The organism is Cupriavidus sp. TMH.W2, assembly GCF_050847365.1.
In the GTDB taxonomy this organism is placed as follows: domain Bacteria; phylum Pseudomonadota; class Gammaproteobacteria; order Burkholderiales; family Burkholderiaceae; genus Cupriavidus.
Map to the genome: position 1 here is coordinate 1,472,108 of NZ_CP193793.1, position 55,463 is coordinate 1,527,570.

Consider the following 55,463-nt stretch of genomic DNA (forward strand, 5'->3'; position numbering starts at 1 on the left):
CCGCTGACGCCAAGCGCGGCGGCCAGCCAGATCGCCGCCACTGCCAGCAGGCGCAGCGCAAGGGAACGGCGCAGGCGGGCGGGCATCTAGGAGTGAGCGTCCGGCGGCGGGCGCAGCCGATAGCCCTGGCCGCGCACGGTTTCGATCACGTCCACGCCGAGCTTGCGGCGCAGGCGGCCGACGAAGACCTCGATGGTGTTGCTGTCTCGGTCGAAGTCCTGGGCGTAGATATGCTCGGTCAGCGCGGTCTTGCTGACGATCGCGCCGGGATGGTGCATCAGGTAGTCCAGCACGCGAAATTCGTGCGCGGTCAGTACTGCCGGCGCGCCGTCCACGGTGACCGCGCCGGCGCGCGGATTCATCCGCACCGGGCCGCATTGCAGTTCCGGGGCCGGCATGCCGTGCGCGCGCCGGATCAGCGCGCGGATGCGCGCCAGCAGCTCTTCCATGCGGAAGGGCTTGGCCAGGTAGTCGTCGGCGCCCGCATCAATGCCCTCGACCTTTTCGGTCCAGGTGTCGCGCGCGGTCAGGATCAGCACCGGCGCGTTCACCTGCGCGGCGCGCCAGCGGCGCAGCACCGAAAGCCCGTCCAGCCGCGGCAGGCCCAGATCCAGGATGACCGCGTCGTAGGGCTCTTCCGCGCCCAGGTGCCAGGCATCCAGGCCGTCCGCGGCCATGTCGACGGCATAGCCGGCGTCGGCCAGGCTCGCGCGGACCTGCGCGGCGAGCGCGGCTTCGTCTTCGACCAGCAAGATGCGCATTGGTGTCTCCGGTCGGTCAGGGTTTGCGGCGGGCGTCATCCAGCCCGCGGCCCTTGGCCTTGAGCAGGGCGGCCGTGCGCGCATCGTATTTCAGCTTGGCCACAGATCCGCCGGGCAGCAGCAGCTTGACCTCGTACTGCCAGATGCCATCGTCGCGATCGAGCTCCACGCCGATCACGTCGCCCGCGTACTGGCTCGACACGGTCTCGAGGATGCGCGACAAGGGCAGGATTTCGCCCGACTGCACAGCCGCGCGGGCGCGGTCGGCGTCCTTGTCGGCGTGCGCGGCCGGCACCGCCGCCAGCGCCAGCAGCGCCGCGGCCACCAGCGCGCGTGGACGCGGAAGGGTCTGGAAATAGGACTTCATGGCCCGGAGTTTGCATCAAAAAAAATGAATGCGGGCTGAACGGAATGCTCAGGATGCGTTCAGTTGCCGGTGCGGACAATGGCGGCCGTCCCAGCACAGAAGTTCCGCCATGCCGTCCGAAGAATCCCCCGTCACCCATCCGTCCTCGTTCCCTGCGGCAGCAAGGCAGCCGCGCCTGCGCCGGCTGGCGCTGGCGGCCGGGGTACCGGTTGCACTGCTGTGCGTGGCGAGCGTGTTCGGCATGCAGGCCGGCTGGCCTGCGTTCTGGCACGCATGGCGGCACGCCGATGCAGGGCTGGCGATGATCGCGCTGGGCACGCTCGTCGCCGGTGCATTGCTGGCGCTTTACACGGGCGATTGAGCGCGAACGCTAGTGTCAGAGCACGTCCAGTGCGTTGCGCGCCGACGCCTGACGAGGCAGTCGAAAACGCCAAAACGGGGGTACGTAGGGCGTTTTCGCGCTTGCGCTGAGGCAAAGCCGCGACAAAACCCGGGGTTTTCACGGGGTTTTGCGTTTCGCATGCACGAAAACCCCTTGACTTACGGTTCTTTCCGCTATGATTCAGTGGGCGTCGACAAGGCGATTGCGCAGCGCTCGGAAGCAATGCCAAATGCCTGCCGGCACCCATCTGTTCAACTTACGAATATCGATATGGCGACCAAAGCGAAACCGACCGCGAAGACTGCTGCTACCAAGCCCGCTGCCAAGAAGGCTGCGGCAACCCAGGCACCCGTGAAGGCTGCCGCCAAGAAGGCCACGCCGGCCAAGAAGGCTGCTCCCGCCGCTGCGCCCGTTGCGCGCCCGCTGAAGGACACCTTCAACAAGTCGAGCCTGGTCGCGCATCTGGTAGCCCAGACCCAACTGGAAGCCAAGGCCGTGAAGACGGTGCTGGCCCACCTGGAAACCACCATCATCGGCGCGCTGAACAAGAAGGGCGCTGGCGAGTTCACGCTGCCCGGCCTGCTGAAGGTCACGGCGCAGCAAGTGCCGGCCAAGAAGAAGCGCTTCGGCAAGGACCCGTTCACCGGTGAAGAGCGTTGGTTCCCGGCCAAGCCGGCCAGCGTCAAGGTCAAGGTCCGCCCGCTGAAGAAGCTGAAGGACGCCGCAGCCTGATCTGCGCCACGCTGTCCTGACGAAAAAAGGAGCCGCTGCCGGCTCCTTTTTTTGTTGCCGCCGGACCCAACCCGGCAGCCTTTAATCCAGGTCAAATCCGAGGCAATGTCCCGCACCTAGAATCCACTACGTCATGGGTGCGGGGGCGCTCCCCATGACAGGGCTTCCGGAGCCTTCCGGAAGCTTCCGCCCGCGGCCGCGATGGTCGCGGGTTTTTTATTTGGCGGCAGCTCAGGCCACTACCTGCTTGGCATAGGTTGCGCGCACCATCTCGCAGACCTCCACCGACACCTGCACGTTCTGGCCACCGCCGCTGCGCACAGCCTCGGCGATCACGTCGCAGACGGCCTGCCCCAGCGCCTGGCGCACGGCGGTATCGCGTCCGTCCAGGATCGACAGGCGCGCGTGGACAAAAGCCCGCTCGATGGCATCCACCCCCTGGCGGTAGGTCGACAGCGTGATGCAGCGCGACTTGATATCGGCTTCCTGGAACTGTCCCGAAGCAAGCAGGGCGGCATTGGCTTCATCCAGCAGTTCTTCCTGCGAGCAATTCAGGCGGGTGTTTTCAGTCAGTTCGATGACGAGGTGAGGCATGGCGGCGTCCTGGCAAAGAGCCCCGGCGCTAGGCCGGCGAGAGTGAGCATGATACGGGATCGCTGGGTTGGGGTAAGCTGGATCCGGAGCCGTTCAATGCCCCAACCTAACCAAAACGCCATGGAATCCTTCAGCCTTGACCTCATCCTGCGCCTGCTTGCCGGGCTTCTGACTGGTGCCATGATCGGCCTGGACCGCAACTTGCGCGGCAAGGCGGCTGGTATGCGCACGCTCGGGCTGGTGTCGCTTGGCGCGGCCACCGCGGTGTGCCTGGTGACGTTGGGCGGCCATCCGCCGGATGCGCTGTCGCGGGTGCTGCAGGGGGTGCTGACTGGAATCGGCTTCCTGGGCGTGGGGGTGATCGCACGGCATAGCGTACGCGATCGTCCGCAGGGGCTGACCACGGCGGCGGCAATCTGGCTGGCCGCCGTGCTCGGTGCCGCCGCCGGTGCCGGCTACTACATGGTCACGGGTACCGCCCTGGCGCTGGGCATGTTGCTGCTGTGGGTCGGCGGGCGTTTTGAGGTGACATTGCACCGGATTCTGGACCGGAACAACGGCGGCAAGCACCACGGAGAGCCGCATCGGCCCGACGAGAACCCCTCCGATAACGGCCAGGGGCGATAGCGCGTGACTCAGCCGGGGGCTGCAATGCAAACGGGGCGCCTAGTGGCGCCCCGTTCGGGTCCGGTCGCAAAGGCAGGTCAGGCGTGCACGGCTGTGAGCTCGCGTGCCGGCGCCAGCGCATTGCCGAAGCGGGCGGGGTTCTCCCGTGCCAGTTGCTGCAGTTGCGCCAGCTTGGCCTTCAGTCCGGCATCGAGCTTGGGCGCGGGCATCACCGTGGACGGGCAGGCCACGCCCAGGATGTCCAGCGCCTGCTGGAAGTTATCGAGGGTCAGGCCGGCGGCCGGGTCGACCGTGACAAGGTGCTCGCGCAGCGCCTTGGGCATTGACTCAGGCGCGGTGCAGGACAGGATCACATAGTGGACCGGCCTGGCGCCTTGCGCGAAATAGGCTTCGATCTCTGCGCCGTGGCCGCCTTCGACCGGCGGCGTCATGGCTTCGACCTGCAGGTCCAGCTGCTGCAGGATTGCCGCCGGCGTGCCGCGGCGCCAGGCATCGGAGACCACCACGCGGGCGCCGGCCACGCCGAACAGCCTGCGTACGAACCCAAGCGCGACGGGGTCGAAGAACCTGACATCGCGCGCCGTGCCCGAATCCGGAATGCCGCCGAGGCGGGCGCGGGAGCGGTCGGAGTACAGGACGCCGGGTACGTCCAGCATGATCAGTCGTTCAGCCATGGTTTCCTGTGCGGGTGCCAGTTCAGTTGGTGTGAAGCAAGATTACTCGCCACAGCCTGGCCGACACGTAACCAGCGCCGGTTCAGTTGCAACATATCTGTAACTTGGTCGCGGAAGACGTAAATGCCGGTTACGCCGCCATGACAAGTGTTTCGACCCGACACATCTTGGCTGCCATCTCGACACACTCGCGCTAGAAGCGGAAGCGCGCAACGTCATCGGCCAGGGCGGCCGCCTGCTGGTCCAGCCGCGCCGCCTGGCCGGCCAGCTCGTCCACCAGCGCCGCGTTCTGCTGCGCCGTCTGCCGCAGCTGCGACACCGATTGCCCCGCGGCCTGCACGCTGCCGGCCTGTTCGTCAGCCAGCGTGCGCAAGGTCTCGGCCAGGGCATGGCTATGGCCGACGGTAGCGGCGATCCGGTCCATCGCCGCCACCACGCCAGCGCTCAGGCGGGCACCTTGCTGGATCTCATTCGTCGCGTTGCCGACGATGCCGCCGATCTCCCGCGCCGCGTCGGCGCTGCGCTGCGCCAGCGCGCGCACTTCCTGCGCCACCACGGCAAAGCCGCGGCCCGCCGGGCCGGCGCGGGCAGCTTCCACGGCGGCATTCAGGGCCAGGATATTGGTCTGGAAGGCGATGCTTTCGATCACGCCGACGATCTCGGCGATATGGCGCGAGTGCCCATGCAGGGCGTCCATCGCACCGCGCATCTGGCGCACCACGGCTGTGCCGTCATCGGTGGCGGTGCGCGCCTGGCTGGCCATCTCGCTCGACTCGGTGGCCTGCGCATGCGCGTCGGACACGCGCGCGGCCAGTGCCTGCATGCTGTCGGTGGCGGCATCCAGCGCGCTGGCCTGCTGCTGCGTGCGTGCCGCCAGGGCATGGTTGCCTTCGGCAATCTGCTGGCTGGCCGCGGTGATCTCCTGCGCGCTGGACTGGATGCGCGCAAGCACGCCGGCAAGCTGGTCGCGCATGCTGGCCACATGGTGCAGCATGCTGCTGCGGTCTGTCGGGCGCAGCGCGATGGTAGCGGTCAGGTCGCCGGCGGCAATGCGGCGGGCAATGTCGGCGGCGTGGCGCGGCTCGCCGCCCAATTCGGCACGCAGGCTGCGCGCCGCGATCCACGCCAGTGCGGCGGCGGCCAGCAGGCTGGCGCCGAGCAGCGCGGCCATCCATGCCTGCGCGCGCAACTGGCTGGCCGCCACGCTGGCCACCGTGGCGGCGGCCTGTCGCTCCTGCAGGCGGCGCACGGCTTCCACCTGGCGGCTGAGCCCGTTCAGCTGTTCGGTAACGAAGTGGCCGTCGACAGAAACCGTGCTGTCGAACTGCAGCGGGTCCAGCGGCTGCTTGCGCAGCAATGCCAGGTAGGCCTGCATCAGTGCGTTGGCGCGCTGCCGTTCGCGCAGCAGGGGCGCCGCCTGTGCCGGGGCAGCCTGTTGTACGCCGGCCAGCGCCGCATCCAGCTGCGCCAGGGCACCCGTGATCTCGTCAGCGGCGCCGTCGCGCTCGGCACTGCTGGTGGCCATGGTCAGCGCCAGCTGGGCACGGCCGAGCGCAGCCAGCGCCGATTGCGCCCGCTCCGCCGAGATGGCGCCGTGCATATCGTGCTGATACAGGGTGTCGGTGCGCGCCTTGATCGAGACCAGGTTGGCGATGCCGGTCAGGCCGACCGCGGCGCCGAACAGGTAGACCAGGGCAAAGGCGGCGCACAGGCGCACCACCAGCGGCAGGCTGCCCAGCCGTGCCAGCAGGCGCGCGGGGGCAACTGCCCGGCCGTGGCCGGGCAGGCGTGTCTTGATGACTTGCAACACGGAGAGACTCCAAACGGGCGCGCAGGCTTTGCCGGCCAGCGCGGCCCGGGGTTGACCCGATTTGCCGCATGCGCTGCCCTCTGTTCGGGGTGCTCGCCGCGGCGCACGGATGGTCGTGCATCAACGTGACGCCGGCGTGACATGGGTAAAGGTGGATTGTCATCTTGCCGTCATATCCATGTCATGCAATGTGGGCCGCGCCACACCCTTACCCCATTCTCCGGATTTCCCTTCATGACCGGCTTGCCTGCCGCCACGCCTTCGCACGAGCCTGCTCCCGGCGCCTCCGCGGCCGGGCTCGCGCTCGCGCGGCTCCCGCGGTTGCACGCGGTGTTCCAGCCGATCGTGCAGGCGGACGATGGCGAGATCCTGGGCTACGAAGCCTTGATCCGCGGCCCGGTGGGCTCGCCGTGGGCGGCGCCGGATGCGTTGTTCCGGCTCGCGCAGGGCGTCGCCGCCACGATCGCGCTGGAGATCCATGCGGCGCGCACCGCGCTGGCCGCCTGGCGCAGCCTGGACCTGCCGGGCAAGCTCTTCCTCAATTTCAGCCCGCTGACGTTGCGGCGCCTGCTGGCCGACCGCGGGCGCCTGATGGCCGCGCTGGTGGAAGCCGGCATTGCGCCGTCGCGGCTGGTGATCGAAGTCACCGAGCAGACGCCGATCGGCGACGCGGCCAGCTTTGGCGTGGCGATGTCGGTGCTGCGCGAACTCGGCATGCAGTACGCGCTGGATGACTTCGGCACCGGGCATGCCAACCTCGACCTGCTGGCGCACCTGTCTCCGCACTTCGTCAAGATCGACAAGTCCCTGGTGCGCGGCATCGCGTCCTGTTCGCGCCGGCTGGAGATCCTGCGCGGGCTGCTGCGCATGGTGAGCGCCTTTGGCGGCCGCGTGATCGCCGAGGGCATCGAAGACGAAGATGAGCTGGCCGTGATCCGCGACCTGGGCGTGACTGGCGCCCAGGGCTATTACGTGGGCCGGCCTGTGGCGCAGCCCGCTGCGCAGGCGGCTCTGCACGTGCGCGAGGCGCTGGCATCGCGGCATATTGCCGTGTTTCCGCAGATGGTGCGCTCCGGCTGGTCGGGCATCACTGCCGGGCGCCTGCTGCGGCCCGCGCCGACGGTGTCGCCCGCCACCAGCAACGATGCGGTGCTGCGCACGTTCCAGGACCAGCCCGAGCTGCAAGCCGTGGCTGTGGTCAATGACGAAGGGCGCCCGCTGGCGATCATCAGCCGCCAGGCGTTTATCGACCGCTATGCGGCGCCGTTCCATCGCGAGCTGTATGGCAAGAAGGCCTGCATTGCCATGGCCAACCGCGAGCCGGCGTGCTTTGACCAGCGCGCCAGCCTGGAGGAAATGGCGCAGATCCTGTCGGGCGAGAACACGCGTTCGCTGGCGGACGGCTTTGTCATCACCGACCACGGGCGCTATATCGGAGTGGGCACCGGTGCGGACCTGATCCGGGCAATTACCGAAGTGCGCATGGAAGCGGCGCGCTATGCCAATCCGCTGACGTTCCTGCCGGGCAATATCCCGCTGAACCAGCATATCGAGCGCCTGATCGAGGCCGCGAGCGAGTTCCAAGCCTGCTATGTCGACCTGAACCACTTCAAGCCCTTCAACGACAAGTACGGCTACTGGAAGGGCGATGAGATGCTCAAGGGCGCGGCCGCGATCCTGGCCGAGGCCTGCGACCCGGCCCGCGATTTCCTCGGCCACGTCGGGGGCGACGATTTCCTGGTGCTGTACCAGAGCGAAGACTGGTCAGAGCGCGTGCAGGGAGCGATCCATCGCTTCAATGAGGCCGCGCGCGCCATGTATACGCCGGCCGACCGTGCCGCCGGCGGCATGCATGGCGAAGACCGGCACGGGCGATCGGTGTTTTTTCCGCCAGTGTCGATGGCGGTGGGCGTCGTGTGTGTCAGCGGCGAGGGGGTGGGCGGCCTGCAGCGGCTGGGCAGCCAGCATATCGGCGCCGCGGCGGCCGCGGCCAAGCGCGAGGCCAAGCGTTCGGCAACGGGCATGGCGGTGCTCGACTTCCTGACGCTCACCGCGACGCTGCCGGCATAGCGCGCGTCAGTTGCCGGGCGGATTGCGCCCCGTGACCCGGCACCTTGCCCCGGGCAGCCGCGGCGCCACGCCTTCTTCCAGCACGTCGAGGCGGTAGCCGTGCGCGTAGACCACAGTGATGACGATGCCGTTTGCGATGCCGATCCGCAGCGTCTTGCGCAAGCGCGAGATCAGGCCCGCCAGCGCCCTCGACAGCGGCGGCAGCTCATGCCGCCAGATGGCCTGCTGGATGCGGTCGCTGGCCAGCACGCGGCCGACATTGGAGAACAGCATCATCGCCAGGTCGAACTCCTTCGGCGTCATCGCGATGCGCTCGCCGCGCAGGGTGGCAAAGCGGCCCACGCTGTTGAGCTGGTAGGGGCCGGCCCGCACCACCAGGCCCTGGCGCAGGCGCTCGCCGGTGACGCGCCGGCGCAGCGCGGTGATGCGCGCCATCAGCACCCGCGCATTGAGCGGGTGGCACACGTAGTCATCGGCGCCGGCATCGAGCGCATCGACCAGGTTGTCTTCAGCGTTGTCTGCCGCCAGCACGATGATGGGCACGTCGCGCGAGCGCGCGCAGCGCACCGCACGCACCACATCGATGGCCGGCAGGTCTGACAGAACGTCATCGATCAGCAGCATGTCGTAAGGCGCCTGGCTGACGCCATGGATCAGCTCCCGGCCCGTTTCAAACACGTTGCAACGAAAGCCGGCCCCGGCCAGCAGTTCGTTCACAGTACGGAGTTGGGGCGAGTTGCCCATAAGCAGCGCAATATTCATCGAAGGCGGAAAACAGACCAGAGACGAGGGCCGTGACAAGGGTGGCCGGACCGTGGGCCGGGCAGCAGCAGAAGCGTATAAAAAGTGTGATCGACAAAACAATCAGACATTGCTGAAATACCTGACGCTTTTTGATTTCACATCTGTTCTTGGCGAGGGGCGCATCAGGGGGGCGCCGGGCCAGGCCGCGGCCGCTACGGAAAGTTGTCCACAGTTCCTGTGGACAAGACCGCGGGCGGTAGCCGGACAGCGGCCTGATACCGTGATGCCGCCGGCCTGCTGAAAATGAAGGCAGCGCCGGAGGCCGTGCGCCCTGGGTGTCAACATCCTGAGCGCGGTGTGCCAAAATAGCGCGCATCGCGACTGGGTCAGGGGACACAAGCCAACCGATGCTGCAGAGCCCGAGTGTCATCGCCATCATCGTGCTGGCCTTTCACGCCGTAGGCGTAGTGGCCGCCCTGCATGCCGTCATGACGGTGCGCACCGCACCGGGTGCGATCGCCTGGGCGGGTTCGCTGGTGATGATGCCGTACTTCACGCTGGTGCCTTACCTGATCTTCGGGCGCAGCACCTTTGGCGGCTATGTCGATGCGCGGCGCTTCAATGACGACCGGCTGCGCGAGATCCGCCATGGCATGACCCCGCGCGAGCGCGAAGCGCGCAGCGCCTGCGTGGTCCACGCGCCGGCGCAGGCCTGCATGCGGGCGCTGCCGCGGCTGACCGGCATGCCCTGCCTGGCCAACAACGATGTGCGGCTGCTCATCAACGGCGAGCAGACCTTCGAGGCGATCTTTGCGGCGATGGCCCGCGCCACCCAGGTGCTGATCGTGCAGTTCTTTATCGTGCATGACGATGCGCTCGGCCAGCGCCTGCAGGCCTTGATGTGCGAGCGCGCGCAAGCCGGCGTCAAGGTGTATTTCCTGTTCGACCGCATCGGCTGCCATGCCTTGCCGCGCCGCTATGTGCGCACGCTGCTCGATGCCGGTGTCGACGCGCGGGCGTTCTCCACGCACCGCGGCTTCGTCAACCGCTTCCAGCTCAATTTCCGCAACCATCGCAAGCTGGTCGTCGTCGATGGCAGCGAGGCCTTTGTCGGCGGCCACAATGTGGGCGTCGAATACCTGGGGCAGCGCCCGCCGCTGGCACCGTGGCGCGACACCCATATCGCACTGCGCGGCAGTGCCGTGCTGGACCTGCAGATGGCCTTTGCCGAAGACTGGTACTGGGCCGCGCGCGAAGTTCCGCATTTGCTGATGCCGCCGCCCGAGGCAGGCGGGCGCATGACCTGCCAGGTGGTGCCGTCCGGACCGGCGGACGCGCAGGAAACCTGTTCGCTGTTTTTTGTCGAGGCGATCCAGTCGGCGCGCCACCGGCTGTGGATCACGTCGCCGTATTTCGTGCCGGACGAGGCGGTGTTCGCGGTGCTGCGGCTGGCGGTGCTGCGCGGCGTGGATGTGCGCATCCTGATCCCGGCGCGGCCCGACCACCTGGTGGTCTATGCTGCCTCGACCCTCTACGCATACCAGGCCGTGGCCGCCGGCATCAAGCTGTACCGCTACCAGCCCGGCTTTCTGCACCAGAAGGTCATCCTGATCGACGACGAAGCTGCGGCCGTCGGTACCGCCAACCTGGACAACCGCTCCTTCCGGCTCAACTTTGAGCTGATGGTGATCACCGCCGACAAGGGCTTTGCCGCGGGGGTGGCGGCAATGCTCGAAGCCGACTTCGCGCAGGCGCGCCATGTCGGGCCGGACGAGTTCCTGAGCGCGCCTGCGCCGCTGCGCGTGGCGATGCACGTCGCCAAGCTGTTTGCGCCGATTCTCTGAGAGCGAGGCCTTCCGGTTCCTGCAAAGTCTTCAATGCAACAAGCATGTGACAGTTTGATTGTGTACACTGTTCACTATAAGACTCTGCGCATCATGAACCGTTATCCCTGTTTCAGGAGGCTCGCATGACCCGGGATGCCTCCGCACCGCCTGCGCGCGCGACCTACCGCCATGGCGACCTGCGCCGCGCGCTGCTCGACGCCGGCATCGACCTGGCGCGCGAAGGCGGTCCCGACGCCATCGTGCTGCGCGAAGCCACGCGCCGTGCCGGCGTGGTGCCCAACGCCGCGTACCGCCATTTCTCCAGCCGGCAGGACCTGCTGCAGGCAGTGCGTGCCTGGGCCCTGTCGTCGCTGGCCATTGCCATGGAGGCTGAAATCGGCGGCCTGCGTCCGGGCCGGGGCGCGGCCGCGCATGCTCGCGCCTGCCTGCGCGCGGTTGGGACGGGCTACCTGCGCTTTGCCTTGACCGAGACGGGCCTGTTCCGCACCGCGTTTTCGGTGCCGGACGACGTGGAGGACGACACCGACCCGGCCAAGGCCGGCAACAGCGGGCTCAACCCGTTCCAGTTGCTGGGCGCCGCGTTGGACATGCTGGTGGAAGCCGGCGTGCTGCCGCCCGCGCGCAGGCCGGGCGCCGAGTACCTGGCGTGGTCGGCCGTGCATGGCCTTGCCATCCTGCTGATCGATGGCCCGCTGCGCAGCCGCGCCAAGGAGCAGGCAGAGGTCCTCGGCCAGCGCCTGCTCGACATGGTCGAGAAGGGCTTGTAGGAACCCGAGGCAAGCGCGATAAAAAAATGCCACGATGGAAGGACCATCGTGGCAGCGTAAGGAGCCAGGAAGGGGGGCAACCTGGCTCTGTCGGGGCACCCGTGGGCCGGGTGCAGTGACAATGTATTCCGTTGTTTCTTATGTGAATATCGGACCTTTCTTAGATATGTCCTTGAATTGTCCCGATACAGGCACGCAAGTTCCCATCGGCGCACGCGGCGCGGCCACCTGCCGCGCCGCTTCGCGGAATTGCAAGGCCTGCCGCGCGGTCTAAATGCTGTGGCCTGACCGGGTCCGGCGGGCCGAACACTGATGCACGGTGAGGAGCGGATCATGCGAAATGAGAGGGGAGTGATCCTTGCCGCGGCGGCCCTGGCGGGCTGTGTGGCGTATCCGTATGCCGGTGACCCGTATGCGGCATATCCAGACTACGCCGTATCGGCGCCTTATTACGGCGGGTACCCAGCCTATCCGGTCTATGACGCCTATCCGTACTACAGTCCATGGCCAGCCTATGGCAGCTTCGCGTTCATCTATGGCGGAGGCGGTGGCCGTCACTGGCATGGCAATGGCGGATGGCATGGCGGCGGCAGAGGTGGGTGGGGTGGCAGAGGCCATTGACCCGGGCGCGGCCACGATGGCAATGCCGCGCCTGCGGGGTTACCATCCGCCCATGGTTGCCAACGGAGGCCGATCGCCATGAGCAAGCCCGCACAGAAACACCAGCCGCAAAAGACGCCGCCCGCCCGGCAAGAGGAAAAGGACGAACTGATCGAGCGCGAACTGGATGAGGCGCTGAAAGAGACCTTCCCCGCCAGTGATCCGGTGGCGGTCGATACCCACGTGCCGCACCGGCCCGCGGGCGCACCGACGCAGGGGAAGTAACGCCCCCCGGCGTGGCGACGCGCTATGGCAACTGGCGCAGTTGTCCGATCACCGACATCAGCCGCCCGTGCGCCACGATGACGCCGGACTCATCCTGCAGCGCTTCCTGGTAACGCTTGCGGAAGCCTGCATCGGCGCCGTCGCTGAATAGTTTTTCCGCGGCACGGCCGACTGCACGGCAGGTGTCGTCGTGATGTTCCTTGGCTTCCAGCTCTTCGTCGATCTCGATGATCAGGCGCGACAGCGGGTCGAGCCAGCGAAAGTAGTTGTCTTCGGTCACCAGCTGGACAAACAGGCCTGCCGGAATCGGGCCATTCAGGCGCTCATACTGCGCCCTGTCATAGCCGATGACTTCCTTGTGAACCTGCAGCAAGGCCGCCCGCAGGGCCTTCAGCCCCGAGCGGCGAGTTTCCTGCATGGCGAGGAATTGTTCGTTGGGCATCCCCATCTCCGCGTTTCCACTTATTCGGGTCCGGGCAGCGGTGCGTCATCGCATCCCATGCACCACCGGCGCATCGTGCTGGTGGTGCTTGCCTGCCGGATTGTCCGGGCGCGGCGTCCAGCCTGGCTGGCACTGTCCCGCGCGCCTGCCAGTATAGGCACCGCCGCGCAAGCCGCGCCAGCGCCGCCAGCTAGCGAAATACCCGTATTTGCGCCGGCCGCAGCGCATGATGTGGCGCACATGGCGAGTCCCTCAGTTGCTCTCGGCGGATTGGGGCGTCGGCGCGAGCAAGTCGGCGCCGCGCGAGCGCCGCGCGTCTGCCGCGCGGAAATAGCGCACCACCGTCGATACGCTGGCATGGCCGGTCATGGCCATGGTCTCGGCCAGTGGCACTTGTTGCGCAGCGGCTTCGGTGACGAAGCCAGAACGCAGCGAATGCGCCGAATAGTCGCCGTCCAGCCCGGCCAGCGCACAGCGCACCTTGACGATGCGGCTCACCGCCGCATCCGACAAACTTTCTCCCACATGCCCGCCACGGCGGATGCGGCGAAACAGCGGTCCGTGGTCGATGCCCGCGGCCGCCAGCCATGCCTCCAGTGCTTGCCCCGCGGCCCCGGTCACCGGCTTGACAGTATCGGCGCGCTCGCTGCCTGACGGGTTGGTCTTGGACCAGCCCAGCGCATAAGCGAATTCACCAGGGCCCAGCCGGGTGAGGTTGTCGATGGTGGCGCGTGCCACTTCAGAGCGGCGGCGTCCGCCGCTGGACCACGCGAACAACAGCAAGGCGCGGTCGCGCAGGCCGGCCAGCGAATCATCGCAGGTATCGAGCAGCCGCAGCAGTGGAGCGCGGGTCAGCGCTGCCTTGCGCGCCTGGCGTTGTCCGCGGCGCGCATAGGCGCGGCGGGTGCCGGCCATCAGTTCGCGTACGGCGGCATCCGCGCAGGGGTTAGCCAGGCCTTGCAGGCGATGGGCTTTGGCGATGACCGCCAGGCGATGGGTCAGCGTGGACAGCGCGGGCGGGCCGGGTCGTGCCTTGTATCCGTGAGCGACCAGCGCCTGGTCGATGGCCGCTGGCATCTCGCAGAGAGGGCCTTGCGGCGTCTGGCGCGTGGCATGGTCGACGATGAACTGGATAACGACGGCAGGCACGAGCGGGAGCAGCACGGGTTGACGGTAACGCAGGGCGTACCAGGCAGACCAGTAGCGCAATGCGGACCGGTAGCTAGCCACCGTGTTTTGGGACTCGCCTTCGCGGCGCAGGGCATTGGCCGCCTGTTCGGCAAGAGGATCCAGTTCGGACGGACGGAGCGGCGCCGGTAGTTCGACATCAGATGCGATCGGTGGGAAGTAGGCCTCGTGGGCGTCTCGAATCTTTATCATATTAAATATGATGTGTGCTGTAATATATCATATGAAAATGAAGAATAACAGCCGATAAGTCTCCATTATCGAACCTTATTCGCCTTCCTCACAGATTCTTGCCGGATCCCATCATGGAAACGCTCCGCAGCCGTGGCATCACCCGAGACGACGTCTGGCAGGCCGCCGACAGCCTGCTCAAGGCCGGCCAGCGGCCGACCATCGAACGCATTCGCCTGCATCTTGGGCGGGGCTCACCCAACACGGTCAGCCCCCATCTGGATGCCTGGTTTGCGGCGTTGGGCGGGCGGATCCAGAACCCGCACGGCTTTGCGCCCGCGCCGGGGTGCCCGGAGCCGGTGACCGAGGCAGCGCGCTACCTGTGGGAAGCCGCGCTGCAGGTGGCAAAGGCGTCGGCCGAGGCTGCGCTGACCCAACGCGAAGCCGCGCTGGCCGAGGCCCGCGCGGCGCTGGAGTCGGAGCGCGAAGCGCTGGCACAGGAACGCGAGGTCATGCAGGCCCGCCTGGAGGGCGCGGAGGCTGCCATGGCGGAACTGGCGCGGGCACGCGATGACGCCACTGGGCGCGCCGCGCGAGCTGAAACAGCAGGCGCCGCCTTGCAACAGCAAGCGGAAAGCCTGCGTGCAGAGTTGGCTGCGGCACGGCAGGCCCACACGGCCATGCAACAGGATTTCACCGCGCAGCGGGCCGCATGGGATCAGGAGCGGGAGACCGTGACCCAGCGCGCCGCCGCCAATGAGCGCCGGATGGCACTGGAGCTGGATGCGGCGCGCGTGGCGGCGAAGGACGTCCAGAAGTTGCTGGAGGCCGAACGCAAGGCCGCCGTCGAGCGGCTGACGCGTGCCGCGGAGGCGGCGTCGCGCCAGGGCGGCGAGATGACCCGGCTCGGCCAGGCCATTGCCGTGCTGGAAGAGCGGGTACGGCAGCGGGAAGACCTGCTCGCCGAGTATCGCGACCAGGCGGGGGTGGCTACTACGGCCGGATCCCCCAATCCGGCAATCCGCCGCGCACGGCCGGCCCGTGCCGCGCTGGCTGCCGGAAAGAGCAGCCGGCGGCGCATGCGGGGCTTGTAGCGGGGTGACCGGCATGCGTTGATGCTTCGCCTGCATCCACCTGACCATGTGACGCCTGGCCGGTGTTGCGCTGGCCGACTGTTCAATCCGTTGCACTTGCCTTATTGTGGCAAGCTTCCCGCCCACGTGGCTGTCCGCCCAGCGCGGCGGCCGCCGTTGCCGGCCTGGTCCGGCATTGCCATTGGCTTACTTCATGTACTGTTTCACCTGGTGCCGGGCCACGCCCCGGCGTTGGCTGCCGCATGCCTTGCTGCTTGCGCTGGCCCTATCGTTTGTCCTGCCTGCCGGCGCAGCGCAGCCGGACCCCGGAGCCCCGACGGCCGGACCGAAGCGTCCGCGCATCGGCCTGGTCCTGTCTGGCGGCGGTGCGCGCGGCTACGCGCATATCGGTGTGCTGAAGGCGCTCGAGGAAATGCATATCCCGGTTGACTGCATCGCCTCCACCAGCATGGGGGCCGTGGTTGGCGGACTGTACGCCAGCGGCATGTCGGCCGCCGAGCTGGAGGCCCGGCTGCTGCATACGAACCTCAGCGATATCGTGTTCGACCGCAACGAGCGCGCGCAATTGCCGCAGGCGCTGCGCGAAGACGATATCCAGTATCCCATCGGCATCTCCGCCGGCTATGGCGACGGCAAGCTCAAGCTGCCAAGCGGGCTGGTGCAGGGCAACCGCCTGCTGGCACTGCTGCAGAACTGGACGGGGCAGTTCCCGGCGAACATAGCGTTCGACCAGCTGCCCATCCCGTTCCGCGCGGTGGCGACTGACCTTGGCAACGGCGAGCCGGTGGTGCTCGCGCGCGGATCGCTGCCGCTGGCGATTCGCGCCAGCGTGGCGGTGCCCGGCCTGTTCGCGCCGGTCAAGGTTGGCGGGCGCACGCTCGTTGACGGCGGCCTGGTCAGTAATTTGCCGGTGGAGCTTGCGCGCGACATGGGCGCTGACATCATCATTGCCGTCAATATTGCCTCGCCGCTGGACGACCCGGCCAGCCTGGCATCGCCGGCGGCGGTGACGCAGCAGATGATCACGATCCTGACCAACCAGAATGTGGCAGCGCAAAAGGCATTGCTCGGACCCCGTGACATCCTGCTCGAGCCACAGCTGGGGCAGCTCTCGTTCACGGACTTCTCGCGCGCCGGCGACGGCGTGCAGGGCGGCTGGGCCGCGGCGCATGACGCCGCCTCCCGGCTGGCCGCGCTGTCGCTGCCAGCCGCGGCATGGCAGGACTATCTTGCCGCGCGCAAGCCGGGCCCGGTGCTGGCCGCGCACACGCCCATCGACGCGATCGAGATCCACACCCATGGGCGCGTGCCGCCTTCATACGTGCGCCAGTACCTGGGGCTGCACGAGGGCGATGCGTACGATGCCGGCGCGCTCAACCGGAACCTGGCGCAGCTGTCCACCACCGGCGATTTCGAGAGCGTGACCCAGGAACTCGTCAATGAAGATGGCCGCAATGTGCTCAAGGTGGAGGCCCAGGAGAAATCGTGGGGGCCGCATTTCCTGCTGGCCGGATTCGGCGTTTCCACGACGTTCAACGGCCAGGGCGGCTTCAATCTGCAGCTTGGCCACCGCTACCCGTGGATCACGCAAAGCGGGCTGGAGTGGCGCAATGACATCGTGCTGGGCAGCAACCAGGCAAAGTGGCATACCGAGCTGCGTCAACCCGTGTTTGACCGGCAAGGGTTCTATATCGCGCCTTACGCGGAATACAAGCGCAAGCGCGTCGACCTGTTTGCGGACAGCGCGTCCGCTGACAATACTGTGCCGCTGACGGCGATGCGGGTCGATACGGCCATGGCCGGGATGGACCTGGGTGTGCCGATCGGCAGGCTCGGCGAGTTCCGCGCGGGCATGAACTACCAGCAGGTCCGCTACTCCGCGGCGTACAGCCTGACGCCCGCGCGTGGACGCCTGTTCCCGTCCGGCTATGTGCGCCAGCCTACGGTACGGGCGCAGCTGACCATCGACCAGCTCGACGATTCCCTGTTTCCGCGCAAGGGCTACTACCTGTTCGCGATCAACCAGCTGGCCCTGGGGGGCACCGACAACCGCTACAACGACGTCAGGGGCAAGGCGCTGTGGGCGACCAGCTACGGCCGCCATACCTTCAACCTGGCGGCCGAGGGGGCGGCCACCTACGGCGACCACCGCAGCGACAATACCTTGACCGGTGGCCTGGGCTTCACCCTTGGCGGCTTCCAGCACTTGTCGGCCTACTCGCCCGATCAGTTTTCCGGCAACTACCTGCTGTACGGCCGCATGACCTACCTGAATGACCTGCGCGAGTTCATCTTGCCCGGCTTGCGCACCACCGTGGTGGGCGTCAGCCTGGAGGCCGGCGACGTCTGGCTGCGCCGCAAGAACTTTGGCAGCGGGCCGTACAAGTCCAGCGCCAGCCTGTTTATCGGGGGCAACAGCGTGATCGGGCCACTCTACTTCGGCTTTGCCGCTGCGCCGCAGGGCGTGTGGAATCTCTATCTGCAGTTGGGCCGGGTGTTCTGACTCCGGGCCTCACGATGCCTTCAGGTAGTGGCTGTGTCGGCGCTGACCCCGGCCGCGGGCCGGTATTCGACAGCGGTGATCCTGCCGTTGCTGCATTGGAGGAACTGGGTGCCTCGCCACGCGACGGGCACCCCGTCCGCCACGAAGGAGACGGCGAGTCCGAACTCCGCGGTCTGGCCTTCGATACGGGGGGCGCTGGTTGCGGTGATGTGCACTGGCTGGCCGGCGGCGAGCTCGCCCAGCCGCGCGAACATTGCGATCACCGCATCCCGGTCGTCGTAGGTGCCTGCCAGCGGATGGGCGGCCAGGTGGCGCCATTGCACCGTGGGCGACAGCAGCGGGAAGACCGCCTCGAAGTGCTGCGTGGTCAGTGCCGCAATATACTCGCCGACCAGCGTGCCGATCGCCTCCGCTTCCATCGGCACTTCGACCATGCGGCGGGATTGTCGGCGCGCGCGCGCCGGATCGAAACCGAAGAAGTCCAGCACGCTGCTGACGACCTGCTCACGGTCGTTGTCGACACAGATCATGTGATAGCTGTCTTCCAGCACGACCTTGCGCACGTCCGGTACCGCGGCCTCGAGGAAGTCGGCTGAGCGCAGGCTGGTCAGCTCGTCTTCGCGCGCATGCACGACCAGGGTGGGGCAGGCGATCCGGTGGGCCCCGCCCAGTACCCAGCGGCGCAGCCGGTCGACCTGCCTCACGCAGGCCAGCGGGACCCAGCGATAGTGGAAGTTGTCGCCGCGCTCGAACTTGGCCTTGACCACCGCCCGCACCAGGTCGTTCTTGATGCCAAAGGGTTCGTCCTCGTCCACCCTGATGCGGGCGGCCATGCCGGGAATGTGATAAACGGGATAGCGCAGAAAGCGGTACCAGGGGGTCGACCAGCCGTCGATGAATACCGGCGCGGACAATGCCACCAACTGGCCTTTGCGATGCTGCCTGCGCTCGCAGAGCGCCAGGGCCAGCAGCGCGCCCATGCACATTCCCATGACATGGAAGGTTTCATATTTATCGACCAGCTCGTCATAGGCGCGGGTGACCGAGTCCAGCCAGTCCTCGGCAAGGACCGGGAGCAGATCTTCCGGCTGGCCGCCGTGGCCGGGCAGCGTGACGGCATGGGTTTCCACGCCCACGCGGCGCAATGCCTTGTGCATGGGTCCCAGGTCATACTGGGTGCCGCCCAGACCGTGGATCAGCAAGGCGCCGGTGCCGGCGCCCTTCGGGGCTTTCATGCCGCGTTCCGCCCCTCAGCTTGCGCGGCTTCCTGCAGGCGCCAGGCGCCGGCGATGACCGCGACCGATTCGTCGGCATCCAGCAGCGGGCCGCTCATGTCGACAACCGTGGTCGTCCTCCCGGGTGGCAACTGCAGGCGGAAGCGGAGGTCGCCGCGCGCTTCGCCATCGCTTTCGCGCAGCCAGCGGCTTCTGACCCGGGCGCGATCGTCCGGATGCACGCTGGCGAGCACCTGGTCCAGATCGGCGAACGCGGCTTGTGCCACGCCAAGGGCGCGCTGCAGGTTGCCGCTCCAGCGGAGCTTGCCGCTATGCGGGTCCAGGCGGTAAATCAACTGCGCGCTGGCGGCCAGCGCCAGCTCCATGTCGTTCTGCCGGCTGGCGGCCTGTTCGTGCAACTGTTCGCGGCTGGTCTTCAGCGTGTTGATCAGCAGGGTGAGCAGGGCGGCGACGGCCAGGTAGATCTGGGCCTCAAGCAGCGAGCGCCCGTGATGCGCGGCGCTCTCGACAAATGGCCCGTCGCCCTGGCTGGTGTTGAGCAGGACAAAGCCGGCGAGGATGGCCACCGTCACCGACCCGGCGCGGCCGCCCCACAGCAGGGTGACCACAGCGGTGAAGAAAAGCGGGATATAGGTCAGCGCGAATACGATCCCGTGCGGCAGCACGGGCAAGCCCGAGCCGTCGAAGATGACGATGGTGGTCAGCACCAGCGCGGCGAAGGCGGCCAGGCCGAACAGGAAGTCGCCACGGCTCATGCCTCCCGAGCGCATCGCGTGAAAGTGCGACCAGCCTGCCAGAACCGGCGTCACGATCAGGATGCCGACCAGGTCCGCGGCGGCCCAGATGCGGGCGGTCGCCCAGAAGGGAACGTCCAGCACCAGGTTGAACCAACCGGCCCCGAAGGCGGCGCTGGCGGTGCTGCAGATCAGGCCGGCCGTCAGCAGCCCGCGCACAAAGGCCAGCCCCTCGGTGGAAAATCCGGTCAGGCGCACGACTGCCACGGCTACCGCCGCGAATCCGATCTCGTCAAGGGAGAACAGCAGCATGCGCCAGGCCTCGCGGCCTTCTACCCAGCCCAGCAGCATTTGCGCGGCAAAAAAGGCAAGCCCCAGCGGCAGCCAGCGCGACGCGCGCGCAAGCATGAAGGCGGCCACCGTCACGCCGGCGGGCAGCCAGATATAGCCGGTGGCGGCGAACGGCCCGTTGATCTGATGGGAGACATAGCCCGAACAGAAATACAACGCCGCCCATAGCAGCAACGCGGCGGCGCGATGGCTTGGTTTCACGATGGTGCTCCTTGGCTGCCAGCCTGCGCCGGATCCCGGCGCCAGGTGTGACGTTTTCTTCCTGGATCAGCTGTCCGTGTGATTCTTGCGTCATTGCACGGCAGCCCGGGCGTGGCGCAGCGTGCCACGGCCAGGGCAGGGCGCGGCAGACGGCGGTCCAGGTTGCAAAAGGATCGTACTTTGCCAGAATGGCCGGCTGGCGTCGATGCGCAGGGTGGCAGGCAGCGCACGCCAATGGACGGACACCGGCTCGGGCACGCCGGTGCCGGGGGGGCGACAGGCAGCCCGATTCGCTAGCGGCGGGTGTTCGCGGGCAGCACGGAGTTGCGATTTGCCTGGCTGGCAGCCTTATCAGCCTGCCGCCCTTGTTTCTGGCCGGTTTTCGCCGGCGCGGCGAAGACTCCGGACACGGCCAGGCACAGCGCCGCCGTCAGCGAGATCCGGATTACATGCTTTTTGATCATGGCAGGCTCCTCAAAACGGCCGGCACAACCTGCGCCGGCCCGCTCAACGTTTAAAGATCAGACACCTTCGGCCGGGGTCAGGGAGACCGAATCCGGGCCTCCCGGGCGGGCCCGATGACGGTTGACCCAGGCGAACACCACCGGCAGCACCAGCAGCGTCAGCAAGGTGGTTGTCACCATGCCGCCCACGATCACCAGCGCCAGCGGCCGTTGGGCCTCGGAGCCGATACCGTGCGACAGGGCCGCGGGCAACAAGCCCAGGCCGGCCAGCATTGCCGTCATCACGACCGGGCGCAAGCGCAGGGCGGCACCCTCGACCACGGCTTCGTGCAGGTGGTCTTCGCGCGCCAGGCGGTTGATGTAGGAGATCAGGATCACGCCGTCCTGGATCGCGATGCCGAACAACGAAAGGAAGCCGATACCCGCGGAGATGCTCAGCGTCTCGCCCGCGATATGCAGCGACAGCAGGCCGCCAATGGCTGCGAACGGCACGTTCAGCACCACCATCAGCGCGTCCTTGAAGTTGCCGAAGGTGCTGTACAGCAGCAGGAAGATGACGAGGATGGTCAGCGGTACGATCACCGCGAGCTTCTTCTGTGCGATCTTCATCTGGTTGAACTGGCCGTCCCAGAACATGGTGTACCCGGCGGGCAGAGAGACCGCTTTGTCAACCTTGCCCTGAGCTTCTGCCACGGCGCTGCCCAGGTCGCGCCCGCGCACGCCGAATTTGATCGCAATGTAGCGCTTGCCGGATTCCCGGTAGACAAAGAACGGCCCGTCGGTGGCTTCGACCTTTGCCACCATCGACAGCGGAATGCGCTGGCCGTCCGGGGTGTCGACCAGAAGGCGGCTGATCACGTCGGGATTGTTGCGGGCGGCATCGTTCAGGCGCACCGACAAGCCGAAGGTCTTCTCGCCCTCCAGGATCTGCGTGACCGCGTCGCCGCCAATGGCAAACTGCACCGCCGACTGGATGTCGTTGACGTTCATGCCGAAGCGCGCGCTCTTTTCCCGGTCCACGGTGATATTGAGCGTGGGCTGGCCCAGTTCCTTGAAGATGCCGACATCAGCCAGTCCCGGCACCTTCTTCAGGATCGATTCGACTTCCTTGGCCTTGTCCTGCAGCGTCTGCAGGTCGGCGCCGTAGATCTTGACCGAGTTCTCACCCTTGACCCCGGACAGCGCCTCGTTGACGTTGTCCTGGATGTACTGGGAGAAGTTGTACTCGATGCCGGGGATGCGATCCAGGTGCCCGGACAGCCGCTCCACCACCTGCTGCTTGGTGGCGCCCTTCGGCCACTCCGCCGGTGGCTTGAAGTACAAGGCGTATTCCTGGTTGAAGACGCCGGTCGAATCGGTGCCGTCGTCCGGGCGGCCGATCTGCACCGAGACGGTCTTCACTTCAGGCTGCTCGCGGAAGTACCCGCGCAGGTCGCGCGCGATCGAAGCCGAATAGTCGAGGTCGACCGTGTTGGGCAGCGTGATCCGCAGCCACAGGTTGTTCTCTTCCAGCGTGGGCAGGAACTCGGTACCAAGATAGCGCGAGCTGTACAGCGTGGCGGCCAGGCCGAGGAAGGCCGTCAGGAACACCAGGCCCGGCTTCTGCAGCAGCTTGCGCAGCAGGGGCTTGTAGCCGCGCAGGATCACCTCGATGAACTTCGGCGAGTGCGGCCGCAGCGCGCCGCTGAAGACGAATGACGTGACCCCCGGCACGAAGGTGAGCGCCAGCACGATCGAAGCCAGCAGTGCAAAGCCCATGGTGAACGCCATCGGCTTGAAGATGATGCCTTCGACGCCGCCCATGAAGAACAGCGGCGAGTACGCCACGATGATGATGCCGGTGGAGAAGATCATGGCCCGCTGCACTTCGCTGGTGGCCTTGACGATGGCGTCCTCCACGTTCGTGTTCCCTTCCTCGAGGTGGCGCATGATGTTTTCCATCACGATCACCGCGGCGTCCACGATCAGCCCGAAGTCGATTGCCCCGAGCGAGATCAGGTTGGCCGGCACCTTGAAGTGGTCCATGTTGATGAAGGACACACACAGCGCCAGCGGAATCACCGCCGCCACCACGGCCGCCGCGCGGAAGCTGCCGAGGAAGATGAACAGCACGACCAGCACCAGCGAAATGCCCACGAACAGCGCATGCTCGACCGTGCCCATGGTGATGTCGAGCAGGTTCTGGCGGTCGTAGAAGGTCTTGACGCGGATATTGGCGGGCAGCACGTGCTGGTTGACTTCCGCGATCTTGTCGCGCACGCGCGCCAGCACCTCGGTGGCGTTTTCGTCGCGCTTCATCAGCACAATGCCCTCGACAATGTCATCGTGCTGGTCGAACTGCACCATGCCAAGGCGCGGGTTGTTGCCGATGCGCACCTCGGCAATGTCGCGCACACGCACCGGCACGCCATTGACTGCGGACACGGTGACATTGCGGATGTCGTCAAGCGTCTGCAACAGGCCGACACCACGCACCACGAACTGCTGCTCGCCGGCTTTCATCAGGCCGCCGCCGGTGTTGGCGTTGGCGCTGGAAACCGCATCCACCACTTGCTTGAGCGACAGGCCGTAGGCCTGCAGCTTCTCCGGCGTGGGCACGATCTGGTACTGCTTGACCATGCCGCCAAAGGCGGTGATATCCGCCACACCGGCTACGTGCTTGATCTCCTTGTAGACGCTGTAGTCCTGGTAGGTCTTGAGCGTGGTCACGTCCACGCCGTTGGCCTCGATGCGATAGCGCAGGATTTCGCCGGTGGCGTCGCCGTCCGGCGACAGGCTGGGCTGCACGCCCTGCGGCAGGTTCGCCTGGGACAGGTAGGTGACGAAATTCTGGCGCGCCTTGAAGTTGTCCACGCCCTCCTTGAACTTGACCGTCACCACCGACAGGCCGAACAAGGATACTGAGCGGAACGACTGCACATCCGGCACGCTGGCCAGCGCGTTCTCCACCGGGATGGTGATCTGCTGTTCGACCTCGACCGTGCTGCGGCCAGGCCATTGAGTAATAGCCTGCACGGTGACCGGGGCCACGCCGGGATAGGCTTGCAGCGGCAGCCGCAGGAAGCTCAACACACCCGCGGCCAGCAGGCCGCAGGCAAGGAACACGATGACCAGTCGGCGTTTCAGGACGCTGCGGATCGGCGAGAAGACCATGATCAGGACTCCTGCTTGAGCAGCATTTCATTGAGCAGCATGCCGCCCTGCGTCACTACTTTGAGCGGCGCACCGAACGGGACGCCGCCGGTGACGGCGAAGGTGCCGTCGCTGCGCGGCGTGCCTTGCACCAGCACGCGCTCGATGTGCTTCTCGTCGGGCATGGTCATCAGCACCAGCTTGCCCTGGTCCTTGACAATGGCTGACTGCGGCACCACCAGCGCCTGCGCATTGCCGGTCACGATGCGGGCGGTGGCATACATCTCGGGCTTGAGCATGCCGTCGGGGTTCGGCACGTCGCAGCGCACCTGCAGGGTGTGGGTGTCGGCGTCGACATTGGGCGCGATGAAGCTGACGCGGCCGGTGTAGCGGCGCCCCGGGTATGCCGGGGTCTCGACCTCGATGGTCTGGCCGAGGCGCACGCCCTTGATGTCGGTCTCATACAGATTCCCGGTGAACCAGATCACGCGCGTGTCGATGATGCTCATCAGCGAATCGCCGACGTTGAGGTATGAGCCCTGGTCCATGTCGCGCTTGACGATGGTGCCGGCGATCGGCGCCCGGATCGTGAGCGTCTCGGAAATCGTGCCGCGCTCGCGAATGCGGGCAATGTCCGCGGCGGTCGCGCCCAGCACGCGCAGCTTGTTCTCGGACGACTGCATGGTCAGCCTGGCGTCATCCAGCAGCTCTTTCAGGTCGCTGCTGCTGAGCGTGTGATAGGCATTGTGCGAAAGCAGGAACTCGTTCTGCGCCGCGATATATTCCGGCGAGTAGAGCTCCGCCAGCGGCTGGCCGGCACTCACCTTTGCGCCCTCATAGACCAGAATGCGTTCAACGCGGCCGGCCACGCGCGCGGAGGCCAGCTTGGCTTGCTGCACGTTATAGGCGAGCTTGCCGGGCGTGGGCGTATCGAGCGTGACGGTCTGCGCGCTGAAGGTGGCGGTCTTGACCACGTTCGGGTCGAAACCTGCCGGCGGCAGTGCCAGCACCGTGGGTATGGGCCGCGGCCTGGCGGGTTCAGTCTTGCCATAGGGCCGGGTAGCCGGGGCTTCGGCCACCGCGGTCTGAGCCTGTTGCTGTGCCCAGTATTTTCCACCCCAGATTCCGCCCGCCAAGGCCGCCACAAAGCCGGCGCCGACCATCAGTTTCTTGTTCATAGGCTCAAAGTCTTGCAACCGTTATAGTTTGTCGCGCCCAACTGCCGCGGCCAGCGTGTAGTAGGCCTGACGTGCCTGGGCTTCCGCCTGCGTGACCGCCAGTTCGGCAGTCTTCAGGGCCGAGCTGGCGGTCAGGAGATCGGCAAAGTTCGCGTTGTTGTTGGCGTAGTTGGTGAACGCCATCTTGTAGGCCGCCATCGCTTCCGGAACCTGGCGCCCGCGCAGGAACTCGGCCTGCTTGACGGCCTGGTGGAGGTTGTTGTGGGCGGTGTCCACCGCCAGCAGGGTCTGCTGGCGCACCGACTGGTCATTGGCGTCGGACGCCACCTTGTTGGCCACCGCTTCGTCCACGCCATACCGTTCCTTGGTGAAGAAGAACAGCGGGATGATTATGTCGAACTCGATGCCGTAGCTGGCCGGCTTGAAGCCAAGCGGCGGGTTGCTGCCATTGAAGGTCCCGATGATCTGGAAGTCGGGCAAGTAGGCCTTGCGGGCCAGGCGCACGCCTTTCTCGGCCGCTTCCACCTGGAAGCGCGACGCGCGCACATTGGGGTGCTCGCGCAAGGCCATGTCTTCCAGTTCCGGCAAGAGCACGGGCGGCATGCGCACGGCGCTGGCGTCGGGGCGCAGTTCGAGCGGGAACTCCGGGTTCTTGCCGATAAGGGCATTGATGGCCTTGAGCGCATTGTCGTACTGGCGCTCAAGCCCGAACACATCGTTCTGCGCGCTGCTTTGCGCCACCTGGGCGTTGAGGTAGTCGACGTAGCCGGCCGCATTGTTGGCATAGCGGATGCGCGCTACCTGCTTTACCTGCTCCAGCCGCTTGAGATTGAGGCGCAGCACGTCGAGCTGGGCCTTCTGCGACAGCGCCTGGAAGTATGTGGTGCTCAGCTGTGCGTAGAGTTGCAGGAACAACGCGTCGCGCTGCGCATCGAGCGACTCGGCCTGGGTGTTCGCAATATCGGCAGCGAGGGCCTTCTTGCCCGGGAAAGGGAAGGATTGCGTCAGCGTATAGCTGAAGCTTTCGGCACGCGCCAGCGCCAGCGGGCTGTTCTTGGGCAGGTTGCCCCAGATGAAGCCCACCTGCGGATTGTTAGGCGCGGCAATCTGCGGCACAGTCGCCTTGGCGGCCTGATAGAGCGCGCGCGCCTGGATCAGCTGCGGATTGTTGGCGCGCAGTTCCTCGGACAGCTCCCAAAGCGAAAAACCGGGGCCGGTGACGCCCTTGAGTCTGTCTTCGTCGCTGACCGCAGTGGGCGACGCCGCAGGCGCGCTGGCACCGGCGGCGGGCCGCGCGGGCAGCCGGTCCCAGCCGCTGCCGGAGATGGCGTCCGCCGGCAATGCCTTCTTTGCCGCAGGCACCAGTGGTAGCGGGTTGGTGTCGCCGCTGAGCTCCACGCCCTGGGCGGCCTGCATCCCCAATAGCAGCAGTGGCAACAGCGGCAACAGCACGGCAGCGCCGGCCCTTCTTTGAACTGGAATTAGAAACATGAGACGCTCACGTGTGATGGGCGCATTTATGACAGCTTGTTCTTTCAAATCGCTTTCCGGTTCATTGCGGGCAGCTTTCAGATGCGCTGGCGCAACTGCCGGCTGGCGTCGTGGGAAGGAAACAGATGCCGAGGCGCCATGGGGCGCCTGCTTTCAGCATCGCAGTTTCACAAGCCAGGGAAATCCCCTAGCCGGCGTGCGACTGCGACGGATGTCCGGTCTGCTCGCAAAGCGGGCAGACTCGCAGGAGGGCCGGCACTTCGTCCGTGGCCCCCGCCTGCGCGGTACCACTGCAGACGGGAGAGCATCGGCATCCGAGCGTGGTCAATGGCGCGCTGCCCGGGCGGTGCGCAGGTATTACCGCATAACGGACAGCAAGGTGAACGCGCTGCTCCCAGCTTCCTTGCGGGTCCAGCTCCAATAACCACAACCGCGTCTGGATGGACCAGCGAACCACCGTCTCCGGATTGATGCCGAGTCTCCGGGCCGCTTCGGCAACCGGGATGGGCTGCGAAGCCAGGCTGAAGAAGGCCAGAACCTTGCTCTCCTGCGGCCTCAGCCGTGCCATTGGGGTTCCGGTCAGCCGATTGAAGCGCCGTTGGCAGCGATGGCAGTGGAACTGAGGCAGGCCCCTGTGGTCGGTGCCGTCACATGCCGTTGTGCCGCCACGGCAGCGCGGACAGCGGGGCGGGCGGCGGCTGGCGCTATGAAGCTTGCGCCATGCCGACGCCAGGAAGCTGGTCAAACCGGCATCTTCGTCATGCGGGGCATTGGACGGCCAGATATGAATCAGCGTCGTCGCTGCAGGCCAGACGTCCGCAAAGCGCGCGGGGCTTGTGCTCCCCGGCGCTGCCGACCTGCCAAATTCCGCTTGCATTGCTGACAGCTTCCGTGATGAATGGATGGCACCAGGCGACGCCTGCGCTGAAAGTCGACGGCCATCTTGCCGGCCCGGTCTAACGCACGGCCGGACGTGCACGGGACCCGTCAACGATGAATTTGCCGTGATTCTATGAGCGGAGGTGCATTTTGCGTACTGTGATTAATCACAGTAGACTTCGCTTCGAACGCGCCCACCATGCATCACATTGGATCCTGTCCGGGCGAACCGGCGCTCGCTGCAGCCGGGGACGTCGCCGGCGACGAGGCCTGTCAGGGCTTGATGATGCCGGCCGAGGTGGCCTTGACGACTGCCTCGATTCGGGTCGCCACGCCGAGTTTCTGCCGTGCGTTGTCGATATGGAAGTCGACCGTGCGCTTGGACAGCCCAAGAATGGTCGCGATTTCGCCCGAGGTCTTGCCGCGCGCCGACCACACCAGGGTGTCGATTTCGCGCTGGCTCAGGTGGACGTCCGGGGGGCCAGGCCGCGTTCGCGCGACCCGGGCCAGGCGCGTTTCGATGATGCTCTCCAGGATGTCGAAATCGACGGGCTTGGTCACGTAATCGTCGGCGCCGAGCCGGCGTCCCCTCAGTTCGGCGTCCCGCTGCGCCAGGGCTGTAAGGAAAACGAAAGGCATGTCGGCAAAGCGCGGTGCCAGGGCGCTGATCTTCTCGAGCAGTTCAAACCCTGTCATCACGGGCATGCTCACGTCGCACAGGACAAGATCGGGCGTCTGGCGCAGGATGGCGGCAAAGCCTTGCTCGCCGTCGTGTGCGATGCTGACCTCGAATCCTCGTTCAATCAGTTCTTCGGCGATCAGCTCGGCTGTTTCGGGGTCATCCTCGATGCAGAGAATTCTCCCGCTTAGTTGGTTCATAATTGCCTCGCTTGCGGTAAATATGGTCGTGCCGTGCCAGCCCGTGTCTTGCACCGGTGACGCGCGGCAAGCCCCAGGAATATTCTCATGAACCATTCGACGCGCTCTGTGCTTGGCGCCACCGCCGCGCAATCGGCAAAACCCGCGCCGCGAAGGCTGGCTCGGCTGGCCGCCTCGGTGCCGCTGCTGCGGCCAATCCGGGTTCGCCTGTCACTGGTGTTCGTGCTGTTCCTGCTGCTGGTGTTCGGTGTTGGCGCCTTCGGCATCAACCGGCTCAGCCATTTCCACAGCGTGTCGGCCCAGATCAGCGGACGCTGGCTCCAGAGCAACCGCATTCTGGGCGACCTCAACAATTATATTTCGGACTTCCGGGCCACCGAAGCCGACGCGCTGATTGCGGTCTCGCGCACCGACCAGCGCGCCGCCGAGCGGCAGGTTACCGCACTGGATGAGATCATCGCAACCGTCGCTGGCCGTTACGGCAAGATCGAGCACGATCCCGCAGAGCTCGAACTCTATCAGCGCTTCTCCAGGCAGTGGGCCGAGTATCGCGCGCTTGCCGCCCAGGTAATGACACTGGCCCGGGCCAACGACAAGGCCGCGGCGATTGCCCTGTATCACGGCGACTCGCACCACGCCTTCGACCGGGCCAACGCCACGCTTGGCGTCCTGACCGAGCACAACGTTGCCGGCGCCACCGAGGCAACCGAGCGCGAGGCCCAGGCCTACCTGGACGCGTGGCACCTCATTGCCGCAGCCATTGTGGTTTCGGGCTGCCTGGTGATCGCGGCGGTTGGCTACCTGCTCAAGGCCGTGTCGAATCCCATCGCAGCCCTGGTCGAGCGCATGCACCGCATCGCCGACAATGATCCGCGTGTCGACATTCCAGGCGCCATGCGGCAGGACGAGATCGGCGATATTGCGCGCGCCGTGGTGCGCTTCCGGGACAACACGATCGAGCTCGAACGCAGCAAGGCTGCCCTGGCGGCGCAAACGGAAGTCCTTCAGGAGCTGCTGGAGAACGAAAGGCGCACGGCCGAGCTGCAGCGCAACTTCGTCTCCATGGCATCGCACGAATTCCGTACGCCGCTCAATGTCATCGACGGACACGCGCAGCGGCTGGTGCGGATGAAAGAGGCGCCCACCGCCGCGGTTCTTGGCGAACGCTGCGCAAGGATTCGCGCCGCGGTACTGCGCATGACCAACCTGATCGACCACTTGCTCGACTCCTCGCAACTGCTTGACGGCAGCAGGCTGAAGTTGCTGCACAGCACCGATTTCTCGCTGCGGCTGTTGCTGCATGAAGTCTGCGAGATGCATCGCGACAGCTGGCCTGCACCCGTGATCGAGGAGATCGTCGACGCCGACGCGCCGGAGATATTCCATGGGGACGCCAGGCTGCTGTTCCAGGTCTTCAGCAATCTGCTGGGCAATGCGATCAAGTATTCGCCCGCGCGTTCGCCGGTCACCGTGCATATGTCCGGCAATGCGGATGCGGTCTGCATCTCGGTCACTGACCGTGGCATCGGTATCCCGGAGAAGGATCTTGACCACTTGTTCGAGCGCTATGTCCGGGGCGAAAACGTGGCGGGCACGGTGGGCGCCGGTGTGGGCTTGTACCTGGTCAAGCTGGCGGTGTCATTGCATCAAGGAGAAGTCTCCGTCACCTCCAGGCCGGGGCAGGGATCGTGCTTCGTGGTTCGTCTGCCGCAGCTTGCCACGGCCCCCTGAGTCAGGCCGCGGCGCCGGCGCGCAGCATGTGTTTCCGGATCTTGCCGCTGGTGGCAACGTTTTGCTCTTTCCTTATGCCCGCGAGGCGGTAGCCGGCTTGCATGCCGCCTCGATACTGTATATTCATACAGTCTTCGCCGCGCCCCCTGTCTAGTGTCCGCCGTCCTTCCGCCCCCTCGCGTCATTCCCGAGCCAGTCGCCACCACGGCCAAGCCGGCCTATGTGGTGGCCGTGCGCGCGCTGTGCGAGTTCACCGCCAAGGCCGGCGACCTGGACCTGCGCTTCGTGCCGACGCCGTCGGCGCAGGAGGGCGTGGCCGGGCATGGCGTCGTGACCAGCCGGCGCGGCGAGGGCTACCAGACCGAGGTCGCGCTGGCCGCTGATTTCGGCCCCCTGCAAGTGCGTGGCCGTGCCGACGGCTACGATCCCGCCGCCAACCGGCTGGAAGAAATCAAGACCGTGCGCGGCGACGCTGCCGTGCCCGACAACCACCGCCACCTGCACTGGGCCCAGGCCAAGGTCTATGGCTGCCTGCTGTGCCGCAAACTGGGGCTGCCCGGGCTGGAGATCGCGGTGGTCTACTTCGACATCATCAGCCAGCACGAGCACCCGGTCGCGGCGCACTTCACGGCGCAGGCGCTCGAAGCCTTCTTCGCGCAGACCTGCGAGCGCTTCCTGCATTGGGCGCAGGCGGAACTGGCGCACCGGCAGGCACGCGATGCCGCGCTGGCGCGACTTGCCTTTCCGCACCAGGGTTTCCGCGCGGGCCAGCGCGAACTGGCGCAGGCGGTCTACAACGCCAACCGCGCGGGCCGCCACTTGCTGGCGCAGGCGCCTACCGGCATCGGCAAGTCGGTCGGCACGCTGTTTCCGGTGCTCAAGGCCATGCCGGGGCGGGGCATCGACAAAGTGTACTTCCTGTCGGCGCGCACCACCGGGCGCGCGGTGGCGCTGCACGCCGCCAATGCGCTGCGCGGCCAGGGCGCGCAGCCTTTGCGCGTGCTGGAACTGGTGGCCCGCGACAAGGCCTGCGAGCATCCGGAGCTGGCCTGCCATGGCGAGTCGTGCCCGCTGGCCCGCGGCTTCTATGACCGGCTGCCGGCGGCGCGCGAGGCGGCGCGCTGCCTGCCGCTGCGCGACCGTGCCGCGGTGCGCGCGCTGGCGCTGGACCATGGCATCTGCCCTTATTACCTGGCCCAGGAACTGGTGCGCTGGAGCGACGTGGTGGTGGCCGACTACAACTATTACTTCGACCGCAGCGCGTTGCTGTATGCGCTGACCGTGGCCAATGGCTGGCGCGCCAGCGTGCTGGTGGACGAGGCCCACAACCTGCTCGAGCGCGGCCGCGCCATGTACACCGCGGAACTCGACCCCCACTCGCTGCGCGAGGTGCGCCGCGGCGCGCCGGCCATCATGCGCAAGCCATTGACGCGGCTGGCCCGGCAGTGGAGCGCGCTGGCGCGCCAGGGTGACGACGCTTATGAAGTCCTGCCCGAAGTGCCCGCCGCCTTGCGCCGCGCGCTGGACGAATGCTGCGCGGCGGCACTGGCGCACATGACCGAGCATCCCGGCGCGCATGATCCCGCGCTGCAGCGGTTCTATTTCGATGCGCTGCATTTCGGCCGCCTCGCCGAGCAGCTCGATGCGCATTCGCTGTTCGATATCCAGCGCGCGCCGCGCAAGCGCGGTGGCCACCATGCGCGGCTGTGCCTGCGCAATGTCATCCCGGCCCCGTTCCTGCGCCCGCGCTTTGCCGCCGCGCATTCGGTCGTGCTGTTCTCCGCGACCCTCGATCCCGCCGCCTATTACCTCGATACATTGGGATTGGCGGCGGATTGCCCGCGGGTGCAGGTGCCATCGCCGTTCCGCGCCGAGCAGTTGTCAGTGCGGATTGCCTCGCGCATCTCCACCCGCTATGCGCAACGCGAACACTCGCTGCCGGCCATCGTCGCACTGATGGCCGGCCAGTTCCGCGCGCGGCGCGGCAACTACCTGGCGTTCTTCAGCAGCCACGAATACCTGCAGCAGGCCGTGGCCCGCTTTGCCCGGTCCCACCCCGACATTCCGCACTGGGCGCAGTCGCGCGGCATGGACGAGGCGTCGCAGGCCGCGTTCCTGGATGCGTTTGCGGAAGGCGGCGAGGGTATCGGCTTTGCGGTGCTCGGCGGTGCCTTTGCCGAAGGGGTGGACCTGCCCGGCGAGCGCCTGATCGGCGCCTTCGTTGCCACGCTGGGGCTGCCCCAGTTCAATGCCGTCAACGAGCAGTTCCGCGCGCGCATGCAGCAGGCGTTCGGGCAGGGCTATGCCTATGCCTACCTGTATCCGGGCCTGCGCAAGGTGGTGCAGGCGGCGGGCCGGGTGATCCGCACGCAGCAGGATCAGGGCGTGGTGGTCCTGATCGACGATCGCTTTGCCGCGGCCGAGGTGCGCGAACTGCTGCCGGCATGGTGGGACATCGCGCCGGCGGCGTAGAAATTACACTATGGGGTCCCGTTGCGGCACACAAATGCCATCAGCCCCCACGAAAGGACCAGATCCATGCCGATGACCCAACACTATGCGGCCACCGAGCCGACCCGCACTGAGGTGGATACGCTGGCGGGCGCCACCGTGCTGGAATTCGGCGCGCCGTGGTGCGGCTACTGCCAGCGCGCCCAGCCGGCGCTGGCCGAGGCCTTTGCCGTGCATCCTGACCTGCGCCATCTCAAGATCGAGGACGGCAGCGGGCGCCGGCTTGGCCGCTCGTATCACATCAAGCTGTGGCCGACGCTTGTGTTCCTGCGCGACGGGCACGAAGTAGCGCGGCTGGTGCGCCCGACCGAGTCAGACCCAATCCGCGAAGCCATGCGCCGCATTGCCTGATACGGCGGCACGCGCCGCCGCAGGCGAAGACTCTTAGGGTCAGTCCGTCAGCGGCTGCCAGGCAGCACCATCGTTACCAGCACCGACGCATCGGAGATCGCGGTGACGTCATAGCGCACGCTCGGGCCCAGGTAGAGCAGGTCGCCCTGGTGCAGCTGGCGCTCGGCGCCGTCCACGCGCACGCGCACCTCGCCCTCAAGGCATTGCACGGTCATCGGGCCATCCACCGCATGCGGCGGCACATGCTTGCCGGCTTTCAACACCAGCCGCATCACCTCGAGCGGGCCTTCCTTGAACAGGGCCTGCGTGGCGGTCTGATCCAGCCGTGCGCCCAGTGGCAGCACGCTGGCGATCTGTCCGGATGCTAGATGGGGAAGGGACATGCGCGGCTCCTCGCTCTTCTGGTGGGGTGGGGTGGCTTGTCAGGCGCGGCCGGCGCTTGGCGGCGGCACGCCTTCTCAATCTAGCACCGGAGCGCGCGTGTCAGTAGCACTCAGCGTGAAGTCACCGGGGAAGTCGCCGGCGCGGCGACGTCCGCTTGTGCGCAAGGCGTTGCATTGCGGGCTTGTGCGGTGCGCTCGGCAGCGGTCCTGGCAGCGGCGCGGCCACGCTCGATCACCGCCCAGTCAGGGCCGGCGGCAGCGGTGAAAGACGCGGTCAGGGCGCAAAGGCCGAGCAGCGCGAACAGAATGGTTTTCATGAGGGGGGTGTCTACAGGAGGAATGAGAGAGGAGGTGGGGCGCCCCGTCGTCGCGCCACGGTGGCAGCCGTGGCGCGAGCAGGCGTTGATCAGGCTGCAGCCGAAATGCCGGAGGCGCTGTGGGCCGGCGGTGCCGACACGCCGCTGCGGTCCAGGCCCGCCACGTCGGTGCCGGCGGCAGCGCTGTTGGCGCCGTCGGTGAACGGGTCGCGCCGGTCGTTGATGCGGGCGCCATCGGTGAAGGGGTCGCGCTTGCCGTTGACATGCGCGCCTTCGGTGAACGGATCGCGCTTGCCGTTGTGCAGGTTATAGCCGTAGCGGTCGGCGTCGATGCCGCGGACGTTCAGGCCCTGGGCCATGGCAGGGGCGCTGGCCAGCGTTGCGGCACCGAGTGCTGCGATCGAGAGGGTCGTGGCAAGTAGGGCTTTGAGAGCGTTTTTATGCATGTCTGCTGTTTTGAAGTAGGTGGACGGCATGGCCCGCGAGGGGCCGCGCGGGGATGGCGGACCTGCCTCCCGCGCCGTCCGGGTTCGCCTTTTGGGCGGTGCCGTCGCGTGGGAAGCACGCGGCACGGAACGAAGTTTAGTCACGCTGATACATTCCTGTGATGATTTAATCGGAAGAAAATCAGTCGTTTTTTTCATTGGATGATGCCTTGGCGGCAGTCACCTTGCGGCCGGCCTGCCAACCCCCGCCGAGCGCGAGGAACAGGTCGACCTGCCGGGCGGCGACATGGCCTTCAGACGCGGCCAGCGCGGCCTCTGCGTCGGCCAGCGTGCGCTCGGCATCCAGGTGCGCCAGGTAGGGGATGCGCCCCGCCTGCTGCAGGCGGCGCTGCAGCCGCGCGGCTTCGGCGGCCTGCTCGCGCGCCGCGTGCAGGGCTTCATGCCGTTCCAGTTCGCGCGTGTAGGCGGACAGCGCCGTTGCCGTTTCCTGCAGCGCGCGCAGCACCGCGCCGTCAAAGCGCGCCAGCGCGGCGTCGGCCGCGGCCTCATGCCCGTGGATGCGATGCCGTACGCCATTGGTCGGCAGCGACCAGCTCAGCAGCGGCCCCACGCTCCAGCGCGCCGTCGGGCCGCTGCCAAGGTCGCTCAACACGCCGGTCAGCCCGGCGCTGGCGCCGATACGGATCGATGGATACAGGTCCGCCGTAGCCACGCCGATGCGCGCCGTGGCCGCGGCCAGTTCGCGTTCCGCCTGGCGGATATCGGGCCGCCGCCTGAGAAGAGCGGTGCCGTCGCCGACCGGTAGCGGCGCCCGCAGCGTCGGTTCCGCATGGCAGGCCACCTCTGCCTCTGACAGGGCCGCAGGCGGCCTGCCCAACAGCAGGGCCAGCCGGGAGCGCGCGGCGGTGCGCGCGGCTTCCAGCGTGGGCAGGGCCGCGCGCAGCGCTTGCGTGCGAGCGCGCTCGCGCGCCACGTCGGCGGGCTCGCCGCGGCCGGCGGCGGCCAGGCGGCTGGTGGCGTCGAGCGTGCGTTGCTGTACCGCGAGCTGCTGCGTGGCGGCGGCCAGGTCATGCGTGGCGGCGCAACCCTGCACGTAGGCGCGCACGGTCTGCGCGGCCACGGTCACGCGCACCGTGTCCAGCGTGGCCTCGCTGGCTTCGGCGCCGGCCAGCGCGGCTTCGTCGGCCCGCGCCAGCTTGCCGAAGAAGTCGATCAGGTAAGACACCCCGAAACCGAAGTCGCCCAGGTTGAATACCGGCGGCTGGGCGGTCTGCAGGAAGCTTTCGCCCGACAGCTGCGCGCGCGACACGCTGGCGCCGGCGCCGCCCTGGGGCAGGTTCTCGGACTCCACCTCGTGCAGCAGCGCCACCGCGCGGCGCAGGTTGGCACTGGCGGCGCGGATGTCGGTGTTGGCGGCCAGCGCCTGTTCGACCAGCCGGTTGAGCCGGTCGTCGTCATAGAGCCGCCACCAGTCGTCCGGCACGGGCGCAATGGCGACGCCGTGCGCCGCGGCGCCCTGCAGCGGGCCAGTTGCCGCTGGCGCGCGCACCGCCGCGTGATCGGGCACGCGATAGTCCGGGCCCACCGTGGTGCAGGCGCACAGGCAAGCCGCGGCGCACGCCAGCCAGGGATGGTGCCGCCTCATGATCGCGGCTCCGCACGGCCGCTGGCGTCATCGTCGCGGCCGGGTTCGCGTACGGCCACCGTCGCGGTGCGGCCCGAGACCAGCCGCACCTCCGCGGGCACGTCTTCCAGCACGATGCGCACCGGCACGCGCTGGGCCAGCCGCACCCAGTTGAAGGTCGGGTTGACGTTGGGCAGCAGGTTCGAGCCCGCGCTGCGGTCGCGGTCCTCGATGCCGGCGGCGATGCTCTGCACATGCCCGCGCAGGTGCCGGGGCTCGCCCATGATATGCACGTCCACCGGGCTGCCGATGCGGATCCGGTGCAGCTTGGTTTCCTCGAAATAGCCTTCGACGTGGAAGGAGCCGGCATCGACCATCGACAGCACCGGGCGGCCGGTGGAGACATAGTCGCCCAGGCGCGGCAGCCGGTCGTTGAGATAGCCCGCCACCGGGCTGCGCACGCTGGTGCGCTCCAGGTTCAGGCGCGCCAGCCGCACCGCGGCCTCGGCTTGCGCCAGCGCGGCCTCGCCTTGTTCCACGCGGGCGCGCCCCTGTTCCGCAACTTCCGTGGCGACCAGTCCGTCAAGATTGCGGTTGCGCGCGGCCTCGCGCCGCGCCTGTGCCAGCACGGCGCGCTGGGTCGCCAGCGTGGCCAGCGCCTGCTGCAGGGCCAGCGCGTAGCGGTCGCGGTCGATCTCGAACAGGACGTCACCTTGCTGCACGTGCTGGTTGTCGCGTGCCAGCACGCGCGTGACCAGGCCTGAAACATCGGGCGCCACCTGGACGATGTCGGCGCGCACATGGCCGTCGCGGGTCCATGGCGCGGCCGTGTAGTAGTCCCACAGGTGGCGCAGCACCAGCAGGGCGGCAATGGCGGCCAGCAGCGTCGGCAGCAAGGGAAGCAGGGGGCGGAGTCGGAGGGTCATGACGGCAGTCCCGGCACCGCGACAAAGGCTGCGGCCACGGCACCCAGGACGATCACATAGAGGGAAAGGTTGAACAGCGAGCGGTGCCAGATATGGCGGTAGCAGCCCAGCGCCGCCAGCACCGTGCGGATCGCAGTGGTGGCGGCGAAGGCCAGCACCATCAGCACCAGCACGCCTGGCACGAAGACGCCATAGAGGTCGATTTCACTAAGCATGGGGCGACGGCACGGAATGTGGGAGATCAGCGGGACGGGGCCACGGCGGTGCCAGGCAGCAGCGTGACTTGCAGCACCACCAGCGCGCCGAGCGCGCCGCGATGGTCGGCGCGGCCAGCGGCCGGTGTCGCCGATGTGATCGCTGTGGCGGCCACGCTGGCAATGGCCTCGGCCACTGCCGTGGCCAACCCCACCGGCGCCGGCCCGGCATGGCCGGCGCGCAGCCGCGCCCGGAAATGCCGGGCCACCGCGGCCAGCACGCGGCGCACTGGCTTGCGTGCCGCTGGCGGCAAGGCCGGCAGCGATTTCTGCAACGCCAGCGCGCAGTAGCCGACCTGCAGCGCATGGAAGCCGTCGGAAGACAGCGGATCGCCGGCTGCGCCCAGGCGTGGCACCAGCTGGCCGAGCCGATCCAGCATGCGCGCGCCCAGGCGGGCATCGCCATCGGCCGCCCGCAGCGTGGCCGCCTGCGCCAGATCCCGCCAGCTGGCGCGCACCAGCCGGCGGGCGGCGGCGCGCGCGCCGAACGGGCGCACCGCCATCGACCACAGCGGCGCGAACAGCATCGCCGCCGCGCTGGCCAGGCAGGTATTGAAGGTGCCGAGGAAATCCACGTCGAACACCGTCTGCACGTTGGCGAACGACGCCGTGTTGACCGACAGCAGCATCGCGATCAACTGGAAGCCCGGGCGCGCGATCAGCAGGCCGATGCCGAGATAGGGCAGCGCCAGCATCGCGGCCAGCGCTTCAAAGGTGTGCGCGCGCGGCACCACCAGGAACAGGTAGCCCGACGACACCAGCAGGCAGACCGTGCTCCAGCGCAGGAAGGCGCCGGCCATGCGGCGCGGCTCGTCGATGGCGGCAAAGAAGCAGCAGGCGATCGATGCCACCGCGACCGCGCCGGCGCCTTCCTCCCAGCCCGAGACAATCCACAGCAGCCCCGCGCAGAACACCGCCAGGCCGCTGGACACGGCCCCGAACAGCAGCATGCCGTGGTCGTGGTGATGCCCGGCGGCCTCCGTCGGCGCTTGGCCGCGTACCAGCGGCGCGCCGGCGCTGCGGTCGCCGATGCCCTGCTGCAGGGCCCGGCATTCGGCGTACAGGGTGCACAGGCGCTGCAACTGGTCCGCCGCCGTGGCGGCGAGGCCGGCATGCCAGTCGGACGCGCCGGCGCGGGCATCGGCCAGCCAGCCGCCCGGGGTCGTGGGAGGTGGCGTGGCCGCATCAGCACCTAGCCAAGCGGACGTTGCCGCCAGCGCCTCGCGCAGATTTGGCGGGATGCCGTCAGGGTGGCTGCGCAGCGCCTGCAGCACGCTTTCCAGCGACGACAGCAGCGGCATCAGCGTGGTCATGCGCTGGCGCAGCGCGCGGGCGAGGCGCAGCGAGTGGCTGCCCTCGGTGTCATAGGCCAGCTGGCTGACCAACTGGTCCAGCGCCAGGATGTCGGCGGCGAGCCGGTGGCGGCTGTCGTCGGCGCGCGGGCTGGCGGCAAGGATGTCGGCGGCCCAGGCCGCCGCGTCGGCCAGCCAGGTGGCTGCGCGGGCCCGCAATGCCGGCGCGACCTTGGCCGGAAACACCACCGAGCCCACCAGCCCGGCGCAGACGATGCCGATCACGATCTCTTCGATGCGCGCCACGGCAATATCAAAGATCTGCGCCGGCTGGCTGACCGCCGGCAAGGCCACGATCGGCAGGGTGTAGGCCGCCAGCAGGCAGATATAGCTGCGCGGCGAGCGCTGCAGCAGCGACAGGTACACCAGCACGGTGATCCACAGCGCGATCGCGCCCATCAGCACGATCGGCATATTGACCAGCTGCGGCACCGTGGCCACCGCGGCGGTGGCGCCCAGCACCGTGCCGGCCACGCGGTACGCGGCCTTGGACCGGGTCGCGCCGGTCAGGGGATGGGACACAAAGTACACCGTCGCCATGGCCCAGTAAGGCCGCGGCAGGCCCAGCGCCAGCGCGATATAGAGGGCCAGCATCGCGGCGGCGAATGCCTTCAGCGAGAACAGCCACTGTCGTGCATTCGGCCAGCTATTGATGTTTCCAAAATTCACGACAGCCTTTGCTAACCGTCGTCCCCGCGCAGGCGGGGACCCAGTGGCTTTAAAGACGCTGGATTCCCGCCTGCGCGGGAATGACGGTGGATATTTTCATGTTGTCGCCAATCAGGGAAGGCTCGATCGCCATGGAAGCGGGGTCTGGAAGAGGAGTTGGGGGCGCACATCGCCGCCTGCCGCTCCACGCTTCATAGGCGGCGCAGTGGTCGGGGGCAATGCGTGGAAGCGAAGTGTAGCCAAACCCTTCGCATTCCATTCATGATTTAATATTGACCTGACCATTCCCTTTGTTCATGGGTGACGAAAGCGCCTTGAAGGCCGGCTCGCCACCCCTCGACACCATGCCCATCGATATCCGCGCGCTGCGCTATTTCGTCGAGACTGCGCGCTTGCGCAGCTTTACCCAGGCCGCGACCTCGCTGTTCGTCACCCAGTCGACCATCAGCAAGATGGTCAGGCAGCTCGAGGACGAGGTCGGTCAGCCGCTGCTGATCCGTGAAGGCAAGAGCGTGCGGCTGACCGACGTGGGCCGCGTGGTCTACGAGCGAGGGCAGGAGGCGCTGGGCGTGGTGCACCGGTTGACGCTGGAGGTATCGGACCTGTCGTCGCTGGGGCGGGGGCAGTTGACGGTCGGCATCCCGCCGATGGTCAACCTGTTCTTCTCGCCGGCGGTCAGCACCTTCCGGCAGCGCTATCCCAACCTGTTGCTGACGCTGGACGAGCACGGCGGCCAGGTGGTGGAGCAACTGGTGGCCAGCGGCGAACTGGAGGTCGGCGCCACGGTGCTGCCCGGAGACAGCGGGCTGGCGCTGGAAACGCGCCAGTTCGGCCGCTACCCGATCTGGGCCGTGGGCCCGCGCAAGGCCGCCTGGGCGGGCGGGCGCACCGTGACGCTGGCGGCGCTGCGCGAGGAGCCGCTGGTGATGCTGACCGAGGACTTCTCACTGACGCGCAAGCTGAGCCAGGCCTTCCTGGAAGCCCGCATCGAGCCGCGCGTGGTGGCGCGCAGCGGGCACTGGGATTTCCTGGCGTCGATGGCGGCGGCGGGGCTGGGCACCACCTTCCTGCCCCAGCCGCTGGCCGAGCGCCTGCAGGGCCAGGACACGCTGGCCATGGCGCGGCTCACGGAGCCGGCCATGGACTGGACCATGGCCCACATCTGGTCGCCGGGGCGCTACCTGTCGCACGCCGCACGGGCGTGGCTGGCGGTCTGCGAAGAGGTGCTGGGAGACGGAGTGCCGGGAGGCGGGCAGGGAGCCTGAGCTGGCGCGGCGGCCGGCCTCACTTCTTCAGGCACTGGTCAGGGGGGATATCCAGCAGGACCAGCTGCTTCTGCTCTGCCACATAGTGATAGCGCAGCCTGACCCCCAGCTTGCCGAGCACCGGCACATCCGGGTTGCGGCAGATGCCGCGCTCCAGGATTGGCTTGACCGACGCCATGAACGCGCGGGTATCGTCGCGCGTGGCATCCACGCCCGAGACCTTCAGATGGAATTCGACGATCTTGCCCGGCCGCGTCACGCAGCCGTCAAAGCGCGTGGTGTCGTCCAGGTCGACCGGGCCCGCGCGCATCAGCTCCTGGCAGGCCAGGCGCAGTTGGCGGTCGGCATCGCCGGCGGTCAGGCGGGTCACGCCGTTCATGCCGGTGGGCTTGCCGCGCACCGTGCCCAGCAGCAGAGTGGCCAGCCCGGACAACTGCGGGGACCGCGCGGGCGGGGCAGCCGGCGTGGCGGAAATGGCAAGCGGCCCGGCCAGCAGGGACAGGCTCAGGCACACGGCGGCGTTGCGCAAGGGATGGAATTTGGGGACGGCAGGGGCTGGGGGCATGACGCAACGGGAACAGGATTGCCTGGGGTTTGCGCTGCTACTTTAGCCTTGGCGCCTTGCCGCCGTTGTCAGGCGTTGTCCTACGGCGCAACGGTGGCTTGCCCTGCCGGCGGCGGCATGCCAGCGAACTGGCCCACCGCCTGACGGGGCTGTTGCTCAGAGCTCCAGCACCAGCCGGCTGCCGCCACAGGCGCGCGAGCAGCAGGCCATCATGCGCTGGTTGGCCTCACGCTCGCTGCGCGTGAGCACCACGTCGCGGTGGTCGACCTGGCCGGCCAGCACGCGCACCTCGCAGGACCCGCACAGGCCTTCCTCGCAATCGCTTTGCACGTCGATATTGGCGCCGCGCAGCGCGCCCAGCAGGGTCTGGCCGGCCGGCACTTCCATGACCAGGCCGGAGTCCTTCAGTTCGACGGTAAAGGGCTGTTCCTTCGACGCATCCAGCGTGCCCAGCTTCGATACGAAGTGCTCCACGCGCAGCGCGTCTTCCGGCCACGCCGCGCAGTAGTCGGCCAGTGCGTCCAGCATGCGCTGCGGGCCGCAGGCGTAGATCTGGGTGCGCGGGTCCGGCTGCGCCAGCAGCTTGCCGAAGTCGGCGCGCTGGCCTTCGTCGCTGGCATGGACATGCAGCCGTGCGCCATGCAGGGCCTGCAGTTCATCCAGCATCGCCATGGCCTGCCGCGAACGGCCGCAGTAGTGGAACTCGTAGTCGATGCCAAGCGCGCGGGCGCGCCGCGCCATCGCGCTGACCGGCGTGATGCCGATGCCGCCGGCGATAAAGATGGCGCGCCCGCAGCCTTCATCGAAACGGAAGTGATTGCGCGGCCCGCGGATGCGCAGCCGGTCGCCGGCCTTCACGCTGCCATGCACCCAGGCCGAGCCGCCGCGGCTGTCGGGGTCGCGCAGCACGGCGATCTCCAGCGCCCCGGCATCCTCCGGATCGCCGCACAGCGAATACTGGCGCGACAGCCCGGTATCGCCGCATTCCACGTCGATATGCGAGCCCGGCGCCCAGCGCGGCAGCGGCTTGCCGTCCGGCGCCGTCAGCCGCAGGCGCACTACGCCGTCGGCGGCGGACCTGACGCGCTCTACCACCACCGTGCGCGCGATGGTGTGGGCGGACGGCTCGCCGATGCGCACCGGCTGGTGCACGTCGAGCCGGGCCGGGTCGCGGCGCTCGGGGTTCTGCGCGGGGTCCCATTCCACCAGCAGGTGCTCAGGGCCGCGGAACGAGGTGTTGGGCACATAGGTGAAGGTCTGCTCTGCCAGGCGCATATGCGGCAGCCGGCGCGTCAGTTCTTCCAGGAAGACCTGCATCTCCATGCGCGCCAGGTTCTTGCCCATGCACTGGTGCGAGCCGTAGCCAAAGGTGAGCTGCTCGCTGGCGTTGTCGCGGCGGATGTCGAACAGGTCGGCATCGGCGAAATGGCGCTCGTCATGGTTGGCGGAAGACGTGACGATCAGCAGCTTGCTGCCCGCCGGCAGGCGCATGCCGCCGACCTCGGCGTCGCGCGTCACCAGCCGCCGCCATGCGGCGACGGAGCCGTTGTGGCGCAGGCATTCCTCGACCGCGTTGGGGATCAGCGACGGATCCTCGCAGATCTCGCGCCACGCATCCGGATGCTGCAGCAGCAGCTTGATGGCGTTGGCCGAGGCGTTCGCCGTGGTCTCGTGCGCGGCCACGATGCCGGCCATCATCATCGAATGCAGGTAAGAGTCGGTGACCACCTCGGGCAGGTCTTTCTGCTTGCGCAGGCCGTACTGCATCCAGCCCGGGCCGGACGGGTCCTCGCGCATCTTGTCGAGGATGCGGCCAGCCAGTTGCCAGAAGTTGCCGACGGCATGCGCCACCGCCACCTGTTCCTCGGGCCTGGGACGGCCCCAGGTGTTGACGGTATGGGCGATGGAGTACTGGCGCAGCAGGTCCATGTCCTCTTCGGGCACGCCCAGGAAATGCAGCGCCACGGTCAGCGGCACTTCCCACAGCATCTGGTCGACCAGATCGGCGCGGCCATCGTCGATAAAGCGGTCGACGTACTCGCGCGTGAGGCGGCGCACCAGGGGCTCATGGTGTGCCAGTTCCGCGGGCGTGAAGGGTGCCATCAGCGCGCGCCGGCGCGGCATGTGGGCGGGCTCGTCCTCGTTGACCAGCGTGCGGTTCATGGCATAGCCGTAGGTGGCCAGCACGGCATTGGCCTCGTCGCCGGTAGGCGTGATCTTCTCCAGCGCGATCGACGGGCTGAAGGTAAGGTTGTCGCGGAAGATCGCCTTGATGTCGTCGTAGCGCGTGACCACCCAGTAGCCCAGCTTCGGGCTGTAGAACACCGGTTCCTGCTCGCGCGACCAGCGCACGTATGCCGGCGGGTCCTGCTGGTAGCCGTCGCCGAAGGGATCGAACGCCGCCGCGTTGTGGCTGACCGGACAGCCGGTGGGGGCGGCGAAGGCGCTGTGGTCGATGGGGCAGCCGCCGCGGGCGGCGTTGGGGGAAGGGGTGGCCATGCTGCGTACTCCTGGCTGAAACTCTGCCGTCCGGGCAATGCCGGACGGGCTTGGGTCATGCGCTTGCCGGAACTCAGTTGTCCAGCGTGATCTTCAGGTCGCGGATCAGCCTGGTCCAGCGGGTGGACTCGCTGCGCAGCAGTTCGCTGAACTGCGCCGGCGTGTTGCCCACCGGCTCCACACCGAAGTCCACCAGCCGCTTGTTGACAGCGGGCTCACGGATTGCCGCGACCACGTCCTTGTTCAGCGTGTCAATGACCTCCGGCGGCGTGCCGGCCGGCACCACCATGCCCACCAGCGCGGCGGCTTCCACGCGCGGGTAGCCCAGTTCGGCGAAGGTCGGCACGTCAGGCAGTTGCGGCAGGCGGGTGGCGTTGGCCACGGCCAGCGCGCGCACCTTGCCGCCCTTGATAAAGCCCGCGCCGGCGGCGTAGTCCACCATCATCGCGGCGACCTGCCCGGCGGCCACGTCCGACAGCGCCGGCGCGGCGCCGCGGTACGGGGCATGCGTCATCGACAGGCCGGCTTCCACCTTCAGCAACTCCATCGCCAGGTGGTGCGGGCTGCCCGCGCCGGCGGAGCCGTAGTTGATGCCGCCCTGGGTGGCCCTGGTCTGGGCGATGAATTCCTTGGCGCTCTTGGCCGGGCTGGCCGCGCCCACCACCAGGATCATCGGGAAGCGGCCCAGCAGCGTCACCGGAGCCAGGTCCTTGCCTGGGTTATAGGAAAGCGATTTGTACAGCACGGGGTTGAACACCATCGTGCCGTTGTCGGCCGACAGGACGGTATAGCCGTCGGCGGCCGAGCGCGCCGTCTCGGCCGCGCCGATGGCGGTATTGCCGCCGGGCTTGTTGTCCACCACCACGGGCTGCCCGACCTTGGCCGACAGCCCCTGGCCGATGGTGCGCGCCAGGAAGTCCGAGCCGCCGCCGGCGGCATAGGGGACGATCCAGCGGATCGGCTTGGCGGGGTAGGTACCGGCAGCGTGCGCCGGGATCGCGGCCAGCATCGGCAAGGCCAGGGCGCCGGTGGCCAGGCGCTTGAGGACGGGGTGAGGCATGGGGCTTGTCTCCTTGTTGGTCAGCCCGGTGTTGCGCACCGGTGTTTCTGTTTTGCGTAAATCATATACGCATTGCGTAATGATTGAATGCGGGTTAACCTTGAAGTGACCCATTCCCCGGATCCGTCATGCTCCGAACGAAAGCCTCCGATCCTGCCAGCGCGCCCACCGATGCGCCGCGCACGCGCGAACGCCGCCAGCGTGTGCAATCGGCGGTCACCGGCATGGCCGTGCTCAAGGGGCTGGCACGGCTGGGCGGGCGCGCCAGCCTGACCGCGCTGGCCGCGCACATCGACGAAAGCCCGGCCAAGGTGCACCGGTACCTGGTGAGCCTGGTGGAAGAAGGGTTTGTGGCGCAGGAGGTGGGTACGCAGCAGTACCACCTGGGCTTCGAGGCGCTGCAGATCGGCATGGCGGCGATGCGCCAGGCCGACCCGATCCGGCTGGCCGAAGCCTCGCTGGTGCGCCTGCGTGAAGCGCTGGAAGTTACCTGCTTTGTCGCGGTGATGGGCAACAAGGGGCCGACCATCATGCGCTTTGAAGAACCGGGTTTGCCGGTGACGGTGAACGTGCGCGCGGGCTCAGTGATGCCGCTGCTGTGGTCGGCCACCGGGCGTGTGTTCCTGGGGCTGCTAGATGAGAAACGCGTGCACGCGCAGGCCGAGGAAGAACTGGCCGCGGCCAGCCCGGCGCGGCTGGCGTCGCTCGATGCCAGCGACCCCATCGGCACGCTGCGCCGCGCGGTGCAGGCCGACGACTGCGCCTGGGTGCGCGACACCAACCTGACCGGCATCAGCGCCGTGGCGGCGCCAGTGCGCGACTACACCGGACGCGTGTGCGCGGTGCTGACCGCGTTGGGCGCCACCGGCGGCTTCGATCCCGCGATCGACGGGCCCATCGGCAGCGCCGTGCGGCGCGAGGCGCGCGCGGTCAGTGCAGCGCTGGGGTTCAATCCAGCGGCTTGACCCGGTGCCTCAGCCAGGACGCGAAGCTCGCCGTGTTCAGATGGCTTCCACCCGCCCGCCTGCCGGCGCCGGCAGGTTCAGGTGCTGGCTCAGGTCGCCTTGCAGGTCAAAGAGGGAATAGTCCCGGTAGGAGAAGTGCCAACGGCCGTCCGTCTGCTCGAATTCATCATGGTAGCGTCCGGCCGCGACCACCTGTAATGGCAGCGTGTCAGTTGCCTGAAGAACCGTGTAATAGGATCGGCACCTCGCCCTACCGGCTGCTTCGTCGATTTCGATGATTGGGTTGGTAATGACGTGCTTTGTGCGCGGCGTGCCGCACGGGTAGATTCGGACATGGCGCCGCCACTGGTCGAGCATGCTGACTTCATCCCGCAAGACGTCGCTGCCGGCGCTCTTCAGCTTCGCATTCCTGAACAGAGCGGCGACGCCGGACAAATCGCCACTGTCCATCAACTCCGCATAACGATAAAGAAGATTGGCTATTTCTAAGGCGCTATAGCTCATTCCGATTGCCCCTCATGGATTGACATGCAGTGGCAACTCGCGCCGCCTGCCCGATACTAGGGACGGAGCCCCTGTCTGCGCATACCCTAAAGGGACGAGGCGCGCTAGTGTCGGGCAGTGCAAGCCGAATCACGGCGGCCCGCCCGCTTATGCCGTTTCACGCAGCGCCTCGCGCGGAACATCCGCTCCGATGACAACCTGCCAAAGCGTCACCGCTAGTCGATCAGCTTGCCCTGCGCGTCAAAGAACGGATGCGCTGCCCCATAGTCCCCGATCGCTGCCGCATGCGTCACCAGTCCGTGCGCCGGATGCCACCAGTGCAGCAGGTAGCCGGGCGGCTCCATGCGAAAGCGCGAGGGCGCCTGCGGGTCCAGGTCCAGCGCCACCTGGTGCGCCGGCCCGGGCGCGGTGATCGCGACCGTGCCGCCGAAGCGGCGCGTGATGTGCCGGTGCAGATGGCCGCACAGCACGCGTTCCACTCGCGGGTGGCGGCGCACGATGGCTTCGAGCGCGTCGGCGTTGGCCAGGCCCTGCTCGTCCATGTGGCCGATGCCGGTAAAGAACGGCGGATGGTGCAGCAACAGCAGGGTGGGGCGGGCCGGGTCGGCAGACAGTGCGGCATCCAGCCACGGCAATGCGGCCGGATCGACGCGCCCGCCGGGCTGGCCAGGTACGGTGCAGTCGAAGGCCACCAGCCGCAGCGGGCCCGCGTCGATGCTGTAGTGCACCGGGTCTTCGCCGCTGCCGGTGGCAAACAGGTAGTCGTGATCGGCAAAGACGCGGCGCAGCGCGCCGCGGCTGTCGTGGTTCCCCGGCAGCAGCCGCACGGGCATGGGTAGCCGCTGCAGGATCTGGCGCAGGAACTGGTATTCGCTTTCGGCGCCGAAGTCGACCAGGTCGCCGGTGACGATCACCGTGTCGGGCTGCTGCGGGGCCGCCAGCAGGGTGTCGATGCAGCGGTGCAGTGAGCCGGCGGTGTCAACCAGCCGGTACGACAGCTTGCCGCCGGCCTTGATGTGGAGGTCGGTGATGTGGGCGACCAGGTAGGGGGCGGTGTTCATGCTGCCAGGGCTTCAGGAAGGGTGATGAGGTGGCCGGTGTCGATGCGCAGGCCGACGCGGTCTCCGGCGCGCCAGTTGTCGCGGCGCGTGGTGTCGACGATGAGCGGCGCGGCGGCGCCGACTTCCACCAGCAGGCGCGTGCAGTTGCCAAGGAACAGGGCCGTGACCACGCTACCGTGCAGATGGGCGTTGTCCGCCTCCACCAGCGCCACGTCTTCGGGGCGGAACATCAGGTCGGCGCGCGGCGCAAGCGGGGATTCGTGCGCCCGGGGCACGACGCCGCCAGGCACGCGCCAGGCGCCGTTTTCGGCGGAGGCGGGCAGCCGGTTCATGGTGCCGATGAAATCCGCCACGAAGGCATTGGCCGGCGCGCGGTAGATATCCTGCGGCGTGCCCGTCTGCGCGATGCGGCCCTTGTCCATGACGATGATGCGGTCGCCCAGCGCCATGGCCTCGGCCTGGTCATGCGTGACATAGACGGCGGTGATGCCCAGGCTGCGCAGCAACTGGTTGATGTCGGCGCGCAGGGCGTCGCGCAGCTTGGCGTCGAGCGCGGTCAGCGGCTCGTCCAGCAGCAGCACGCGCGGCTGCACGGCAATGGCGCGCGCGAGCGCCACGCGCTGACGCTGGCCGCCCGAGAGCTGGTCCACGCGGCGGTCGGCAAAGGGTTCGAGATGCATCATCGCGAGCATGTCGTCAACCCGCCGGCGGCGCGTGGCGGCGTCTACGCGCCGCACGCGCAGCCCGTAGCCGATGTTTTCGGAGACGGTCATGTTGGGGAACAGCGCGTAGCTCTGGAACACCATGCCCACGCCGCGCTGCTCGATCGGCAGCGCGGTCACGCGGGTATCGCCGAACCAGACTTCGCCGCCCGCATCGGGATACTCCAGCCCGGCGATGATGCGCAGCGTGGTGGTCTTGCCGCAGCCGGACGGGCCCAGCAGCACCACGGTTTCCGCGGCGCCGATGTCGAGATCCAGCGGCTGCAGCGCCAGCGTGCCGTCGGCAAAGGTCTTGCCGCAATCGCGCAGCCTGATGGTGGTGGGTTCATGCATGGCGGGTCTCGGTATGAGGGTTGGCCGGCGTGGCGGCAACAGCTGGGGCGTGCGCCGCTTCGGGAACATGCTTGCGGGAACGCGCGCCCAGCGCGCTGAGCGCCTGCATCAGCACCAGCAGCGGAATGATCATGACGAAGAAGACGATGGTGTAGGCCGAGCCGATCTCCAGCCGCATCGAGGCATAGCTGTCGGCCAGGCCTACCGGCAACGTCTGCGTGGTGGGCGTGTGCAGCATCCAGGTCAGATTGAATTCGCCCACCGACAGCGTGACCACCATCAGCGCGCCGGCCAGGATGCCCTGGCGGCAATTGGGCAGCACCACGGTAAAGAAGCGCTGCAGGCGGCTGGCGCCAAGGCTGGCCGCCGCGTCTTCGAGCGTGCGGATATCGATGGCGGACAGGATGGCCAGCACCGAACGCACCATGAAGGGCAGGGTGAACAACACGTGGCCGATCAGGATGAACACCCAGCTCGTGCGCAGGGCCTGCCAGGTGCCGTAGAGCAGGATCAGGCCAAGCGCGGTCGCAAGCCCCGGAACGGCCACCGGCAGCATCAGCAATTCCTCGATCAGCCGGGTGACGCGGTTGCGCCGCAGCGCCATGCAATAGGCGGCCGGCACGCCCAGCACCAGCGTGCAGGCCAGGCAGGCCAGCGCGATCAGCAGCGACAGGAAGATGGTATTGCGATAGAGCGACCAGACTTCCACGAGCCAGCGCGTGGTCAGCCCGCTTTCCAGGCCGACGAAGATATTGTTGGTCAGGCCAGCCAGCACGGAGAGCACGACCGGCACGGTCATGAAGGCGCAGACCGCCAGCGTGAGCGCCAGTTGCAGCCAGTAGCCGGGGCGGCGATGGTTTGGGGTCATAGGGTTGGCTCCTAGGCTGTCGCAGCCACGGCGTCGCCGGAGAACCAGCGCGCGACCGCCAGCAAGGCCCAGGTGACGGTGCCCAGCAGGATGGACAGCGCGGCGGCCATGCCGAAGTTGGCGTAGTTGGTGAACTCGTTGTAGATGGTGAGCGGCAGCACGTCGAGTTGCGTGGCCAGCGTGAAGGCGGTACCGAACGCGCCCATGCTGGTGGCAAAGCAGATCGCGCCGCTGGAGATCATGGCCGGCATCAGCGCGGGCAGCATCACGTCGCGCACCACGCGCCAGGGACTGGCGCCCAGCGAGCGGGCCGCTTCTTCCAGCGAGGCGTCGAGCTTCTCCACGGCCGCCATCACCGTCAGGATCACGCGCGGGATCGAAAAATACAGGTAGCCGACGAACAGCCCGGCCAGGCCGTAGGCAAAGGTCCAGCGCTCGCCGGCGATCTTGTCGCCGACCATGGCCAGCAGGCCGTTGCGGCCACCGAGCATGATGACCATGAAGCCGATCACCACGCCGGGAAACGCCAGCGGAAAGGTCAGCATGGCCACCAGCACGGACTTGCCAGGGACCGCGTTGCGCTGCAGGAAGGTGCCGGCAATGCCGGCAATCACGAGCGTGGCCAGCGTCACGGCGGCCGACAGCAGCACGGTGACCAGCAGGCTGTGCAGGTAGCGCGGACTGGAGACCACGGTCCAGTACACGCCCGCGCCTTGCTCGCCGTTGATGCTGACCGCCAGGAGCCGCGCCATCGGCAGGCAGAAGAAGGCCAGGAAGACCACCAGTGCCGGCAAGGCGAACAGGAAGAGGGAGGGGGATCGGTTTGTCATGGCAGTGACGGGGTGATGGGCGGTGGGCGATGGCCTGGCTGAGCCGCCCGGTTGTCTCCCGGCTTGCGGGGAGACAACCATGAGGCGGGAAACCACATCGCCAGTCGTTAGCGCACTTGTCAGCGCACCTCCTTCAGGTACTGCTCGCTGAACGCCTTCTGCACGTCGGCCATCTTGCCGAAGTCCACCGCCTTGGCCCGTGCGTATTCGGTGGCCGGCAGGAAACGCGCCTGGACTTCCTTGGGCACCACGCCGGCGCGCACCGGGCGCAGGTAGGCGTTGGCCCACAGCGCCTGGCCGGCGTCGGACAGCACGAAGTCGAGCACCTTGCGGCCTTCGGCCTCATGCGGCGCCTTGTTGACCAGGCTCATCACGTAGGGAACCACCACCGAGCCCTCCTTGGGAATCACGAAGGCAACATTGGCGTGGTCCTTGTAGCGGGCACGATAGGCGTTGAAGTCATAGTCGAGCAGGATAGGGATTTCACCGGACAGCACGCGCGCATAGGCGGTCTGCTTGGGCACGATCGGCTGGTTCTTCTGCAGGTCCTTGAAATACTTGAAGGCCGGGCCGAAGTTGTCGAGCGTGCCGCCCATGGCCTGGTTGACCGCCACTGCGCCTACGTAGCCGACGAAGGCGCTGGCGGGGTCAAGATAGCCGACCAGGCCCTTGTACTCGGGCTTGAGCAGGTCGGCCCATGACTGCGGCACCGGCTTGCCGCGCAGCGCGTCGACATTGACCATGAAGCCCAGTGTGCCGGAATGGATGGCGAACCAGTTGCCCTGCGGGTCTTTCAGGCCGTCGGGAATGTCGGCCCAGTGGGCAGGCTTGTAGGCGGCGGTCACGCCGTCCTTCCTGGCCTGGATGCCGAAGGTCACGCCGTAGTAGACCACGTCGGCCACCGGGCTGGCCTTCTCGGCGACCAGCTGTGCCAGCGACTGGCCGGAGTTCTTGTTGTCCAGCGGCACGGTAACGCCGGTCTTTTCCTTGATGGCGCGGATCTGTGCCGCCCAGTCGGCCCATTCGGGCGGGCAGTTGTAGCAGATCGCGGTCTGGGCGGCCACGCCCTGGCTGAACGCGGCGGCGCCAAGCGCCAGGGCAATCCAGCGCAGCGGGCGGCGCCAGGAAGGAATAGGTTGCATGAGAGGCTCCTTGGTTGGGGACAGCGGTGGGGAATGCAGCATGCGCAGGCGGTCAGGCGCGATTCGGCGCGGTTATGGTGACGGCGGGGCGGCCACGGTGCCGTTGACGCGCAGCGCGTGCGGCAGCAGCGTGACGCGCGGCAGCGCCGCCGAGGCGCGTCCGCCATCGTGCAGCCGGGCAAGCAGCCGGCCGACGGCGCCGGCGCCGATCTCCACATTGGGTTGCACGACGGTGGCCAGCGGCGGTTCGACCACGTTGCCCAGCGCGATGCCGTCATAGCCCAGCACGGAGATGTCGCGCGGCACGCTCAGGCCGAGGCGCCGGAGGTCGGAGATCACGCCGATGGCCAGCAGGTCATTGGTGCAGAAAAAGGCACTGGGCGCATCGTTTGCCCGCACCAGCGCGCCGATCTGTCCGGCATTGCTGGCGGTGTGCGATGGCAGGCAGACTGGCGCGGCGGGCTTCAGCCCGTGCGCGCGCATGGCGTCCTGATAGCCGGCAAAGCGCTGGCGCGCGCGGTCCGAGGCGACAAAGGCGCCCGACACTACGGCGATGCGGCGGTGCCCGGCGGCGATCAGGGCCTCCACGCCGGCGCAGGCGCTGCGCCGGTTGTCCACCGATACTGAATGACGCCGGCTGCGCGGTCCGGCCTGGTTGTACGCCAGCACGTAGGGCACGCCCTCGGCGTCGAGTTGATCCAGCACCGTGCTGCGCGCCGCATCGGCCACGGTCAGCACCATGCCGTCCACGCGATGGCGCAACAGGTATTCCACGCGCTCGCGTTCGCGCGCCGGCTCGTAGCCGCTGGTGACCAGCATCAGCGAATAGCCGCCCGCCAGCGCGGTTTCCTCGATGCCGTGCCAGCACTCGGCGAACACCGCGTTTTCCAGCGTCGGCAGCATCACGCCGATCATGCGGGTCTGCTGGGCGCGCAGCTTGCTGCCCAGCAGGTTGGGGCGAAAGCTGAGCCGCAGCGCCGCCTCGCGCACACGCTGGGCCGTGGTGTCGCGCACCAGGTGCGGGCTGCTGAACACGCGCGAAGCGGTGGCGAGCGACACCCGCGCGGCTTGCGCCACGTCGATCAGGGTGGCGCCAGCCGTCGTATCGGGCCTGGCCCCGGCAGGATCCTTGCGATTCACGCTTGCAGCTCCGGATGAAAACGTTTTCATTGAAGGCGGAAAAAAGCGGGCGTCAAGGCATTCCGTCGCTGCACTGCCGCAGAAGGCGGCTGGCGGACGGGTGCCTGCACCCTGTCTGGACGGCATTCTGAGTGGGGTGGATGACAGGAGGATGACATCCGGGTGGGAGGGCGCCGCCGCGCCCGCGTCTAGGATCCGGCTGCCTAGGCCACTTCCCGCAGCGCGGTCTCGCGCGGCACAGGGGTGTCCCCCACGTGCCGCACCGACGGATACCCCGCCGCAAACACCAGCCGCCCGCCGGACCAGGTATGCGTGACCATCGGCTGCCCAGCCACGCCGGAGACGGCGATCACGTCCGCGCGCAGTCCCGGCGCCAGGCGGCCCCGGTCGTCCAGCTGGCAGGCATCGGCGGGATTCGCGGTGACCAGCGCCAGCGCCTCGTTCAGCGGCAGGTCGGCCAGGCGCGCGGCCGCATATGCGGCGGCGATCAGCGTGGACGGCTGGTAGTCCGAGCACAGGATGTTGCCCACGCCGGCGTGGATTGCGTCGATGGCGCGCATCGACCCGCTCTGGCTCTTGCCGCGCAGCACGTTGGGGGCGCCCAGGATGGTCGGCAGCGCGTGGGCGCACGCGGCTTGCGCGGTTTCCAGGTTGATCGGGAACTCGCTCATGCGCACGCCCAGCGCCTGCATGGCGGCGATGCGCTGCGGCGAATCGTCGTCATGGCTGGCGGTTGGAATGCCCAGCGCATGCGCGCTGGCCACCAGCCGGTTGACGCGCTCATGCGCGCCCTCCAGCGCGGCGGCCTTCTTCTGGGCGGCGTCGGCGGCTTGCTCGCGGCTCATGCCGTGGTTGCCCATCATATAGGCCAGGTAGGCGTCCATGGTCTTGAACTGGCCCTGGCCCGGCGAATGGTCCATCACGGACAGCAGGTCGACCACGCCCTCGGCCATCAGCGCTTCCAGCACCGGCACCGCGCCGGCATCGGTGACCTCGTAGCGGCAGTGGATGCGGTTGTCGACCAGGCTGTGGCTGCGATATGCGGCTACCGTGCGCACTACCGCGGCCGCGGTCTCGACATTGCGCACGCCGAACTGGTTGCCGGCGAAGGACAGCGCGTGGTACGGCGTGGTGATGCCCGCCGCGGCGTTGCGGCGGTCGACCTGGGCCACGGCAAAGTCCAGCGGGAACAGCACGCTGGCGCGGGGCTCGACTTCCTTTTCGATGGCGTCGCAATGCACGTCGACCAGGCCCGGCATCACGGTGTGGCCATGCAGGTCGATCACGGTAGCGTGGGCGGGCACGGCGGCGGGTGCCGGTTCGATGGCCGCGATGCGGCCATCCGTGATCAGCAGCGCGCTGTCGTGCAGCACGCGGTCCGGCAGCACCAGGGTGGCGTGGGTCAGGTAGGTAGCAGACATGTCCGGCTCCGTTCTGGAATTCGAATCAGGCAAGTGCGGTGGCGGGTTGCAGCGGCAGCAGGCGCGTGGCAACGGCATCGCGTACGGCTTCGTCGTGGAAGATGCCGATCAGCGCGCGCCCTTCGGCCAGGGCTTCGCGGATCAGGTCAACCACCACGGCGCGGTTGTCGGCGTCCAGCGAGGCGGTGGGCTCGTCCAGCAGCAGGATCGGGTGGCCGCCGATCAGGCCGCGCGCAATATTCACGCGTTGCTGCTCGCCGCCGGAGAAGGTGGCCGGCGGCAGGTCCCACAGGCGGCGCGGCAGGTTCAGGCGCGCCAGCAGTTCGGACGCGCGGGCGCGGGCTGCCTCATGGCTGGCGCCGCGCTGTCGCAGCGGATCGGCCACCACGTCGAGCGCGCCGACGCGGGGAATCGCGCGCAGGAACTGGCTGACATAGCCGATCACGTCGCGGCGCAGCCTCAGCACGCGCTGTTCGGGGGCATCGGTCAGTTCGACCCACGGCTCGCCCTCGGCGCTGGTATCGCGCAGGCGGATGCTGCCTTCGGTCGCCAGGTAGTTGCCGTACAGGCAGCGCAGCAGGGTGCTCTTGCCGGTGCCGGACGGCCCGGACAGCACCAGGCATTCGCCGCGCGCGGCATCGAAATCCATCGCGCGCAGCACCGGCAGGCGGATGCCGCCCTGGTTGTGCAGCGTGAACATCTTGCCGAGGCCGCGGACCTCGACCAGTTTCCGGGGGTGTTCTGCGTGCATCGTCGTCAGCCCTGCAGGATGGAAGAGACCAGCAACTGCGTGTACGGATGCTGGGGATCGTCGAGGATCTGGTCGGTCAGGCCTTGCTCCACCACGCGGCCGCCCTGCATGACCAGCGTGCGGTGCGCCAGCAGCCGCGCCACGGCCAGGTCGTGCGTGACCAGCACGGCGGCCAGGCCAAGGTCCGCCACCAGGCGGCGCAGCAGGTCGAGCAGGCGGGCCTGCACCGACACGTCCAGCGACGCGGTGGGCTCGTCCATGAACACCAGGCGCGGGTGCGTGACCAGGTTGCGCGCGATCTGCAGGCGCTGCTGCATGCCGCCGGAGAAGGTGCCCGGCACGTCGTCCAGGCGCGCCAGGTCGATCTCCATCTTTTCCAGCCAGTTGCCGGCGACTTCGCGCAGGTTGCCGTAGTGGCGCTCGCCCACGGCCATCAGGCGCTCGGCGATATTGGCGCCGGCGCTGACCTGCATGCGCAGGCCGTCGCGCGCGTGCTGGCGCACGAAGCCCCAGTCGGTGCGGGCCAGCAGCCGCAGGCGCGCGCTGGACAGCGTGGCCAGGTCAGTCAGGCCGGACTCGCGCATGTCGTAGCTGACGCTGCCGCGCTGGGCCGGGGCCTGCATCGACAAGGCCTGCAGCAGCGTGCTCTTGCCCGAGCCCGATTCGCCCACCACGCACAGCACCTCGCCCGGGTACAGGTCGAAACTGACATCATGGCAGCCGTGCAGGCCGTCCCAGGTGCGCGTCAGCTTGCGCACCGACAGCAGCGGGGTAGCGCTCATCGGGCACCCCCGGCAGCGGTCTTGACGGCCTGGGCCGCCTGGCGGTCGGCGCAGTATTCGGTGTCCGAGCACACGAACAGGCGCGTGCCGGCGTCGTCGGTGATGATCTCGTCCAGGTAGCTGTCGGTGGCCCCGCACTGGGCGCAGCAGCTCGACCACTTTTCCACGGTGAAGGGGTGGTCGGCAAAGTCCAGGCTCTTGACCTCGGTGTATGGCGGCACCGCATAGACGCGCTTCTCGCGCCCGGCGCCGAACAGCATCAGCGCGGGGCTGCGGTCGAGCTTGGGATTGTCGAACCTGGGAATCGGCGACGGCCGCATCATGTAGCGCTGGTTGACGATCACGGGGTAGTCGTAGGTGGTGGCGATATGGCCGTGATGGGCGATGTCCTCGTACAGCTTGACGTGCATCGCGCCGTACTCGGCCAGCGCGTGCATGGTGCGGGTCTCGCCCTCGCTCGGCTCCAGCCAGCGCAGCGGCTCGGGGATCGGCACCTGGAACACCATGGTCTGGCCCGCGCGCAGCGGGCTTTCCGGGATCCGGTGGCGGGTCTGGATGATGCTGGCCTCGGCGGTGCGCTCGGTGGTCTGCACGCCGGTGACGCGGCCGAAGAAGCGGCGGATATTGATGGCGTTGGTGGTGTCGTCCGAACCCTGGTCGATCACCTTGAGCACGTCATCCTTGCCGATGATGGCGGCGGTCACCTGGATGCCGCCGGTGCCCCAGCCGTAGGGCAGGGGCATCTCGCGGCTGCCGAAGGGGACCTGGTAGCCGGGAATCGCCACGGCC

Annotated in this window: 52 protein-coding genes (2 of these 52 running past the window's edge); 14 read left to right on the forward strand and 38 right to left on the reverse strand. The window is 67.7% G+C overall.

Annotated features, from left to right (window positions below; all coding sequences use genetic code 11):
• The 3 genes in view from ACREYQ_RS24270 to ACREYQ_RS24280 are tightly spaced (at most 16 nt apart) and all read right to left on the reverse strand, a layout consistent with a single transcriptional unit that may run on beyond the window.
• Positions 1-86 carry the start of a sensor histidine kinase gene (locus ACREYQ_RS24270; RefSeq protein WP_432260541.1) on the reverse strand. Its footprint begins 1,255 nt before the window's first position, so the window shows 86 of its 1,341 coding nt (coding positions 1-86); its start codon is at positions 84-86; the stop codon falls past the left edge of the window.
• Complete coding sequence (locus ACREYQ_RS24275; RefSeq protein ID WP_432260542.1) at positions 87-761, reverse strand: response regulator transcription factor; 675 nt, start codon at positions 759-761, stop codon at positions 87-89.
• A 16-nt stretch (positions 762-777) separates the two neighbouring features.
• The gene (locus ACREYQ_RS24280) at positions 778-1,128 is read right to left on the reverse strand and encodes a PepSY domain-containing protein (RefSeq protein ID WP_432260543.1); all 351 of its coding nucleotides are present in this window, start codon (positions 1,126-1,128) and stop codon (positions 778-780) included.
• A 109-nt stretch (positions 1,129-1,237) separates the two neighbouring features.
• Between ACREYQ_RS24280 and ACREYQ_RS24285 the strand changes: the two genes are divergently transcribed.
• Both ACREYQ_RS24285 and ACREYQ_RS24290 read left to right on the forward strand, forming a co-directional pair.
• Entirely contained in the window at positions 1,238-1,489 is a 252-nt protein-coding gene (locus tag ACREYQ_RS24285) for a hypothetical protein (protein ID WP_432260544.1), read from the forward strand.
• A 291-nt stretch (positions 1,490-1,780) separates the two neighbouring features.
• On the forward strand, positions 1,781-2,242 hold the full coding sequence (locus tag ACREYQ_RS24290; protein ID WP_432260545.1) for an HU family DNA-binding protein: 462 nt from the start codon (positions 1,781-1,783) through the stop codon (positions 2,240-2,242).
• A 231-nt stretch (positions 2,243-2,473) separates the two neighbouring features.
• On the opposite strand, the gene ACREYQ_RS24295 is transcribed toward ACREYQ_RS24290, so the two are convergent.
• A complete protein-coding gene (locus ACREYQ_RS24295; protein WP_432260546.1) occupies positions 2,474-2,836 on the reverse strand; it encodes a 5-carboxymethyl-2-hydroxymuconate Delta-isomerase in 363 nt (120 codons plus the stop codon).
• A 120-nt stretch (positions 2,837-2,956) separates the two neighbouring features.
• Between ACREYQ_RS24295 and ACREYQ_RS24300 the strand changes: the two genes are divergently transcribed.
• Entirely contained in the window at positions 2,957-3,463 is a 507-nt protein-coding gene (locus ACREYQ_RS24300) for an MgtC/SapB family protein (protein ID WP_432260547.1), read from the forward strand.
• 77 nt (positions 3,464-3,540) lie between these two features.
• Here the strand turns inward: ACREYQ_RS24300 and ACREYQ_RS24305 are convergent, their stop codons facing one another.
• Both ACREYQ_RS24305 and ACREYQ_RS24310 read right to left on the reverse strand, forming a co-directional pair.
• Positions 3,541-4,137, reverse strand: a complete 597-nt coding sequence (locus ACREYQ_RS24305) for an HAD domain-containing protein (protein WP_432260548.1) — start codon at positions 4,135-4,137, stop codon at positions 3,541-3,543.
• Between the two features lie 193 nt (positions 4,138-4,330).
• A complete protein-coding gene (locus ACREYQ_RS24310; protein ID WP_432260549.1) occupies positions 4,331-5,947 on the reverse strand; it encodes a methyl-accepting chemotaxis protein in 1,617 nt (538 codons plus the stop codon).
• 234 nt (positions 5,948-6,181) lie between these two features.
• On the opposite strand from ACREYQ_RS24310, the gene ACREYQ_RS24315 reads away from it, so the two are divergent.
• Positions 6,182-8,017: an EAL domain-containing protein gene (locus ACREYQ_RS24315; protein ID WP_432260550.1), complete on the forward strand. Its 1,836-nt coding sequence runs from the start codon at positions 6,182-6,184 to the stop codon at positions 8,015-8,017.
• Between the two features lie 6 nt (positions 8,018-8,023).
• Here the strand turns inward: ACREYQ_RS24315 and ACREYQ_RS24320 are convergent, their stop codons facing one another.
• A complete protein-coding gene (locus ACREYQ_RS24320; protein WP_432260551.1) occupies positions 8,024-8,779 on the reverse strand; it encodes a response regulator transcription factor in 756 nt (251 codons plus the stop codon).
• 389 nt (positions 8,780-9,168) lie between these two features.
• Here ACREYQ_RS24320 and cls point away from each other — a divergent pair, with 389 nt between their 5' ends.
• The 3 genes from cls (at position 9,169) to ACREYQ_RS24335 (ending at position 12,260) form a co-directional block, all read left to right on the forward strand.
• Positions 9,169-10,605 carry a cardiolipin synthase gene (gene cls / locus ACREYQ_RS24325; RefSeq protein WP_432260552.1) on the forward strand — a complete coding sequence of 479 codons (1,437 nt, stop codon included), beginning with the start codon at positions 9,169-9,171 and terminating at the stop codon, positions 10,603-10,605.
• A gap of 125 nt (positions 10,606-10,730) precedes the next feature.
• Positions 10,731-11,375: a TetR/AcrR family transcriptional regulator gene (locus ACREYQ_RS24330; protein WP_432260553.1), complete on the forward strand. Its 645-nt coding sequence runs from the start codon at positions 10,731-10,733 to the stop codon at positions 11,373-11,375.
• Positions 11,376-12,074: 699 nt separating this feature from the next.
• Positions 12,075-12,260, forward strand: a complete 186-nt coding sequence (locus ACREYQ_RS24335; RefSeq protein ID WP_432260554.1) for a hypothetical protein — start codon at positions 12,075-12,077, stop codon at positions 12,258-12,260.
• 22 nt (positions 12,261-12,282) lie between these two features.
• Here ACREYQ_RS24335 and ACREYQ_RS24340 read toward each other — a convergent pair whose 3' ends face one another.
• Positions 12,283-12,708, reverse strand: a complete 426-nt coding sequence (locus ACREYQ_RS24340) for a hypothetical protein (RefSeq protein ID WP_432260555.1) — start codon at positions 12,706-12,708, stop codon at positions 12,283-12,285.
• Positions 12,709-12,954: 246 nt separating this feature from the next.
• Entirely contained in the window at positions 12,955-14,082 is a 1,128-nt protein-coding gene (locus tag ACREYQ_RS24345) for a site-specific integrase (protein WP_432260556.1), read from the reverse strand.
• A gap of 113 nt (positions 14,083-14,195) precedes the next feature.
• Here ACREYQ_RS24345 and ACREYQ_RS24350 point away from each other — a divergent pair, with 113 nt between their 5' ends.
• Both ACREYQ_RS24350 and ACREYQ_RS24355 read left to right on the forward strand, forming a co-directional pair.
• A complete protein-coding gene (locus ACREYQ_RS24350; protein ID WP_432260557.1) occupies positions 14,196-15,155 on the forward strand; it encodes a DNA-binding protein in 960 nt (319 codons plus the stop codon).
• Between the two features lie 193 nt (positions 15,156-15,348).
• Positions 15,349-17,658, forward strand: coding sequence for a patatin-like phospholipase family protein (locus tag ACREYQ_RS24355; protein ID WP_432260558.1), 2,310 nt, complete (start codon positions 15,349-15,351; stop codon positions 17,656-17,658).
• A gap of 20 nt (positions 17,659-17,678) precedes the next feature.
• Here ACREYQ_RS24355 and ACREYQ_RS24360 read toward each other — a convergent pair whose 3' ends face one another.
• The 8 genes from ACREYQ_RS24360 to ACREYQ_RS24395 form a co-directional block, all read right to left on the reverse strand.
• A complete protein-coding gene (locus ACREYQ_RS24360; protein ID WP_432260559.1) occupies positions 17,679-18,893 on the reverse strand; it encodes an alpha/beta fold hydrolase in 1,215 nt (404 codons plus the stop codon).
• Entirely contained in the window at positions 18,890-20,179 is a 1,290-nt protein-coding gene (locus tag ACREYQ_RS24365; RefSeq protein ID WP_432260560.1) for an MASE1 domain-containing protein, read from the reverse strand. Before ACREYQ_RS24365 ends, ACREYQ_RS24360 begins: the two co-directional genes overlap by 4 nt.
• Before the next feature lie 293 nt (positions 20,180-20,472).
• Positions 20,473-20,643 (reverse strand): hypothetical protein, encoded by a 171-nt coding sequence (locus ACREYQ_RS24370; protein WP_432260561.1) that lies wholly within the window; start codon positions 20,641-20,643, stop codon positions 20,473-20,475.
• A gap of 57 nt (positions 20,644-20,700) precedes the next feature.
• Positions 20,701-23,796, reverse strand: a complete 3,096-nt coding sequence (locus ACREYQ_RS24375; protein ID WP_432260562.1) for an efflux RND transporter permease subunit — start codon at positions 23,794-23,796, stop codon at positions 20,701-20,703.
• 2 nt (positions 23,797-23,798) lie between these two features.
• Positions 23,799-24,953, reverse strand: a complete 1,155-nt coding sequence (locus ACREYQ_RS24380) for an efflux RND transporter periplasmic adaptor subunit (RefSeq protein ID WP_432260563.1) — start codon at positions 24,951-24,953, stop codon at positions 23,799-23,801.
• 21 nt (positions 24,954-24,974) lie between these two features.
• On the reverse strand, positions 24,975-26,405 hold the full coding sequence (locus ACREYQ_RS24385; protein WP_432260564.1) for a TolC family protein: 1,431 nt from the start codon (positions 26,403-26,405) through the stop codon (positions 24,975-24,977).
• 226 nt (positions 26,406-26,631) lie between these two features.
• Positions 26,632-27,321: a DUF746 domain-containing protein gene (locus tag ACREYQ_RS24390; protein ID WP_432260565.1), complete on the reverse strand. Its 690-nt coding sequence runs from the start codon at positions 27,319-27,321 to the stop codon at positions 26,632-26,634.
• Positions 27,322-27,596: 275 nt separating this feature from the next.
• Positions 27,597-28,202, reverse strand: coding sequence for a response regulator transcription factor (locus ACREYQ_RS24395; protein WP_432262644.1), 606 nt, complete (start codon positions 28,200-28,202; stop codon positions 27,597-27,599).
• Between the two features lie 87 nt (positions 28,203-28,289).
• Between ACREYQ_RS24395 and ACREYQ_RS24400 the strand changes: the two genes are divergently transcribed.
• From ACREYQ_RS24400 to ACREYQ_RS24410, 3 genes are all read left to right on the forward strand, one after another.
• On the forward strand, positions 28,290-29,933 hold the full coding sequence (locus tag ACREYQ_RS24400) for a sensor histidine kinase (RefSeq protein WP_432260566.1): 1,644 nt from the start codon (positions 28,290-28,292) through the stop codon (positions 29,931-29,933).
• Between the two features lie 222 nt (positions 29,934-30,155).
• A complete protein-coding gene (locus ACREYQ_RS24405) occupies positions 30,156-32,405 on the forward strand; it encodes an ATP-dependent DNA helicase (RefSeq protein ID WP_432262645.1) in 2,250 nt (749 codons plus the stop codon).
• A gap of 66 nt (positions 32,406-32,471) precedes the next feature.
• Positions 32,472-32,795 carry a thioredoxin family protein gene (locus tag ACREYQ_RS24410; RefSeq protein ID WP_432260567.1) on the forward strand — a complete coding sequence of 108 codons (324 nt, stop codon included), beginning with the start codon at positions 32,472-32,474 and terminating at the stop codon, positions 32,793-32,795.
• Between the two features lie 47 nt (positions 32,796-32,842).
• On the opposite strand, the gene ACREYQ_RS24415 is transcribed toward ACREYQ_RS24410, so the two are convergent.
• The 7 genes from ACREYQ_RS24415 to ACREYQ_RS24445 form a co-directional block, all read right to left on the reverse strand.
• Positions 32,843-33,178 carry a cupin domain-containing protein gene (locus ACREYQ_RS24415; RefSeq protein WP_432260568.1) on the reverse strand — a complete coding sequence of 112 codons (336 nt, stop codon included), beginning with the start codon at positions 33,176-33,178 and terminating at the stop codon, positions 32,843-32,845.
• Between the two features lie 110 nt (positions 33,179-33,288).
• The gene (locus ACREYQ_RS24420) at positions 33,289-33,495 is read right to left on the reverse strand and encodes a hypothetical protein (protein ID WP_432260569.1); all 207 of its coding nucleotides are present in this window, start codon (positions 33,493-33,495) and stop codon (positions 33,289-33,291) included.
• 89 nt (positions 33,496-33,584) lie between these two features.
• Positions 33,585-33,941: a hypothetical protein gene (locus ACREYQ_RS24425; protein WP_432260570.1), complete on the reverse strand. Its 357-nt coding sequence runs from the start codon at positions 33,939-33,941 to the stop codon at positions 33,585-33,587.
• Between the two features lie 181 nt (positions 33,942-34,122).
• Positions 34,123-35,586, reverse strand: coding sequence for an efflux transporter outer membrane subunit (locus ACREYQ_RS24430; RefSeq protein WP_432260571.1), 1,464 nt, complete (start codon positions 35,584-35,586; stop codon positions 34,123-34,125).
• Positions 35,583-36,491, reverse strand: coding sequence for an efflux RND transporter periplasmic adaptor subunit (locus ACREYQ_RS24435; RefSeq protein ID WP_432260572.1), 909 nt, complete (start codon positions 36,489-36,491; stop codon positions 35,583-35,585). Before ACREYQ_RS24435 ends, ACREYQ_RS24430 begins: the two co-directional genes overlap by 4 nt.
• On the reverse strand, positions 36,488-36,706 hold the full coding sequence (locus ACREYQ_RS24440) for a DUF1656 domain-containing protein (protein ID WP_432260573.1): 219 nt from the start codon (positions 36,704-36,706) through the stop codon (positions 36,488-36,490). The genes ACREYQ_RS24435 and ACREYQ_RS24440 overlap by 4 nt, the downstream gene beginning before the upstream one ends.
• Positions 36,707-36,732: 26 nt before the next feature.
• Positions 36,733-38,751 (reverse strand): FUSC family protein, encoded by a 2,019-nt coding sequence (locus ACREYQ_RS24445; RefSeq protein WP_432262646.1) that lies wholly within the window; start codon positions 38,749-38,751, stop codon positions 36,733-36,735.
• A 359-nt stretch (positions 38,752-39,110) separates the two neighbouring features.
• Between ACREYQ_RS24445 and ACREYQ_RS24450 the strand changes: the two genes are divergently transcribed.
• Complete coding sequence (locus ACREYQ_RS24450; RefSeq protein WP_432262647.1) at positions 39,111-40,031, forward strand: LysR substrate-binding domain-containing protein; 921 nt, start codon at positions 39,111-39,113, stop codon at positions 40,029-40,031.
• Between the two features lie 19 nt (positions 40,032-40,050).
• Here the strand turns inward: ACREYQ_RS24450 and ACREYQ_RS24455 are convergent, their stop codons facing one another.
• The 3 genes from ACREYQ_RS24455 to ACREYQ_RS24465 all read right to left on the reverse strand — a co-directional run bounded on the left by ACREYQ_RS24455 (position 40,051) and on the right by ACREYQ_RS24465 (position 44,155).
• The gene (locus ACREYQ_RS24455) at positions 40,051-40,596 is read right to left on the reverse strand and encodes a hypothetical protein (protein ID WP_432260574.1); all 546 of its coding nucleotides are present in this window, start codon (positions 40,594-40,596) and stop codon (positions 40,051-40,053) included.
• 156 nt (positions 40,597-40,752) lie between these two features.
• On the reverse strand, positions 40,753-43,095 hold the full coding sequence (locus ACREYQ_RS24460; RefSeq protein ID WP_432260575.1) for a cytochrome P450/oxidoreductase: 2,343 nt from the start codon (positions 43,093-43,095) through the stop codon (positions 40,753-40,755).
• A 73-nt stretch (positions 43,096-43,168) separates the two neighbouring features.
• Positions 43,169-44,155 (reverse strand): Bug family tripartite tricarboxylate transporter substrate binding protein, encoded by a 987-nt coding sequence (locus ACREYQ_RS24465; protein ID WP_432260576.1) that lies wholly within the window; start codon positions 44,153-44,155, stop codon positions 43,169-43,171.
• A 128-nt stretch (positions 44,156-44,283) separates the two neighbouring features.
• On the opposite strand from ACREYQ_RS24465, the gene ACREYQ_RS24470 reads away from it, so the two are divergent.
• Entirely contained in the window at positions 44,284-45,120 is an 837-nt protein-coding gene (locus ACREYQ_RS24470; protein WP_432260577.1) for an IclR family transcriptional regulator, read from the forward strand.
• A gap of 36 nt (positions 45,121-45,156) precedes the next feature.
• Here ACREYQ_RS24470 and ACREYQ_RS24475 read toward each other — a convergent pair whose 3' ends face one another.
• From ACREYQ_RS24475 to ACREYQ_RS24525, 11 genes are all read right to left on the reverse strand, one after another.
• Positions 45,157-45,624 (reverse strand): nuclear transport factor 2 family protein, encoded by a 468-nt coding sequence (locus ACREYQ_RS24475; protein ID WP_432260578.1) that lies wholly within the window; start codon positions 45,622-45,624, stop codon positions 45,157-45,159.
• Positions 45,625-45,839: 215 nt separating this feature from the next.
• Positions 45,840-46,685: a phosphodiesterase gene (locus ACREYQ_RS24480; protein WP_432260579.1), complete on the reverse strand. Its 846-nt coding sequence runs from the start codon at positions 46,683-46,685 to the stop codon at positions 45,840-45,842.
• Complete coding sequence (locus ACREYQ_RS24485; protein WP_432260580.1) at positions 46,682-47,740, reverse strand: ABC transporter ATP-binding protein; 1,059 nt, start codon at positions 47,738-47,740, stop codon at positions 46,682-46,684. Before ACREYQ_RS24485 ends, ACREYQ_RS24480 begins: the two co-directional genes overlap by 4 nt.
• Positions 47,733-48,608, reverse strand: coding sequence for an ABC transporter permease (locus ACREYQ_RS24490; RefSeq protein WP_432260581.1), 876 nt, complete (start codon positions 48,606-48,608; stop codon positions 47,733-47,735). The genes ACREYQ_RS24485 and ACREYQ_RS24490 overlap by 8 nt, the downstream gene beginning before the upstream one ends.
• A gap of 11 nt (positions 48,609-48,619) precedes the next feature.
• Entirely contained in the window at positions 48,620-49,438 is an 819-nt protein-coding gene (locus ACREYQ_RS24495; RefSeq protein ID WP_432260582.1) for an ABC transporter permease, read from the reverse strand.
• A 119-nt stretch (positions 49,439-49,557) separates the two neighbouring features.
• Positions 49,558-50,580, reverse strand: coding sequence for an ABC transporter substrate-binding protein (locus tag ACREYQ_RS24500; RefSeq protein ID WP_432260583.1), 1,023 nt, complete (start codon positions 50,578-50,580; stop codon positions 49,558-49,560).
• Positions 50,581-50,652: 72 nt separating this feature from the next.
• On the reverse strand, positions 50,653-51,750 hold the full coding sequence (locus ACREYQ_RS24505) for a substrate-binding domain-containing protein (protein ID WP_432260584.1): 1,098 nt from the start codon (positions 51,748-51,750) through the stop codon (positions 50,653-50,655).
• A gap of 173 nt (positions 51,751-51,923) precedes the next feature.
• Entirely contained in the window at positions 51,924-53,141 is a 1,218-nt protein-coding gene (locus ACREYQ_RS24510; protein WP_432260585.1) for an alpha-D-ribose 1-methylphosphonate 5-triphosphate diphosphatase, read from the reverse strand.
• 25 nt (positions 53,142-53,166) lie between these two features.
• A complete protein-coding gene (gene phnL / locus ACREYQ_RS24515; protein ID WP_432260586.1) occupies positions 53,167-53,892 on the reverse strand; it encodes a phosphonate C-P lyase system protein PhnL in 726 nt (241 codons plus the stop codon).
• 5 nt (positions 53,893-53,897) lie between these two features.
• Positions 53,898-54,674 carry a phosphonate C-P lyase system protein PhnK gene (gene phnK, locus ACREYQ_RS24520; protein WP_432260587.1) on the reverse strand — a complete coding sequence of 259 codons (777 nt, stop codon included), beginning with the start codon at positions 54,672-54,674 and terminating at the stop codon, positions 53,898-53,900.
• On the reverse strand, positions 54,671-55,463 hold the 3' portion of the coding sequence (locus ACREYQ_RS24525) for an alpha-D-ribose 1-methylphosphonate 5-phosphate C-P-lyase PhnJ (protein WP_432260588.1). The gene runs 110 nt beyond the window's last position; only the last 793 of its 903 coding nucleotides appear in the window; its start codon lies beyond the right edge, outside the window — the gene reads right to left on this strand; it ends in the stop codon at positions 54,671-54,673. Before ACREYQ_RS24525 ends, phnK begins: the two co-directional genes overlap by 4 nt.

What these genes read in the sequence shown, in the direction of transcription:
- ACREYQ_RS24275 (WP_432260542.1), bottom strand. Translation starts at nt 761, where the DNA reads ATGCGCATCTTGCTGGTCGAAGACGAAGCCGCGCTCGCCGCGCAGGTC.
- ACREYQ_RS24280 (WP_432260543.1), bottom strand. Translation starts at nt 1,128, where the DNA reads ATGAAGTCCTATTTCCAGACCCTTCCGCGTCCACGCGCGCTGGTGGCC.
- ACREYQ_RS24285 (WP_432260544.1), top strand. Translation starts at nt 1,238, where the DNA reads ATGCCGTCCGAAGAATCCCCCGTCACCCATCCGTCCTCGTTCCCTGCG.
- ACREYQ_RS24290 (WP_432260545.1), top strand. Translation starts at nt 1,781, where the DNA reads ATGGCGACCAAAGCGAAACCGACCGCGAAGACTGCTGCTACCAAGCCC.
- ACREYQ_RS24295 (WP_432260546.1), bottom strand. Translation starts at nt 2,836, where the DNA reads ATGCCTCACCTCGTCATCGAACTGACTGAAAACACCCGCCTGAATTGC.
- ACREYQ_RS24300 (WP_432260547.1), top strand. Translation starts at nt 2,957, where the DNA reads ATGGAATCCTTCAGCCTTGACCTCATCCTGCGCCTGCTTGCCGGGCTT.
- ACREYQ_RS24305 (WP_432260548.1), bottom strand. Translation starts at nt 4,137, where the DNA reads ATGGCTGAACGACTGATCATGCTGGACGTACCCGGCGTCCTGTACTCC.
- ACREYQ_RS24315 (WP_432260550.1), top strand. Translation starts at nt 6,182, where the DNA reads ATGACCGGCTTGCCTGCCGCCACGCCTTCGCACGAGCCTGCTCCCGGC.
- ACREYQ_RS24320 (WP_432260551.1), bottom strand. Translation starts at nt 8,779, where the DNA reads ATGAATATTGCGCTGCTTATGGGCAACTCGCCCCAACTCCGTACTGTG.
- cls (WP_432260552.1), top strand. Translation starts at nt 9,169, where the DNA reads ATGCTGCAGAGCCCGAGTGTCATCGCCATCATCGTGCTGGCCTTTCAC.
- ACREYQ_RS24330 (WP_432260553.1), top strand. Translation starts at nt 10,731, where the DNA reads ATGACCCGGGATGCCTCCGCACCGCCTGCGCGCGCGACCTACCGCCAT.
- ACREYQ_RS24335 (WP_432260554.1), top strand. Translation starts at nt 12,075, where the DNA reads ATGAGCAAGCCCGCACAGAAACACCAGCCGCAAAAGACGCCGCCCGCC.
- ACREYQ_RS24340 (WP_432260555.1), bottom strand. Translation starts at nt 12,708, where the DNA reads ATGGGGATGCCCAACGAACAATTCCTCGCCATGCAGGAAACTCGCCGC.
- ACREYQ_RS24345 (WP_432260556.1), bottom strand. Translation starts at nt 14,082, where the DNA reads ATGATAAAGATTCGAGACGCCCACGAGGCCTACTTCCCACCGATCGCA.
- ACREYQ_RS24350 (WP_432260557.1), top strand. Translation starts at nt 14,196, where the DNA reads ATGGAAACGCTCCGCAGCCGTGGCATCACCCGAGACGACGTCTGGCAG.
- ACREYQ_RS24355 (WP_432260558.1), top strand. Translation starts at nt 15,349, where the DNA reads ATGTACTGTTTCACCTGGTGCCGGGCCACGCCCCGGCGTTGGCTGCCG.
- ACREYQ_RS24360 (WP_432260559.1), bottom strand. Translation starts at nt 18,893, where the DNA reads ATGAAAGCCCCGAAGGGCGCCGGCACCGGCGCCTTGCTGATCCACGGT.
- ACREYQ_RS24370 (WP_432260561.1), bottom strand. Translation starts at nt 20,643, where the DNA reads ATGATCAAAAAGCATGTAATCCGGATCTCGCTGACGGCGGCGCTGTGC.
- ACREYQ_RS24375 (WP_432260562.1), bottom strand. Translation starts at nt 23,796, where the DNA reads ATGGTCTTCTCGCCGATCCGCAGCGTCCTGAAACGCCGACTGGTCATC.
- ACREYQ_RS24380 (WP_432260563.1), bottom strand. Translation starts at nt 24,953, where the DNA reads ATGAACAAGAAACTGATGGTCGGCGCCGGCTTTGTGGCGGCCTTGGCG.
- ACREYQ_RS24390 (WP_432260565.1), bottom strand. Translation starts at nt 27,321, where the DNA reads ATGCAAGCGGAATTTGGCAGGTCGGCAGCGCCGGGGAGCACAAGCCCC.
- ACREYQ_RS24395 (WP_432262644.1), bottom strand. Translation starts at nt 28,202, where the DNA reads ATGAACCAACTAAGCGGGAGAATTCTCTGCATCGAGGATGACCCCGAA.
- ACREYQ_RS24400 (WP_432260566.1), top strand. Translation starts at nt 28,290, where the DNA reads ATGAACCATTCGACGCGCTCTGTGCTTGGCGCCACCGCCGCGCAATCG.
- ACREYQ_RS24410 (WP_432260567.1), top strand. Translation starts at nt 32,472, where the DNA reads ATGCCGATGACCCAACACTATGCGGCCACCGAGCCGACCCGCACTGAG.
- ACREYQ_RS24415 (WP_432260568.1), bottom strand. Translation starts at nt 33,178, where the DNA reads ATGTCCCTTCCCCATCTAGCATCCGGACAGATCGCCAGCGTGCTGCCA.
- ACREYQ_RS24420 (WP_432260569.1), bottom strand. Translation starts at nt 33,495, where the DNA reads ATGAAAACCATTCTGTTCGCGCTGCTCGGCCTTTGCGCCCTGACCGCG.
- ACREYQ_RS24425 (WP_432260570.1), bottom strand. Translation starts at nt 33,941, where the DNA reads ATGCATAAAAACGCTCTCAAAGCCCTACTTGCCACGACCCTCTCGATC.
- ACREYQ_RS24430 (WP_432260571.1), bottom strand. Translation starts at nt 35,586, where the DNA reads ATGAGGCGGCACCATCCCTGGCTGGCGTGCGCCGCGGCTTGCCTGTGC.
- ACREYQ_RS24435 (WP_432260572.1), bottom strand. Translation starts at nt 36,491, where the DNA reads ATGACCCTCCGACTCCGCCCCCTGCTTCCCTTGCTGCCGACGCTGCTG.
- ACREYQ_RS24440 (WP_432260573.1), bottom strand. Translation starts at nt 36,706, where the DNA reads ATGCTTAGTGAAATCGACCTCTATGGCGTCTTCGTGCCAGGCGTGCTG.
- ACREYQ_RS24450 (WP_432262647.1), top strand. Translation starts at nt 39,111, where the DNA reads ATGCCCATCGATATCCGCGCGCTGCGCTATTTCGTCGAGACTGCGCGC.
- ACREYQ_RS24455 (WP_432260574.1), bottom strand. Translation starts at nt 40,596, where the DNA reads ATGCCCCCAGCCCCTGCCGTCCCCAAATTCCATCCCTTGCGCAACGCC.
- ACREYQ_RS24460 (WP_432260575.1), bottom strand. Translation starts at nt 43,095, where the DNA reads ATGGCCACCCCTTCCCCCAACGCCGCCCGCGGCGGCTGCCCCATCGAC.
- ACREYQ_RS24465 (WP_432260576.1), bottom strand. Translation starts at nt 44,155, where the DNA reads ATGCCTCACCCCGTCCTCAAGCGCCTGGCCACCGGCGCCCTGGCCTTG.
- ACREYQ_RS24470 (WP_432260577.1), top strand. Translation starts at nt 44,284, where the DNA reads ATGCTCCGAACGAAAGCCTCCGATCCTGCCAGCGCGCCCACCGATGCG.
- ACREYQ_RS24475 (WP_432260578.1), bottom strand. Translation starts at nt 45,624, where the DNA reads ATGAGCTATAGCGCCTTAGAAATAGCCAATCTTCTTTATCGTTATGCG.
- ACREYQ_RS24480 (WP_432260579.1), bottom strand. Translation starts at nt 46,685, where the DNA reads ATGAACACCGCCCCCTACCTGGTCGCCCACATCACCGACCTCCACATC.
- ACREYQ_RS24485 (WP_432260580.1), bottom strand. Translation starts at nt 47,740, where the DNA reads ATGCATGAACCCACCACCATCAGGCTGCGCGATTGCGGCAAGACCTTT.
- ACREYQ_RS24490 (WP_432260581.1), bottom strand. Translation starts at nt 48,608, where the DNA reads ATGACCCCAAACCATCGCCGCCCCGGCTACTGGCTGCAACTGGCGCTC.
- ACREYQ_RS24495 (WP_432260582.1), bottom strand. Translation starts at nt 49,438, where the DNA reads ATGACAAACCGATCCCCCTCCCTCTTCCTGTTCGCCTTGCCGGCACTG.
- ACREYQ_RS24500 (WP_432260583.1), bottom strand. Translation starts at nt 50,580, where the DNA reads ATGCAACCTATTCCTTCCTGGCGCCGCCCGCTGCGCTGGATTGCCCTG.
- ACREYQ_RS24505 (WP_432260584.1), bottom strand. Translation starts at nt 51,750, where the DNA reads ATGAAAACGTTTTCATCCGGAGCTGCAAGCGTGAATCGCAAGGATCCT.
- ACREYQ_RS24510 (WP_432260585.1), bottom strand. Translation starts at nt 53,141, where the DNA reads ATGTCTGCTACCTACCTGACCCACGCCACCCTGGTGCTGCCGGACCGC.
- phnL (WP_432260586.1), bottom strand. Translation starts at nt 53,892, where the DNA reads ATGCACGCAGAACACCCCCGGAAACTGGTCGAGGTCCGCGGCCTCGGC.
- phnK (WP_432260587.1), bottom strand. Translation starts at nt 54,674, where the DNA reads ATGAGCGCTACCCCGCTGCTGTCGGTGCGCAAGCTGACGCGCACCTGG.